Annotated in this window: 32 protein-coding genes and 1 pseudogene; 8 read left to right on the top strand and 25 right to left on the bottom strand. The window is 67.7% G+C overall.

Going from position 1 to position 40,685, the window contains the following annotated elements; translation table 11 throughout:
• The 5 genes from GT354_RS55625 to GT354_RS03050 form a co-directional block, all read right to left on the bottom strand.
• Positions 1–2,447 (bottom strand): RHS repeat protein (locus GT354_RS55625; RefSeq protein ID WP_161354589.1); only part of this gene is annotated, 2,447 nt, incomplete at its 3' end.
• Between the two features lie 927 nt (positions 2,448–3,374).
• Entirely contained in the window at positions 3,375–4,250 is an 876-nt protein-coding gene (locus GT354_RS03065) for a glycosyltransferase (RefSeq protein WP_161354588.1), read from the bottom strand.
• Positions 4,251–5,455: 1,205 nt separating this feature from the next.
• Positions 5,456–5,674, bottom strand: coding sequence for a hypothetical protein (locus GT354_RS03060; protein WP_161354587.1), 219 nt, complete (start codon positions 5,672–5,674; stop codon positions 5,456–5,458).
• Positions 5,674–5,937, bottom strand: a complete 264-nt coding sequence (locus GT354_RS03055) for a hypothetical protein (protein ID WP_161354586.1) — start codon at positions 5,935–5,937, stop codon at positions 5,674–5,676. The genes GT354_RS03060 and GT354_RS03055 overlap by 1 nt, the downstream gene beginning before the upstream one ends.
• A gap of 381 nt (positions 5,938–6,318) precedes the next feature.
• Complete coding sequence (locus GT354_RS03050) at positions 6,319–6,663, bottom strand: ATP-binding protein (RefSeq protein ID WP_161354593.1); 345 nt, start codon at positions 6,661–6,663, stop codon at positions 6,319–6,321.
• Here GT354_RS03050 and GT354_RS03045 point away from each other — a divergent pair.
• On the top strand, positions 6,607–7,044 hold the full coding sequence (locus GT354_RS03045; protein WP_161354585.1) for a hypothetical protein: 438 nt from the start codon (positions 6,607–6,609) through the stop codon (positions 7,042–7,044). The genes GT354_RS03050 and GT354_RS03045 overlap by 57 nt on opposite strands.
• A gap of 190 nt (positions 7,045–7,234) precedes the next feature.
• On the opposite strand, the gene GT354_RS03040 is transcribed toward GT354_RS03045, so the two are convergent.
• From GT354_RS03040 to GT354_RS03010, 7 genes and pseudogenes are all read right to left on the bottom strand, one after another.
• Complete coding sequence (locus tag GT354_RS03040; RefSeq protein WP_161354584.1) at positions 7,235–7,441, bottom strand: hypothetical protein; 207 nt, start codon at positions 7,439–7,441, stop codon at positions 7,235–7,237.
• Positions 7,442–7,509: 68 nt separating this feature from the next.
• Positions 7,510–8,034: an RHS repeat-associated core domain-containing protein gene (locus GT354_RS03035; protein WP_161354583.1), complete on the bottom strand. Its 525-nt coding sequence runs from the start codon at positions 8,032–8,034 to the stop codon at positions 7,510–7,512.
• Positions 8,021–8,824 carry a P-loop NTPase fold protein gene (locus GT354_RS53380; protein WP_346011825.1) on the bottom strand — a complete coding sequence of 268 codons (804 nt, stop codon included), beginning with the start codon at positions 8,822–8,824 and terminating at the stop codon, positions 8,021–8,023. The genes GT354_RS03035 and GT354_RS53380 overlap by 14 nt, the downstream gene beginning before the upstream one ends.
• A gap of 99 nt (positions 8,825–8,923) precedes the next feature.
• On the bottom strand, positions 8,924–9,520 hold the full coding sequence (fxlA, locus tag GT354_RS03020) for an FxLD family lanthipeptide (RefSeq protein ID WP_161354580.1): 597 nt from the start codon (positions 9,518–9,520) through the stop codon (positions 8,924–8,926).
• Positions 9,521–9,590: 70 nt separating this feature from the next.
• The gene (locus GT354_RS56325; protein ID WP_346011823.1) at positions 9,591–9,806 is read right to left on the bottom strand and encodes a hypothetical protein; all 216 of its coding nucleotides are present in this window, start codon (positions 9,804–9,806) and stop codon (positions 9,591–9,593) included.
• A complete protein-coding gene (gene fxlM, locus GT354_RS03015) occupies positions 9,797–10,813 on the bottom strand; it encodes a methyltransferase, FxLD system (RefSeq protein ID WP_346011822.1) in 1,017 nt (338 codons plus the stop codon). Before fxlM ends, GT354_RS56325 begins: the two co-directional genes overlap by 10 nt.
• A 290-nt stretch (positions 10,814–11,103) precedes the next feature.
• Positions 11,104–12,333 (bottom strand): annotated as a pseudogene (locus GT354_RS03010) (helix-turn-helix domain-containing protein).
• 273 nt (positions 12,334–12,606) lie between these two features.
• Between GT354_RS03010 and GT354_RS03005 the strand changes: the two are divergent.
• Positions 12,607–13,734, top strand: a complete 1,128-nt coding sequence (locus GT354_RS03005) for an endonuclease NucS domain-containing protein (RefSeq protein ID WP_161354579.1) — start codon at positions 12,607–12,609, stop codon at positions 13,732–13,734.
• A gap of 63 nt (positions 13,735–13,797) precedes the next feature.
• On the opposite strand, the gene GT354_RS03000 is transcribed toward GT354_RS03005, so the two are convergent.
• On the bottom strand, positions 13,798–14,292 hold the full coding sequence (locus GT354_RS03000) for a DUF4429 domain-containing protein (RefSeq protein ID WP_161354578.1): 495 nt from the start codon (positions 14,290–14,292) through the stop codon (positions 13,798–13,800).
• Positions 14,293–14,567: 275 nt separating this feature from the next.
• On the opposite strand from GT354_RS03000, the gene GT354_RS02995 reads away from it, so the two are divergent.
• Together GT354_RS02995 and GT354_RS02990 are read left to right on the top strand one after the other, a co-directional pair.
• Entirely contained in the window at positions 14,568–18,965 is a 4,398-nt protein-coding gene (locus GT354_RS02995; RefSeq protein ID WP_161354577.1) for an ATP-binding protein, read from the top strand.
• Positions 18,966–19,439: 474 nt separating this feature from the next.
• Positions 19,440–21,110, top strand: a complete 1,671-nt coding sequence (locus tag GT354_RS02990; RefSeq protein ID WP_161354576.1) for a DnaB-like helicase C-terminal domain-containing protein — start codon at positions 19,440–19,442, stop codon at positions 21,108–21,110.
• A 204-nt stretch (positions 21,111–21,314) separates the two neighbouring features.
• On the opposite strand, the gene GT354_RS02985 is transcribed toward GT354_RS02990, so the two are convergent.
• The 7 genes from GT354_RS02985 to GT354_RS02950 all read right to left on the bottom strand — a co-directional run bounded on the left by GT354_RS02985 (position 21,315) and on the right by GT354_RS02950 (position 28,683).
• The gene (locus GT354_RS02985; RefSeq protein WP_161354575.1) at positions 21,315–21,632 is read right to left on the bottom strand and encodes a hypothetical protein; all 318 of its coding nucleotides are present in this window, start codon (positions 21,630–21,632) and stop codon (positions 21,315–21,317) included.
• On the bottom strand, positions 21,616–23,235 hold the full coding sequence (locus tag GT354_RS02980) for a hypothetical protein (RefSeq protein ID WP_161354574.1): 1,620 nt from the start codon (positions 23,233–23,235) through the stop codon (positions 21,616–21,618). The genes GT354_RS02985 and GT354_RS02980 overlap by 17 nt, the downstream gene beginning before the upstream one ends.
• 16 nt (positions 23,236–23,251) lie before the next feature.
• Positions 23,252–24,364, bottom strand: a complete 1,113-nt coding sequence (locus tag GT354_RS02975; RefSeq protein WP_237534327.1) for a polymorphic toxin-type HINT domain-containing protein — start codon at positions 24,362–24,364, stop codon at positions 23,252–23,254.
• A 537-nt stretch (positions 24,365–24,901) separates the two neighbouring features.
• Positions 24,902–25,210 carry a hypothetical protein gene (locus GT354_RS02970; protein ID WP_237534322.1) on the bottom strand — a complete coding sequence of 103 codons (309 nt, stop codon included), beginning with the start codon at positions 25,208–25,210 and terminating at the stop codon, positions 24,902–24,904.
• A gap of 657 nt (positions 25,211–25,867) precedes the next feature.
• Positions 25,868–26,260, bottom strand: a complete 393-nt coding sequence (locus GT354_RS53375) for a hypothetical protein (RefSeq protein ID WP_346011821.1) — start codon at positions 26,258–26,260, stop codon at positions 25,868–25,870.
• 29 nt (positions 26,261–26,289) lie between these two features.
• A complete protein-coding gene (gene mpaM / locus GT354_RS02955; RefSeq protein ID WP_161354572.1) occupies positions 26,290–27,117 on the bottom strand; it encodes a daptide-type RiPP biosynthesis methyltransferase in 828 nt (275 codons plus the stop codon).
• Between the two features lie 114 nt (positions 27,118–27,231).
• Entirely contained in the window at positions 27,232–28,683 is a 1,452-nt protein-coding gene (locus tag GT354_RS02950; RefSeq protein WP_161354571.1) for an MFS transporter, read from the bottom strand.
• Positions 28,684–28,846: 163 nt separating this feature from the next.
• Between GT354_RS02950 and GT354_RS02945 the strand changes: the two genes are divergently transcribed.
• The 3 genes from GT354_RS02945 to GT354_RS02935 all read left to right on the top strand — a co-directional run bounded on the left by GT354_RS02945 (position 28,847) and on the right by GT354_RS02935 (position 32,183).
• A complete protein-coding gene (locus GT354_RS02945) occupies positions 28,847–29,428 on the top strand; it encodes a TetR/AcrR family transcriptional regulator (RefSeq protein ID WP_161354570.1) in 582 nt (193 codons plus the stop codon).
• 241 nt (positions 29,429–29,669) lie between these two features.
• A complete protein-coding gene (locus GT354_RS02940; RefSeq protein WP_272923745.1) occupies positions 29,670–30,587 on the top strand; it encodes a beta-ketoacyl synthase N-terminal-like domain-containing protein in 918 nt (305 codons plus the stop codon).
• Positions 30,588–30,941: 354 nt separating this feature from the next.
• On the top strand, positions 30,942–32,183 hold the full coding sequence (locus GT354_RS02935; RefSeq protein ID WP_161354569.1) for a metallophosphoesterase: 1,242 nt from the start codon (positions 30,942–30,944) through the stop codon (positions 32,181–32,183).
• A 623-nt stretch (positions 32,184–32,806) separates the two neighbouring features.
• Here the strand turns inward: GT354_RS02935 and GT354_RS02930 are convergent.
• The 5 genes from GT354_RS02930 to GT354_RS02910 form a co-directional block, all read right to left on the bottom strand.
• Positions 32,807–34,621 carry a CHAT domain-containing protein gene (locus GT354_RS02930; RefSeq protein ID WP_161354568.1) on the bottom strand — a complete coding sequence of 605 codons (1,815 nt, stop codon included), beginning with the start codon at positions 34,619–34,621 and terminating at the stop codon, positions 32,807–32,809.
• A 4-nt stretch (positions 34,622–34,625) separates the two neighbouring features.
• The gene (locus GT354_RS56320; protein ID WP_161354567.1) at positions 34,626–37,808 is read right to left on the bottom strand and encodes a CHAT domain-containing tetratricopeptide repeat protein; all 3,183 of its coding nucleotides are present in this window, start codon (positions 37,806–37,808) and stop codon (positions 34,626–34,628) included.
• A gap of 1,022 nt (positions 37,809–38,830) precedes the next feature.
• Entirely contained in the window at positions 38,831–39,505 is a 675-nt protein-coding gene (locus GT354_RS02920) for a nucleotidyl transferase AbiEii/AbiGii toxin family protein (RefSeq protein WP_161354566.1), read from the bottom strand.
• Positions 39,506–39,515: 10 nt separating this feature from the next.
• On the bottom strand, positions 39,516–39,839 hold the full coding sequence (locus GT354_RS02915) for a hypothetical protein (RefSeq protein ID WP_161354565.1): 324 nt from the start codon (positions 39,837–39,839) through the stop codon (positions 39,516–39,518).
• 105 nt (positions 39,840–39,944) lie between these two features.
• The gene (locus GT354_RS02910) at positions 39,945–40,322 is read right to left on the bottom strand and encodes a hypothetical protein (protein ID WP_161354564.1); all 378 of its coding nucleotides are present in this window, start codon (positions 40,320–40,322) and stop codon (positions 39,945–39,947) included.
• A gap of 205 nt (positions 40,323–40,527) precedes the next feature.
• On the opposite strand from GT354_RS02910, the gene GT354_RS02905 reads away from it, so the two are divergent.
• On the top strand, positions 40,528–40,685 hold a 158-nt coding region (locus tag GT354_RS02905; protein WP_346011824.1), incomplete at its 3' end, for a transposase.

The raw sequence follows: 40,685 nt of genomic DNA, 5'->3' as shown, positions 1-40,685 counted from the left end.
GTGCCCGCGGAGCCGCACGCGGTGGTCGTGGTGGAGGTGGCGGTGAGGTTGCCGGCCTTGTCGTAGCAGTAGAGCCAGGCGGCGAGTTGGGTGTTCGCGCTGTCGGTCTCGCGGGCGTTGGTCAGCCGGCCCAGGGTGTCGTAGGTGTAGGTGTTCTTGACACCGGCGCCGTCGGTGCGGGTGCGGAACTTGGATCCGTCGGTGTTCGAGGCCCCGTACGCGTAGGTGTAGTTCAGTTCCGACAAGGAGGTCGTGCCTTTGGTGGCCTTGACCTGCTTGGGGCGGCCGCTGGTGTCCAGGTCGACGGCTTGGACGACGCCGCCGGGGTAGGTGGTGGAGGTGCGGGCGCCGTTGGCGTTGTAGGCGAACGTGGTCTCGCCGCCGAGGGGGTCGGTGACCTTGGTGAGGTTGTTGAGGGTGTCGTAGTCGTAGAGGACGCGGCCCATGGGGTCGTCGTAACGGATGACGTTGCCTGCGGCGTCGTAGTGCAGGGTGGTCTGGTCGCCGCCGACCAGGGTGCGGCGCCATTCGCGGCCGAGGTCGTCGTATTCGACCTTGACGGTGCCGGCGGCGTCGGTGCGCTTGGTCTGGTTGCCGTCCTTGTCGTAGTCGTAGGCGACGTACTTGCCGGGGGTGGCGACGGTCTTGACGCGGTCGTGGTTGTCGTAGGTGTAGGTGGTGGTGATGTTGCGGCCGTCCTTGGCGGTGCTCGTGCGGCCGAGGTTGTCGTAGGTGTAGACGGTGTCGCCCAGCGGCGCGGGGGCCGCGACGTTCGTCAGGTCGCCGGTGGTGTTGTACGTGAAGTCGGTGGTGTTGAGATTGGCGTCCTTGGACGTGCAGCGCTGACCCTTGAACCCGCCGCAGGTCGGGCTCGCCGGGTTGTAGGTGTAGGTGAGCTGCGCTCCGGATCCGCCGGTGGTGGCGTCGCTGACGCCCAGGGTGTTGCCGGAGGTGTCGTAGGAGTACGACGTCTTGTCACCGTTGGGGTCGGTCAACGACGCGGGCAACTGCGCGCCGGCGTAGGTCTGGTAACCGGTGAGGGAGGCGGTGGCGCCGGTGGGCATCTGGGTGGAGGTGAGGTTGCCGGCGGCGTCCCAGCCGTAGGTGGTGACGTTTCCGGGGTTGCTTCCGGTGCCCATGGCGTCGACGGCGGTCTGGACGTTGCCGTTGATGTCGTAGGTGGTGTCGCGTTTGTGGCCCTGGGCGTCGGTGACGCGGTCGACGTGACCGTCGGCCTGGACGGCGAACACGGTGGCGTTCAACCGAGGGTCGGTGACGGTGGTGGTGCCCGCGACGCCGTGGGCCGCCGAGTACGCGTACAGCGTGACGGCTTCCTGGCCGGTGGGCAGGTCGGTGATCTGCGTGACGGAGGTGACGCGGCTGGAGGTGTCGTAGGTAAAGCGGGTGATGTGGCCCATCGCGGTGGTGATCTGCGTGACGCGTTCGTCGTTGTCGTACGCGTACCGGACGGTTTCGCCGTTGACGTCGTCGACCTTGCCGACGACCCACTGCCAGCCGTTGGGGTCGATGTTGCGGACCAGGCGATACGTGGCGGTGCGGCCGGCGTTGTCGACGACGGCGAGGTTCTTCCACTGCGGGCCGTCGCCGATGTCGGGCCCGCTGCCCGCAGGGTGCAGTTCGACCCAACGCCCGGAGCGCGTCTCGGTGGCGCGCACCGTGTCGGTGCCGGTGCGCACGACGGTGATCTTCCCGCCGTTGCGTTCGGTGATCGAGGTCAGGCCGTCGGCGGCGGTGAACGTCTCCTTCTTCCCGTCCTTGCGCCAGGTGAGGGTGTAGACGCCGGCGCCGTCCTTGGTCAGGTCGGCCTTGTAGCCCTTGGCGGGGTCGAAGCCGCCGCCGGTCTTCTTCGGGAACGACATGGTGTTGCCGGACTCGCCCTGGATGTCGACCGCGGTGGCGGTCTCGGTCAGGCCGCGCTGGTAGTTGAACAGTTGCAGGCCCAGGCTGCCCTTGCTGCCGGTCCAGAACGAGTTCGCGGTGCGGCTCGCCTGCAGGCGTTGGCCCACGCCTGCGATGTCGAGGTCGGTGGAGGCGATCATCAGGTTGCCGGTGGACACGTCCACCCTGGCGACGGTGGAGTCGTTGAGTCGGTATCCCTGGTAGTTGTGCCACGGCACGTCGCCGGCGTCCCAGTCGGGGCCGGCGAGCGTAGTGATCGCGCCGCGCGACTGCGCACCGCCCGTGCGGGGCAGGTTCGGCGGGGCCTTGGTCTTGCCGTGCGGGGCGGGTGGCAGGGGTTGGGTGGTGCCGTGTCCCCACTTGGTCTTCGGTGCGGCGGGCGCGTCCGGTGCGGCGGACGCCTGGAACGGCGTCAGGGCCGCAACCAGTGCCAACGCGGTGAACGCGGACACTGCGCCGGCGCGTATCGCGGTGTTGCCGGACCGGTCGGAGCGCTTGCGGGCGCGCCGAGCTCGGGTTTCCTTCATCGATCCCCCAGGGCCTGCGCACCCCACGGTGGGGTGCGAGCACCAGAAGGTTGGAGTGGGCCGGGGGAAAAGTCGACCAGCTATCTCAAAGTATTGTTTTCCGTGACGAATCAATCGGCCAATCTCGAAGTTCATTCGCCCGACACCGCAAACAGTTGCCATCGGACAAATCTTCGGGACACACACTCCGTGCGGGGATCGTCACCTGCGGGTTCGCCACTGCCCGCGCACGCGAGGTTCATGTCAACCTTTTCTGCTATCCGAAAAGTTGGCCTAATTCGATCGAATATCCATTACACCGATACAGGATCCCAAGAGGGAGGTTCCCAGTTTTTCCGACGAATGGTCGGGTTATTCCTCGACAAGATCTGAAAAGGGCACGCGTTTTGCTGCCCGCGCACGGCGGCCCGGCGCCGTCGTCCCTTGCTCGGGACCTGCGGGCACATCGCACTCGTCGTGCGACGGGGCCGCCCGAACCCGCCTGCCTCGATCGCAGCGCCGATCGAGCGCCGCCACGCGCGGAATCTCCCCGACGCGCCCCGGGGAGCCGAGCCGAGACCCGAGCCGCGCCACCGCGCGGACGAAGCCGACCCACTGCTTCGGCGAACATCGGCGAACGCGACGCCTGGTGACCATGCACGGCCGGGCGGGAGACACCGGCTTCGGGGTCGCCACCGCGACCGGCACGGCGACGCTCACACGACCGGCCTGCCGACCGCTCCTCCACTGGGCCGGTCCCGCCCCAGGGCAGGCACGGCGGCCCTGCGACCCCACGGCGAAGGAGGCGGAGTCCACGGACACGACTGACGGGCGACGTCCCGGGCGAAACTCGCGCGTGGCCGAGAGCGTCCCGGCGGCCACGCCACGACGTCGAGGGTCGGGAGAAGTCGGGCCGTGCCGTACTCGCGGCACACCGACGCCCGGCTGCTACCCGCGCGGCTCCACCGTACGGCCGGTGACACCGCGCGCACCGTCCCAGGCGCCGCGGGCCCGCATCCGCAAGCGCTGCGTCTTGCGGTCCTGCCACAGCAACGTCGCGACGGTGAACTTGCCCTGCCGCACCGCCCAGAAGAACACCTCGGCCGGCGAGCGGTGACCCACGCTCATCACCAACTGATTGCGCGTCTGGTAGTACAACCGCCACAGCGGATCCCGCGCCGCCCCCTCGTGCAGGGTCACCGTCAGATGCCTGGGGAGGATCCGGATTCCCCACCCGGCGCGGCGCGCCCGCAGGCAGAACTCCAACTCCTCGCACATCGCGAAGTACTCCGCCCTGGGCACCCCGACCTCGGCGACCAGCGCGGCCGAGACCAACGCGCCCGCGAAGATCAACACGTCCACCGGGTACGACCCGCCGTCCGGAGGGGGCGGCGCGGGCACGTGCCGGTGCCGCCAGCCCAGGCCCAGGACCGACTTCTCACCCCGGTCGTCCACCAACCACGTGCCCAGGATGCCGGTACGCCCCGGCAACCGGGCCGCCTCCTCCAGGAGTTCCTCCAAGGCGGTGGGCAACGGACGGTCGTCGTCGTTGAACAACCACATCCACCGGTGCCCGCGCTCCAGCGCGGCGGACAACCCGGCGGCGTAGCCGCCCGCCGGGCCGGTGTTCTCCTCCAACCGCAGCCACGTCACGTCCGGGAACTCCGCGGCGAGCATCGCGCCGGTGTCGTCCGAACTCGCGTTGTCGACCACGATGATCTCGTCCACCGGCCGGCTCTGCGCCGCGAACGCCCCTAAGGACTCCCGCAGCATGTCCCGACGGTTGTACGTCACGATCACCACGGCAACCGACTCGCCCGACATCGGGCCCACCCCTCGTCAACGGCCCGGGCGTCACCGAACCCATCCCCGACAAAGAAAGAGCGCCCCACCCACGTTCTCGCACGGGCGACGACGCGACACGGCCGAACGCGCCGCGACCGTCCAAAGCCCACAGGCCCCGACCAGCGCTCCCACCCTGACACAACCACTCGGACGGCGACCGCGACTCCACGAACCCCGACCGTCACAACCGCGACGAACCGGCTCAGGAACGACCCGACTCCCCGCCGCCGCCCTCCGAACACGCCCGCTCCGGGGACGCCCCGCCGTGCCCCCCGCACCCACGCGGCTCGGCAGCACGGCGATACGAGACCGACAACCACGCCAACGCCCGACTCATCGCGTCCCCCTCCGCACCGGCACCGGCCTCGGCCATCTCCCGCGCGAATCCGTCCGCCCGCGACTCGCCCGTCCCCATATCCACATCCCTTCCTCCGAACACCCGACAAAGCCTCCGGGACCTCACGCCTCTCGTTCCGCGTTCGCCCCGGACGAACCGCAATCCGGACATCCGGCCGCGAACGACCCGTCCGGCCGGTCGTCACCGTCGACGTTGCCACAACCCGGTCGCCGACCCCCGCGACACCAACCGACGAACACCGAATCCGCACAGACGACCCGTCCGGGTGTCCGCGGCCCCAACGACTCGTGTGGACACGGGGAGCGCCACACCACCACGCCCGACACCCCTCACAGTCGGCGCGTCCCGAAGACACCCCGAGGCGCCGCGCGTGGCCACCGCCGCTCCCTCCCGGCGTCGACCCGGTCGGCGGATCCCCACGCGCCGACGCCGCGACCGGTCGGTCGCCGTACGGCAACGCCCCACGTCCGCCACGGACGTTCCCGGGCTCCCGCCGCCACCCACACGCCGAGGCGACCCTGCGGCACGGACCGCACCGCCCGTTCCGGGCTCTTGCGCGAGGAGATGCCGGCGACCCTCCGACGCGGGCCACCACCGAGGCCGACGATCGAACCACGGGACGAACGACCGCCCCACCTCACCCCGACACGCCCGTGCGCACGACCCCCACGTCCGAGGTCGGCCGTCGCCGGCCACGCGCACACCGACCCGCCCGCCGGCCCTCAACAGCGTCGTGAGCCTCGGCGAGCCACCCGGTCTCCGGGAACGACGCTCCCCCTCCCGACACCCGATCCCGCGCTCCGGCCGTCGCCTCGACGTCGTCCGGCTACCAGTCCAGGCCGGACGGGCCGTGCTCGGTCATCGCCTCGCTCAACACCGCGAGCAGGACCCGCGGGTCGACCCCGTCGGCCGCCACCCAACCGGTCCAGTCCAACGCATAGGCGAACACGTCACCCGCCCCGCCCGCTCCCTCGGCCCGATCCCCCGCGCCCGCACGCAGCAGAGCGTCGAACCGATCGGGTTCCCGCGCGGACCACGCGGACATCACACCCACAGCGAAGTCCCGCCCACCCCACCGCTCTCACCCGAGCCGACGCCACCACCGACGGTCGACGCCGGCTCCGGGACCCGGCCGCGGCCCGTGACGACCACGGCGCGACCGACGTAGTCGGCGACCACCCTCGCCAACGTCGACAGATCCTCGACCGGCAGCCCCATGATCGCGTCGAGACGACGTACGGCGCTCCCGCCTTCCCCCAGAGCCGCCTCCACCACCACAGTCTGGAGGTAGACCACAGCACGCTGCACAGGCCTGGCAACGGACACGGACACAGTCGCGATCCTCTCGATCGGATACGGCTCACCTCTCCCGCACGCCGCCGCGCCCACCTGCGACCTCGGCCGCTCCCGGGGAAGGAGCCGATCCTCGCAACGCCCCGCATCCGCCCCCACACGTTCACCCCCACATGGCCGGGAACCCACCGCGAACGCCTCAATCCCGCCCCCTGCCGGCACGCTCCGACACCGCCGCCACGACACCGACGTGTCCCCCGCGACGAGAACAACCGCGGCCGTGGCCGGCACACCCGGATCGCAGCGGTGTCCCGCGCGTGGCCGCCCCGACACGCGAACGGGCGCGCCGAGGGCCACGAACGCGCGGGCTCGGGCGTTGAGGTCGAGGGGGTTACGTCAGTGGGATATGTGGGCGTGGACGCGTTTCCCGCCAGGGAGTTCCTCGACGGACCAGGTCGTGGTGACGGCGTCGAGGATGTGCAGACCGAACCCGCCCACCACCGGCCCCACAGGGCCGGTCGGGGCCGGTCGGCGTCGCGTGGGCACGGTGGGGTCCGTATCGGCGACGGACACCACGACACCGCCCCCCGTACGGGCCACGCTCAGCCGCACCGGGCCGGTGGTGTGCCGCAGGGCGTTGCCCACGACCTCCGACACCACCAGAACGACGCCCCGGGCGAACTCGTGCGACCAACCCCACCCGGCGAGTTCGCGCGCGACGCCCTCTCGCGCCGCGGCCAGGGCGCCGCGAGTGCGCGGGACCTCTCACCACACACGCGGGACGGCGGGCGGGCCCGGGGGCGGATCGAGGTGTTCGGTCATCGTCCGGATTCCAGGGCGTCGCGCACGCTCGGATACACCGGCACCAGCAACGCGGCCGCCGCGGTCCTCGCCGACGTCCTGGACCTGGACGCCCGCACGATCCGCACTGCCGAATGGGAGTACGACCCGATCGCCCGCCTGCACGAGGCGTTCTGCAGCGACTTCCTGTCCACGGCCTGCGACCGGTGGCGCCTACGCCACGGCGCGATCCTGCGCTGGGCCCGCGCCTGGTACCTGCAGCACGGCGTCACCGACCTGCCGCAGGCCCTCCTGAAACTTCCCGAGGTGCCGGTGAGCTGACCCGACGGTCCAGGCCCCCGGGACCCGCGCGGGTCCGGGGGTCTTCGCGTCACCGGCGCGGATACGAGCGCCGGGCCGATTCGGAGCCCTATGGGGATGGGTCGGTGTACTCGCTCGGCGCTCGGCATTCGTTGGTGGAGTGTCGGGGGGCGGCGGCCGTCGGCGTTTGGCATCCGGCTCCTGCGTCGTACTACGAGCGGGACCTGGCCCGCAGCCAGTGGAACGTGAACACCACGAAAATCATGTACATCGCGCCCCCCACCGTGTACATCCCGACGTTCTTACCACCCGGACCGAAAAGGACCAGGCTACCGACTATCAGACACAAGATCGCCAGTCCGAGCGTGGTGCCGGGGCTCACCTGCTTGGAAGCATCTCGACCGCTCTTACGTGGCATTTCCTGCTCCTTGGGGTATCGGGCTGCTCGAGGAGACGGCCTCGAGGACGCGAGTACGGCTCGGCTCTTTACGACATGGCGTAGGAGACGACGGCCGCGCTTGCACCGACCGCAGCGCAGACAGCGCCGACCGGGGTCGGTCCAGCGACGACAGCACAGACGCCCGCTCCGGCTGCGACTCCCTGGGCACCTTTGTTGATCTTTTTCTTCCTGGAGTCGCTTGCGCACAGAGCGCCCCTCGCGGCCTTCACGAACGAGTTCGAACAGGCGCTGGTCCCGGTCGGGTCGGCTCCGTTGATCGGGTCGCCGACCGCGTAGGCATACGCGTTGGTTTCGTGGCCCGCAGGGTCGGGCTGGGTGAAGCGGCCGACGGTGGGGTCGTAGTAGCGGGCGCCCGTCTTGTACAGGCCCCTGGGGTCGAGGTGGGCGCCGGTGTAGCGGAGCGGGTTGGGGACTGTTTCGGTGGTGGTGCGGGCGTTGCCGTACGGGTCGTAGGCGTAGGTGTTGACCTTGTTGCCGTTCTTGTCCGTCATGGCGATGACGGAGCCCTGGGCGTCGGTGAGGTAGTAGTAGTGGGCTTCACCGGTGCTCATGGCTGTGAGGCTGCCCGAGGGCTCGCGGACGAATCCCGTTTCGGTGCCGCCGGTGACGGTCGCGGAGAGGCCTTCGGAGCCGTACGGCCAGGAGCACGTGGAGGTACGTTTCCGCTTCCGACCCGGACAGGGTCGGGATCGAGACCTTGTGTTGAATCATCTTTTCCAGGTATTGCGCGCCCAGGCCGCTGCCTGTCAGGGCGTTCGTGAACCCGTGGTAGCGGGCGTCGATCGCCGATTCGACGATTGCCTGGTGAGCGGCGATGACGTACGCGGTCTTGGGCGCGTTCAGGAAGAGGCGGATCGCCTCGAACGTCTCGACGACGGTCTCCGGAAGGCACCGATCGGGGTCGTCGATCGGCACGACAACGGCGTCGACCTCCCCGAGGGTTTCGAGCAGGCGGGAGAATTCACACCGAAATGCCTGCACCGGCATGTTGGGAACGGCGGCGGTCTCGGCTGCCTGATCCGCCTCGGGTGGCGCAGTGTCCGGACCGCCGAACGCGGCCTGGGCCATCGTGCCGGCCATCGGCGCCGCACCAGGGTCGATCAGCGTCACCGCTGCGGTGACCGCTGCCGGGGCAGCCGCCTGGACGACCGCGCGCACGGGCCGTCGCAGTCTCGCCGCGAATCGGCGTAGCTTGCCGAACTCCTCGGCTGCCGCAGTATCGGGTGCTGCTTGCTGTTCGAGGCTGTCGAGGATCGCGGTCATCAGCGCGACCTTGATGTCGTCGTATCCCTCGAACTGCCACGGGCTGAACCGAGCGACTACGTAGGTGTTTCGCCGGATCGTTCTCCAGTTCGACCCTGGTGAGTTCGAGGAGACTGCTCTTGCCCGAGCCCCAGCCGCCCAGCAGCCCCACGGTGAGCGGGAGGAGCCGGGGCTCGGTCAACAGGATGACAAGTTCGTCGAGGAACGGGTGTGGCTGGTGTCCGAGCACACGAGGCAGATCCGCCATACACGGCGTCGGAATTCGACCTCGGCCGAGTCGCGAGGCGCGGGTCCACCGCAGTATCCGCACGCCCACGGAGCTGCGATGTCGACGGTGTGCAGGCTGTTGCGCGGAAGGCGCCGCACCGGCTCGATGGCCTCCAGAAGCCCTTCCAGGACGGCGAACTCGTCGGGTACCGGCTCTCTGCGGCACCTGGGTGCGGGAACAGCCGGCTCGCGTCTCGTCGCCGGGCCGCCGGCCGAGGGGGCGAGGCCGAGGATTGCGCGTCGGCTGTCGAGTTGGCCGGGGTACCGGACGGGATGTCGGACGCGGACTCCGTCGACCGAGAACGCGAACGGTTCCGCGGCCTTGGTGGTGCAGGCGCTGCTGCAGCACGAGGAGCCACAGCCGTCCGAGGTGGCGCACAGGAGCTGGTCGATCGAGACGGTGGACTCCACCAGGCGCATGTCCAGGGTGAACTCGTCGGCGAAGGCGGCGCCTTCGGGGTCGAGCGTCGCGGTGTTCGTCGTGGCATTCGGGCTGTGGGCGGTCATGTGCTCTCACTCTCCTGATCCGAATGGATGGTGCGAGACGGTGCTACAGGACCCGAACGTCCGGGGCGGTTCAGTTCCCGGACGGCCAGGAGATCACGACGCGGCTGTGCCGCTTGTCGACGACGTGCCCGGGCGCAAGCACGTCGTCGGGGGTGTCGGCGGGGTAGACCCGGTACACCGGGCCCGGGCCGTGGCGGTGGGCTCGGCTCCACACCCGTTCGACCTCCGCCATGGCTTGGGCGGCCTGGGCCCCGTGGCCGCCGAAGGCGCGCGCGCCTAGCTCCACGCGGTCCGCGCTCTCGGCCGGGCGCACGACCATGTACGCGAGTGCGTCCTTGTCCGCGGCGGCGAAGGGGAACATCTTCTCGCCCGTCGCCACGGGGTCGAGGTCCTCTTGGGCTTGGTCGACCCACAGGCGCACGAAGCCGGGGAGTTCGGTGGCGAACCGCAGGAACAGGTGGTCGAACGCCTCGCTCCGGCCGATCGTCTCGCCCGACCACGCGGCCGAGCGCTCCCCGGCGCGAACGTCGTCCGAGAGGCCGGGGTCGTCCCAACCGCCGTCGTCGACCAGCAGTGCCAGGCCTCCCCCAGCGGCACCCGGCGCTCCCGATGCTCGCCGACGCCCTGCATGGCGACGAAACCGCACGGCGCCGAGCCCCGGCTGACCAGATGATCGCCGTCCACCTCGAAGACGACGCTGCGGGTGACCCCGCGCGTGCGCAACGGCACCACCATCCGTCCCCCGGGGGCGAGTTGGGTCGCCCAAGCGGGCGGGACGTCCCAGGTACCGACGGTGACCACGATCCGGTCGTAGGGCGCCCGTCCCGGCACACCCTCCTCGGCATCGGCGGTGACCACCTCGACCCGCTCGTATCCCGTCGCGTCCAGGAACTCCCGCGCGCGGGCGGTGACATCCGCGTCGATGTCCACCGTGGTGACGCGACCCTCGACACCGACGAGTTCGGCCAACAGGGCGGCGTTGTAGCCGCCCGACCCGATCTCCAGAACCCGCATCCCCGGCTCCACACCGGCCTGTTCGAGCATCACGGCCTGGATGTGCGGGTCGGATACCGAACTGGTCGGGCGCCCGCGGCCGTCGTGCTTGGTGATCACCGCGTGGCGGGCGTACGCGTGCTCCAGGGCGACGCCGGGCGCGAACGTGTGGCGCGGCACCGATCGGAAGGCGGCCTCGACGGCGGGTGAGGTGATGGTGTCGTCGTCGCGCAGGCTGCGAACGAGTTCGTCGCGCAGTTCGGCGGCGCGGTCGTCGACGTCGGCCACGGATTCAGCCACAAGAGCGTCCAGGGGAAGTCGCAGGGGCGGGATGGACGAGCGCTCCCGGGTCGGCCGGGAGCAGAGTCGGTCGAGGCAACGACGAAGCCGCTCGTACCCGCCCGGTTGTTTCCGGACAGGCCGAGGAGTCATTCGAAGTACGGAGCGCGCTGCCGGAGGACGAGGTCACCGTGCCCGGGCGACGCGAGGCGTCGAGCGCTTCGGGAGCGCTGCGATCCATCCTCGCCAGATTCATGCGACGGACAGTAGCCCTAGCATCACAGATGAATATGAATCCGGGGAATTCTTGCCTACTCGTCCAGGTGGAAGCGGTCGCTCATGCGTCGCAGCTTCTCCCGCGTGACCGCGCGCTCGGCCTACACGATCTTGCGCAGCGTGGCTCGCGCTATCGGGTGGTTGCGCACCAACTGCGGGGCGATCCGCTCGGCCGTCTCCAGCTCCGCAAGGGCCGGTTCCCGATTCCCGTCCCACAGCCAGGCCCGCGCGAGATCCATCTGGTGATGCGAGCGACGGGAGTTCGGCAGCGCCGCGATGTGCGCGGGATCGGCCCGCTCGTGCATGCGCAGGGCAGTGGCGTGGTCCCCCATCTCCAACCGCACGCTGATGGCGTGGATCTGCACGTTGCCGGTCGAGAAGGTCAGGGAGTGGCGATCGAACACGGACTCGTGCAAGGCGTCGATCCGATCACCCGCGTCCCGGGCGAGCGCGATGCGGCTCTCGGTCTCCTCGGCGTCGCCGGCCCGGGCGGCGGAGACTGCGGCCCGCAACTGCAGGGTGCCCCAGGCCCGCAACGCGAGCGGGTCACCGGCGGAGTACTGCGCCTCGATGGAGCGCAGCGCCTTGTCCGACAACGCCAACGAGTCCGACCAGTCCGCGGTGGCCCACATGTCCCACACCCGCATCCAGTCGGCAACAGCTGCCATCACAAGATCGCCGGAGAGTGCGGCGGCCCAGGCTGCCCGCTCACACGTCATGGCCACCAACTCCGGATGGCCCAGGGCGTGTCCGGCGGTGTGGGCGAACTTGCAGCACACCGCGTAGATCGCGAACGCCTCCTCGCGCTCGTGGCCGGTCGAAACCTCGGCCAGGGCACGGGCCTCGCGCAGCAGATCCGGCAGCATGTGCAGGATCGCGATGTTGGCCGCCGCGTCCCGCAAGCGGTGCAGCCGCGCCGTCTCGCGCCACAACAGAACCGAGTCCCGGGGCGTTCCGTCGAACACCGGCGTCAAGTCGTAGCGACGCAACTCCCGGAGGATGGATGCCGCCGCCACCGGCCACTGCTTCTCCGAGGGCGTCCCGGTCACGTAGGGACGCTCCAACAGGTCGTTGGGATGACAGTGCAGGGCGGACGCGAGTTCGTTGATCGTCGAGGCCCTGTCGAGCTCGATGCGGCCGGTCTCGACCTTGGACAACCAGCCCTGCGTCTTGCCGATCGCCTGGGCGAGATCGGCCTGGGGCATACCCAGACGCAGCCGGGCCCGCCGAACCCGCCGGCCAATCGACTCCCGCTCCTCCAACACAGATGCCACCCCGCCGCCTCGTCACCAATACCCCGCACGCCGCACCGACCCGACACACGGTCCACGCCCGTGGCACCGGTGCCCGTCGATCCACCGGGCCCGGAAGCCATTGTCCCGCGCGCGCCGTACGCATCCGCCACACGACGCAACCCATACCCTGCCCGCGGCACCGCGCCCAGCACGGCGTCGTGCCATCGATTCTGTCTGCGGCGGAACAAATCCACAGCGTGTCGTAGTTGCACCCGGGACGAGGTTTCGACGGGCTGGAGGGGCATGCCGACCGAGGTCGCGATCTGGCGAATGGACGAGGACGGACGGCCACAGCGCATGCGGCCGGCGGCGATGCCCCTGGAACGGGACCTCGAAGAAGTGATCGAAGCCGATCCGGACATCCTCGGCGAACCCGTGCTGCTGATCGGCCGTCAGGTCCCCACCGCGCATGGCGGGTTCGTCGATCTTCTCGCGATCGACGGCGAGGGCTGCCTGCTCGTCCTGGAGCTCAAGCGCGACCGCGGCGCACGCGAGGTCATCGCCCAGGCCCTGGACTACGCGTCGTGGGCGACATTGCTCTCCCACGCACAGATCCTCGGACTCTTCGCCGACTACCGCACCGATGACACGACCTTCGAAGCCGCCTTCGAGGAGCGGTTCGGCATCCCCGCGCCGGAGGAGTTGAACGCGGCGCACCGGGTGACGATCGTCGCTGCGCGCCTGGACGAGGCCACCGAGCGGATCGTGGGGTACCTCGCAGATCTCGGCGTCCCGGTCAATGCCGTCTGCTTCCACTACTACGAAAACGACGGGCATCGATACCTCGCCCGCACGTGGCTACGTGACGAGGCCAAGACCACGCCCGCATCGCGAGCCGGCAAGTCCTCGACGCGCGAACCGTGGAACGGCCTCGACTGGTATTCCGTACTGGGCGAGGAGGGCGGCATCCGATCATGGGACGACGCCCGCAGGTTCGGGTTCATCTCCGCCGGCGGCGGAAAGCGGTTCTCACGAGGGCTTCGCCGGCCGCAACCGGGCCACCGGATCAACCTCCACATACCGAAGGTCGGATACGTAGGAATCGGCGAAGTATGCGGGGAACCCCTCCCCTTCACCGAAGCCCTCGTTCGCGACGGCTCGCTGCGTCTGGCCGAACAACAACTCGTGGGAAAGTACCGACATCCGGGAGACGACACCGACCCCGACGTGGCCGAGTACATCCTGCCCGTGCGCTGGCTCAAAGCCGTCGACCGATCCGCAGGAGTATGGGACAAGGGCATGTTCGCCGTTCCACTCCCCATCTGCCACCTGAACAACGCCGCCACACTCGCGATCCTCAAGACGAAGTTCTTCCCGGAGGGGACCGCAACTTCACCGACGGGCACAGCACCGACGCCGGCACAGAGCTAATCGGGGGCGTGGCATGTGAGGATGGGCGGTGTGGGCGGTCATGATGCGATGATCCCGTTGGGCTCACTGATGACCTATCAGGCGAATCTTGGCGGCGGTGAACTCGTCGTCCGTCAGCACACCTGCTCGATGAAGTTCACCCAACTGCCGGATCTGCTCGGCCAGACCTGCATCGGCACCCCCCGACGGTGGCATCGGCACGACTTGGTGCTGCTCGGCGATCGCGGCTTCGAGGGCCTTGCGGAGGGACTCGAAAGCGGCGGCCTGAGCACGTGTGACCACGACGGCGTTCTCGTTCTTCACGGCGTCCCGCGTCTGACGCCCCAACTGTGAACGGCCTTCGTTCCCACCCGGCAGGGTGAACTCGATGAATCCGTTGACGAGCGCGCCGGGTTGTTTCCATTGCACGGCGGTGATTTGCCCAATGTGCATACGCTTCTCGCCCTTGCCGACAGTGCTTCGCGCTATGAATCCCTTACGGGTGAGGATGACGAACTCTCCGTCGAACGTGACCGTTCCGTTGTAGCCCTTGACTGTCAGAGGCGGGTCGAGGCGCATGTGGTGTCCTTCGAAAGTGCACTGAGCATCGGGACGTTCAGTGTTGCGGGCAAACCAGCGATCCGCCTCGAAAACGAAACATCACACCGAATCGAGATCTTGGATGTAGGCCTCGCTCAGCGAGTGACGGGTCTTCAGTCTCGTCGGGCTTGCCGGTGATAACCGGCACACCGTGATACAACCCGCGTCAGAGCCTCGCAGAGCGGCCCGCTGTCGGAAGGAACGAGATGGGCACAATCGCCCAACCACAGGCGGCATTCGACCATGATGGGTAAGTGGGAAATTTTACGAAGACCGTCGAGCGGTTCTGCAGGATCCAGGACGAAGACAACGTTCTCACCGAACACGGGTTCTTGATCGATCGCTGGTTCGGATTTGATCAGCTTCCCACCGGTCTCCTCCCACTGGAGCCCGTATTCGAACAATCCGGTGTGCTGCTCGGCGAGCCGGGCGCAGGAAAGACCCGGGCTCTGAAGGTGAGAGCCGAGAGCAAGGGTGCGCCCGACGAACGCCCCCTCTATGTGGACTTGGGACAGATCAGGGAGGAGTCCGCCTTCAGGCGCAAGACCCGCCCCTTTCACCTCGACCCGGAGACGGGGACGCTCCGCGCGCCAGAGTTCTCGTCCTTGTTCCTTGATAGTCTCGACGAGTGCCCGGCGGGTCTCAAGGTGATGTGTGGATGGTTCGAGGAGTATCTGTCCGGTGTCCGGGGCACCGCCGGACGAGTCTTCATCGGCTGTCGAAGTGCCGCATACCCGGGGCTGATCGCCGACACGGTGGTTGGGGTCTTCGGGCCCCTCAAGCGGTACACCCTGTCGCCTCTCCGAGAGGTGGATGTATGCGCCTTGGCGGCCAGTCGCGAAATCGACGGTCCCGCGTTCCTCGCGGAGGTCCGCCGGGTGGGAGCGGGGCCTCTGGCTGCGTCACCGTTGACTCTGGATCTGTTGCTGCGCATCTACGCAACGAGAGCCCACCGGCTCCCGACTCGTCGCGCGGATGTGTACGCCGATGCACTCCCCCACCTGGCGATCGCCCAGGGCGAGGTTCGCGTCCGCGTGGCGCATCGGGAGAGTCGCGGGCGCCGGATGATGGTCGCTGCGCGTGTATGTACGCACATGCTTCTCACCCACTCCGCCGGCGTGGTCCTTGACGACACCGCGGACGAGCAGGACGGGGATCTGCGGGCCGACGACCTGACGGGGGGAGTTCCCGAGATCGAGGGAGATGGCGAGTTCGAGGTGGGGAGCCGTCTTCTGCACAGCGTGCTCGACAGTGCCCTGTTCAGCGGACGCGGAGACGGACGCCTGAGGCCGGTGCACAACAGCTACGCAGCCTATCTGACTGCTTGGTACCTCACCGAACGGAAGATGTCAGTCAAGCAGTTGCTTCCGTTGCTCGTACAACGGGGAGAACTCGGTACGCCGGGTATCCATCCGGCGTTGCGCGAGACTGCGGCATGGTTGATCGCGTTGGACCCAGAGCAGGCGGGCTGGTTGCTGGAGGCGGATCCCGAGGCGCTGTTGCCGTACTCCGACTTGATCGAATCGTCCGCCCATCGGAGTGTTCTCGCACGGACGGCCTTGGCCCGCGAACGCGACGGGGTTCTTCAGGTCTGGCCCCGGTTCAGGGCCTTGTGGCCGTTGGCCCATGTCGGGTTGGCGGACGACCTCGGGCCCGCCCTGGAGAAGCTGCTCGAGCCGAGCTTCGACCCCGCACCCGACAACCCCGACTTCCGCGTCGGCAAACTCGCGCTGTCTCTCGCCTTCCAAGTCGCGGGCGACGAGTTGTTGCCGACGGTGGTGGCCTTGGCGGCGGCATCACATCTGCCCGCGGCCACGCGCGCCAAGGCCATGCGGCTGGCACACGCGTGGGCGCCGGACGCGATGGCCGTGGAGTTCCGCAGCCGACTGGCGGAAGTGGTTTCGGGCACAGTGGACGATCCCTTGGACGAACTTCGGGGTCTGTTGCTGGACATCCTCTGGCCGGATCATTTGACGATCGACGAACTCCTGCAGGCCTTGGCACCGGCCAAGAACAGTCGCGCACCGTATGCCTACTACGACTTTCGAGCAGGGTTGGCGCGACGGCTACGGGAGGAGGACCTGGGACGCGTGGCCGCGTGGGGCGCGGCAGATGGCCATACCTCCACAGGCGAGCAGTCGCATGGGCTCCGTGTCCAGGATCGCGAGGTCCTCCAGCGACTGGTGGACCGTTCGCTGACCGGCCCCGGCGTCGCAACACGCATCCCGGACATCGCACGATGGATCCTCACGCTGCTCAGGGACGATGACATCGAACTCGCCGTCCCCGCTCCCTTGTGCGTGCCGCCGGGCTCACCGGCCGCAGGCAAAGCGCGCGAGTTGCGGCGGGCCCTGGTGACCGAGTTGGTGGGTCTGTGCGAGCAGGTCGGTGACGGAGGACATGTCGCGTACGGATGGTCCTGGCCTCGTCATGCGGAGCCTCTCGGAGCCGCCGTCGAGGACCTCCCACGTGACTTCGAGAATCGACGGAGCCTGGTCGATCAAGACGACTTGATGTGGCTCATCGAGATGGAAGCGCAGTGGGATCCCGCCACGGCCGCCACGCTCCATCCACTCATCGGCGCGGCGTGGAATCACGAAGACATCGAAACCTGGGAGCTGGTGTGGCCCCTTCAGGGCACCCGAGTCTGGAACGCGGTATTCGGACCCTACTTCGAACCCACTCCCATCGATGACGGAACCTTCGCCGCACGCAGGGCACGACGAGAACGACAACGCCAGAAAACCTGGCCACAGTACGAAGACTTCGTCCGATCTCTGAATGAGAACCTGACCGCGGCGGCAAACGGTGACCCCGCCTGCTTCCCGCGCCTGATCGAGAAGCTTAGGACCGACCCGAACACGGGAGCTTCCTACATCGGTCTCGGCGACGACCTTCGCAATCATCCTGGTATCGCGCACTTGAGACAGCCGTGGCCCGATCTCTTGGAGCAAGCCGCCATCGCCTATCTCACGCAAACCTCCCCCGGGACGGACGGCCGGATCGGAACGACGGTCAGGTCCGAGTGCGCGGTTTCCGGGTACCTGGCCCTTGCCTACCTCGAAAGGCGTCCAGATGGTCTCGACAGCCTGTCCGCCGACGTCTGGCACACATGGGCACCGGTGATCACCGCAGTCGACGTCACGGATGACGGCGGCAGTGCGGACTGCAAGAGACACTTGCTGGTCCGCACAAGGGAATTCGCTCGGGAGCAACTTGAGGACACTCTTCTGACTCTCGCAACATCAGACGATCCACAGGATGCCAGGCAGACCAGATTTCTCTCCTGCGTGTGGTCCGAACGCATCGAAGCGGCAATACTCGCGCTCCTACCGACTCTGATCGAACGAGTCACGGTCACGCCTCCAACCACCCCGGACGACGCCACTGTCGCGCGCACGTGGTTGGAGACGACGCGGGCGGTGCTCGAACAGATCGTCGCACTTGGAAACCACGAGACCCGCAGCTGGGTTCTACGGCTCCTCGACGCGCCAAGCACACCTCTCCGACACTCCGCCCTCCGCACCGCCGTGATCCTCTCGTCGCTCTATGCCGATCCTGCGAACACATGGCTCGTCGTCTCCCAGATGTTGCAGAAGAACCCGAGCGACCTCGACGCCTTCGTGCGGGCCGCCGCCGGCCGTCGGGACCTCGCGCTGGAGACCCGGCTTCACGACACCGCTCTCGTCGAATTGGCGACACTCCTGGTGCGACGCCACCCGCCGAGCACGGATCCGCCCCTGCTCATCGACGGCTTCACCGCGGGTGACGACCAGGTCCAAACGTGGCGAGACAGAGTACTGACCTACCTGAGCGAGCGCCGGACCGCACATACGGTCAGAACACTCGATGCGATGTCCAGGTCGATGCCGGGCGAACGCGTCCTACGAAGCCACGCCGTGGCGGCCGAGAACACCCACCGCGCTCAAGTCTGGAGCAGCCCGAGCACGCAAGAACTGGCCGCTCTCTTCAGCAACCCCGGCAGGCGGGTCGTCCGCAGCGGCGCCGACCTCGTGACGCTGGTGGTCGACACCCTCGCAGACATCCAACAAGACCTCACCACAGGCTTCGCCCAATCGTTCACATTGTGGAACGAATACCCCGCCACCAAAACGGAACCCGGCCCCGGCAGACCCAAACTCCGGTTCCGCCCCAAACACGAGAACGATCTTTCCGACTACCTCCTGCACGGACTCGAACTGCGTCTCGCCGGATCCAGGGTCGTCGTCGACCGAGAAGTCCAGATCAACCGGAAACGCGACGGCACCGGCAACCGCGCCGACTTGATCGTCAGGGCCCTCCCTCTGCACACCGGTCCGGGCAGGACGACCATGCCCCCCGTCAGCGTCGTCATCGAGGTCAAAGGCAACTGGCACGAAGCCCTGTTCACCGCCATGCACGACCAACTGGTCAACGACTACCTGCCCCACCACGGCACACCCCACGGGATTTACCTGGTGGGCGACTTCCCTTTGAAGGGCTGGGACGACTCCGACCGCAATCTGAACCGGGCACGCGCCAACAGGCCGGCCACGATGAAAGCCCGCCTGGATCAGCAGGCTGCCGAACTGAACGCCACACATGGGGTCGACGTGACCCCGATCGTGCTGGACATCTCGTTCATCGAGCGCTCATCTCGCAATGAACGTTGACGGAGCAACGACGGCAAATCACATGGGAGTCGACGGACCCGGCAAGTGCTGATCCGGGGGCTGGGGTGCACAGGTCGTCACCCGTTACGCAGCCACCAGATGATCCCGACAACGATCGCGTTCCCGATCGCCGCAGCGGCCCCGTGCGCGACACCGGTGAAGAGATGCCGCCCATGGCGCGAGGCCCGACGACGAACGGCAGTCGATCCGAATCTGTTGAGCAGTGTCATGGCGACCTCCCTGGAATGTGTTGTCTCAAGCCTCCCGGGCGATTGTCCGAGGGTTCCGCTCTTGAACGCCTTGCGACAGTTCGAGATTTCGGCGAATGCCTGACCTGCGTCGTCGACTTCGGGAAACTGACAGTGGGACACTTCGAGACAGTGGGGAGATGCGGTGGCCGGGCGGCGCGGAACCTTGGGGGTCGCCCTACCCGACGAGACGACGGTCCCGCCCGGGCCCCGTCGCGACTTCCTCGTGGCCCTGCATCGCCTGTACGTCGAAGCAGGCCCGCCGGGGCTTCGAGCGATCGCCAAGGGCATCCGAGACGACTCGTCCCTGGGTTCGACGTTGAACCCCTCGGCACTGGGCCGCATCCTCAACGGGGCCGTCTTCCCGAAGGGCTACGCGCTACGAACACTGAGCACGTGGCTGGCCGGGGAGGCGCAGAATCACGGAACAGCCGCTGGCGAGGCGGAGATCCTCCGCAGGACCGTCGAGGAAAGTTGGCAACAGGCGAGGCCATCACCAAAGAAGGGGACATCGGGTCTCGGTGGCGCGGTCCCCGAGCACCCCGGAACGGCGTCGGCGTCACCCGAAAAGACTCGAAGCGACGTTCCCTGGAGCGACGCGAGAGATGAACGGCTGGTCCTGGGAGGGATGCTCCTCAACAAGGACGTCATCGCCGATGTCGTGGAACACCTGAGAGCGAGGGACTTCTCCCACTCGGCGCACGCCTCGATCTACGAAACCATTCTCGACGTGTACGCGAACGGCGATCCGGCAGACGCCGCCTCCATCAGCGCAAGGCTCGACAAGAGTGTGCAGGTGCAAGCGGACCAGTCGGTTCAGGATTACCTGGACGGCCTCGTCGCGGAGGCTCGCATCGCGAACGAGATCGCAGAGTTGTGCGCGATGCGGCTCGTCGACCGCGCCTTCCTTCGCGACCTCGTGCTTCTGGGACGTCGGGTCGACCGGGAACATGTTTCCGAAGTCGAGGCGGACGTCGATGCGCGGGCCACCGCCATGAGCACGGAGATGAGTCTGCGTCGGTTGCTCAAGCAACGCGAGGAACCCGACCAGGGCGAGTTCGGCTGGGAAGGCGCACTCGACGAGATCGAGGCCGTCAACTCTCGCGGCATACCAACCGGCGGGATCTCGACCGGGTTTCCCCGGCTCGACTACGTGATCGGTAGCCTCCGGCCCGGTCAACTGGTTGTCGTGGCCGGAGACCACAGCATGGGAAAATCCACCCTGGCACTCGACTTCGTTCGCTCGTGTTCGATCGCCCAGGGATTGGCGAGCGTCTTCTTCTCCTGCGAGATGACAGACAGCGAGATCCGGATGCGGCTCCTGTCCGCAGAGGGGCGAGTCCCCCTTTTCCGTCTTCGCTCCGGCGGTCTCCGAGAGGAGGAATGGACACGACTTGCCCGCCACTTCAAACTGGCGGCCGCTCTCCTCTACATCGAAGACTCGCCTCGACTCTCAATGCAGGACATCCGCGAACGGAGCGAGTCGCTCTCGGCCCGCAACGACCTGCGCCTGGCTGTCGTCGACTGCGTGCAACTCGTCGTCGCACCGGACATCGACCACGACGGGCCACGCTCCCTCGCCCGCTCCTTGAAGCAGCTGGCCCGTGACCTCAAGATCCCCGTGGTTGTCGTGTCCCGCCTGATCGCGGGTACCGCAGCCCGATCCGAGCGCCCACCAAGTCTGTCGGACCTGGAACCTTCGCTCCTGGACGAGGCCGACGTCATCATCCTCCTCCATCGCGAAGATGCCCACGACAAAGCTTCGCCGCGCGCCGGCGAAGCCGACCTGCAAGTGGCAAAGCAACGCAGCGGCCCAACCGGAGTTGTCACGGTCGCCTTCCAGGCTCACTACTCACGCTTCATGCCGCTGGAACCGACCGACCCACCGACGGCATAGGGCTCGGGCACCCGGCACTCGCGCAGACTGCCTCGTCAGGCCAACACCAGTCGAGTGCCCAGCCACCATCCTGATCGTCTGCCGTGCCACACACGGCTTTCTTGCGGGTAAAACCCACTGCCCTGTTGCCAGTCGCCGCGTCCACCCACGCTTCTCTTCACCGGAGCGTGGACCCTCTAGCCTTCGGTCATGTCGGCCTGTTGCTCACCGCCGACGAAGAACCTCACGGTTCTCCGTCGGCCTTCTCCACATCACCGAGGACGCGGTGCTGCCTGGGTCGCCCGAGCGGAAACAGAGGAAGCGACGAAAACGGGGATTGCCGCGCCACTGCGCAGCCTCCGCCCGTACGTGCCAGTCCTCCATCCACACGCCCGTCGCGATGACCTCGCGCAGCCCGGTCACAAGATCCTCACGCAGCTGGCGCCCGGAGGCGACGAGCACCCCGAGTTGCCGCGGATCACCATGCAGCGAACCCATCACCAGCTCGACATCGCGCTGCCGGTGGTCATACCGAGCGAACATCCACCCGCCTCGAATACGGTTCCATGTGCTGGCGAACGGCTGCGGCACAAACTCGCAATATGCCGCAACGAACCGATGGATGGACTCGATCGCGCCGCATTGCACCCCGGCACAGGGATGGGCGGGCTTCGGCGGTGCCTGACTCCCCCACAGCAGACACAGTCCTCCGTCTGCTGCACACGGTCAGATTCGGGGCTACGGAACTCCCACGCCCTGGGGACCATTTGGGGACCACACGCAATGCGCGAAACGGCACGACATAGCGAAAAACGAACGCCACATCGAGCAATAAAGTACCCCTGACCTGCGGAAATGGCCCATCTCCTTGACTGGGGGTCACCAGACCCGGTTCGATGTCCGGGTCGAACAGCGCGGCGTTTCGCAGTCGAGAATCGGGGTCCTCAGCGAACCGTTCCAACCCCGGACGCGCGAAATTCGGCCGCCGGGTGAGCATGCCCCAGAACTCGTCCCGATCGGCGGCGTACACGGCGATGATCAACTTGTGCGGGGCGTCGTCGCACTCCTGCGCCAAGGTGTACCGCACCTGGTAATCCTCGTCCCGAGCCAAGAGCTCCACCACATCCGCCGGCAACCGCCGAACCCCCGCGGTCGCACGCCGCAACAGGACATGACCCGACGAGGCCGTGCGCCGCGCGCTCGCCGGGTCCCGCTCGGCCTGCTCCGCCACCCACGACAACGCCAGAAACCGACCCGGCCCTGTCGGGTGATCGATCGCCGCCCGCTGCGCCTCGGTAAGGTCCTGGCGCACGGAGACCGCCAACCGCACCCCCGCATCGGCGTCCTCCCCCAGTACCAGGGCGAGTTCGGTCGGCAGATGCGGGTTGCCCGCCACCCGCGTGCGCGTCTCCACGTCGTCGCTGCGTACCAGGGCCTCGGCGAGATCCCGGCCGAGTTCGCCACGCTCGGTGGCTCCCCTCGACCGTCGGACGTCGGTCTCGGCCTCGTAGTCCGTGAGCGAACGCGGCAACCACGCGCCGCGCCGGACGAGTTGCAGAGCCGAACGCACCCTCGGGACCGGATCCGCCGCCAGGCTCGCCCGCAGTCCCGCGTCCATGTACTCCCACAGACCCGGACGCAGGATCGCGAACCTGCGCACGAGCGGATCGGGATCCGCCGCCAAGCGCAGCCGCACCGCCGTCGGCAGGTCCGGCGCCGCCGCCTGTGCGCGGATCCCGGCGTCGGGATCATCGGCCAAGCGCTCCGGCCACCCGTCCGGCAAGGTCTCGCCGCGTTCACGAAACGCGCGGATCGCGCCGATCCGGACATCGGTGTCGGTGTCCCCCATCAGTCGCGTCAGCACCTCGACGCCCAGATGGGGGTTCTTCGTCGCGTACTCGCGGACGCGAGGATTCGGGTGTGCGGCCACGGCGTCCCCGGCCGCCCCGGGCAGTGGGACCCGCGTCAACCACTCCCCGATCCGCGGAACCGGATCCAGGCTCAGGATCCGCTCCACGACCGTGCCGTCCGCCGACCGATTGAACACCAGCCCGGCAACGAGACCTTCCACGTGAGCCGGCGAGAGACCGCCGCCATCCGGGAGCCCTTTCAGGTCCCCCACGGTCACGTCCATGTTCCCCGACATCGGTCGAACCCCTTCATCACGTTGCCCGCACTCGTTCATCGGTATGGGAACCCGACGGTCCGGGCGTCGGAGGACCGGAAATACCGGCCGTCAAGCGCCGAATGCTCGAGGCCGTATGGACCGAACATTTTAGCCGTCCGCACATATTTGGTCCCGGCCGGATCACCAGGGCGACGTGAATGTGAACATCGCCGCGAGCGCACCCATGACCGCGTTCAGCACGAGCTGAAGCTCGTACTCCTTCTCGACCTCTTTTACGGTGACCGGCGCAAAGGGCTTGACCACCGGCGTGTGTTTTCCGGTCGACTTGTCCACTAGATAGAACATGATCGAGCCCCGAGCGCTGCTTCGCGTCCACGGCCCTGACGATCGTGAGCATTTCCCATGCCGTGCCGTAGCCCTGACCGTCTTCGTCTCGCTGCTTGATTCGGTCCTCGTCACCGTGCTTCTCGGCCCACGGCCCACGCAGGGCCGCCCGCAAGAACCTGCCCCTGAGCTCCCCAGGGGCGTCGTCGAGATCGGGCAGACCCTCCAGGGTCACGGACAGCTCGGTGTTGGCCTCGTCCTTGACCGCGGTTTCGACCGCCGTCATCCACAACGGCCGCCTGCGGCCCGAATCGCTCATGTCCTCGGGTCGTCCTGACCGTACTTCGCGTTTCCCGGGCTGGGCGAGGCCGAGGACGACGTGGTTGCACTTCTTGCCGTCGTCGTTGTGGACCAGCACGGACGTGGCACCGGCGCCGACGTAATAGGTGTGCACCTTTTCGACGGTCAGGTTGTACGTGCGCATGCGTGCCGCGTACGGGTCGACCGTGCGAATTCTCGCCTGACCCGTCGGTGTTTCGAGCTCTTCGCCCGCCTTGAGATCCTTCGCGGCGGTCCACGCGCGGGTGGTCGCATCGTAGAACCGGTGATCCGCCGTCGCGGTAATGGTGTGCGGGCCGTCGGGGGTCTCGACACCGATGTCGACGAACGCCTTGTCCTCGTGCGTCACATGGACGGCGCTGACGGCATGTTTTTGCGTACCGGTGTCGCCGGAGCCGTCGTCCTTCGGCGCTTCCGGGTCCGTGTTGGCGACCTCGTCGCCAACCTTGATCCGGTCGATCGGCTTCGTCGAACCGTCCGCCAGGAGGACCGGCGTGTCCGGTCACGTCGACCGAATTCACCTGGTGGCCTTGGGTGTTGTAGGTCTTGATGACATCGTTGGCGGCATTGCCGGCGGGATCGTGCTGCCGCTCGCCGACGCGGTTACCGACCGCGTCGAAGGTGTACGACGTCCAGTACGGGTCGATGCCTCCGACATGCGGCGCAGTGCCCGTCGCGGGCCCCGCGGAGCAACCGTCCGTCGCGGACCAGGCGTTCGTCATGCGGCGTCTGTAGTCGTACCCGAAGCACTGGGTGTCGTTGCTCGTCGCGTCGTCGCGCTTGTTCTGGATCCGAACGATGTTGCCGCTCTGGTCGTACGTGTAGTTCAGATCGTCGAGGGTCTGCGGCCCGGCCTTCTCTCGGTCGGTGACCGTGCGCACCAGACGTCGTGTGTCTTCCGCATACGACATCGACGCGATCGTTCGGCGGCCGACGTTGCCGAACCGAGTCTGGATCGCCTCGCCGAACGGCGAGTACAGCGTCCCGTTGACGTAGCGCGTGGTTCCGGATACCACCGTGTTCACGAGCCCGAACTTCGTGTATCCGTAGTCCACGAGCGACTGTAGGTGACCTTGTCGAGCAGGCCGACACCAGCGGTGAAGCTGCTGTTCGTGGTGTATTCGCCGGCCAGTTTCTCCTCGCCCGGCGCCGAGGGGATGGTGACCTTGACGCCGGTCGGGTGTCCCACGGTGTCGTAGCCGGTGGTCTCCGACACGTAGCGCAGACCGTTGTCGACCCGCGTGGATGATCGGGGCAAGCCGAGGCCGCCGGGCAGAGCGTCGTAGGCCCATTCGGCTCGCAGCGGTCCGCTTGGGCTGTCCTGACGCATCGAGGTCTTGCGGCCGAGTTCGTCGTACGTATAGGCGAGGGTGCGACCTCGCGGATCCGTGGTCGTCTTGACCTGGTCGGCTCCCAGCTCATCACCCAGGCCGCCGACGAGCTGCGCGAGGCGGTCGCGTTGCCGGCTCCGACGGCCCGCTGAGCCGGCCCAGGACTCCCGAAGCCGGCCGCAACGGACACGAAGGTGTCCCGTCCCTGGTGGGCCGACCGGGCTGTGACGCGCATTCCGAGACGGTCACTTCCGAACAACCGGTGCCCCGAGTGAGGTTGGGCGTTCGACGTCGTTTGCATGGAGGACGTCGGAGGGTTCCGAGAGTTGGTGTGGCCGGAGGTCCAGGACCTGGTGGTGGACGGGGTCCGGGTTGTCGGTGACGCGGTGCGGGTCGACGCGCACTGTGGGCGCCCAACGGCGCGTTGTCCCGGGTGTGGGTGTGAGGGCGGCAACGTGCACGACGTCTATACGCGACGGCTAGCGGATCGGCCGCTCGGCGGCCGGTGTGTGTCCGTCCTCCTGCGTGTGCGCCGCTTCGTGTGTGACGAAAACACTTGCGGGAAAGGGACGTTCGTCGAACAGATCGCGTCCTTGACGAGGGGTCCGTTTCTCGGTACGAGCGGAGTAGGTTGCCGTTTCCCGGACTTGGGGCGGTTACTGCTTCTTGGCGAAACTGCCGGAGCCGGTCTCGGTGAGGAGGCCGGGCTTGACGAGGCGTTTCAGCTTGACCCGAGCGCGTTCGATGTTCTTCGGCAGTGGTTCGTGGTCGACGAGGGCTTCGCAGACGTCACGGGCCCGGAGCGCACTGGTGGCCTCGTTGAACACGGCCGGGACGCGGGGGTAGTTCGGGTGTGCGGGCAGGTCGGGCGAGGACGACCGCGTGGGGAGCCGGTCGCTGAGAGCGGTGACGGTCTTCCAGGAAGGACCATCCCCGCGAGCGCGGGGCCACCGCGCCGCCCGGTCCAGGCGGCCGGCCACGGCCAGGCCGACCGTCACGTCCTGCATGCCCGTCAGCCGATGTGCGTACAGCGCCACCACAGCGACCACGAACCGGTTCTGGGGAGGTCAGACCGCCTTCATCCCTTGACGCCGCGGTGACGAAGGATGCCGAACGCGAGGCCACAGCACAAGGCGTCGGCCGGTGCGGCGGGTTGGGGCCCGCGTGCCGACCGGGGTTCGGTCGGGGTGATCAGGTTGGTCGACGTGGTGTGGACCGCGCTGTTCGTGACCCGCCCGTCCTCGATCTGGTGAGCAAAGATGCTCATGGTCCGCAGCCGTTCGGCCGGACCCACGCAGTCGTAGAGCGTGCACAACGATGGCGCGGTCGTGCCCTGGGCGATGCAGTTGGTGGCCCGCTCGAAGGCTGGGCTCGTCTCGTCGATCAGGTTGAAGTGCAGCAGGGTCAACAGGAACTTCCCGCCGTCTGCGAGGTGCTCGTGCACGCTCTTGAACAGCGATGCCCTGCCCTCCGCGTCGAGCATCCACACCGTGCTCGTGCCGAGTACCACCAGGTCGAACTTGCGGTCGAGGGAGAACGAGGTCATGTTCCCCTCGGCGGTCTCCAGTTTGCCCGCGTACTGCTGCCATTCCGACTCCTCCAGCCGGGCGGCCAGCCGGCCGAGCATGTCCGGCGAGGAGTCGAGGCCCACCACTTCCCAGCCGGCCTCCAGCAATGGCAGCGTGGTCCGGCCGTTGCCGCAGGCCAGTTCCAGGACCTGCTTGGGCGCCGGTCCGCCGACCCGGAGGAACTCCGCGACCTCCGAACGGTCGTTGCGGCTCATGTTGTCGTACAGCGCCGCACCTTCGGTCCCGAACAGGTCGAGAACGGGCAGCGTCTCCCCGAACAGCTCCACCAACCGCGCGACAGTCCCGCGCAGCGGACGAGTGGTCTCAGTGATCGTCATGTGTGTCGGTTTCCTCCGTGTGAGAAGCCTCAGACGAGAGGGAGCGTCGTCCGAGGCTCTCAAGCGGATCTAAAGCCGAGGCCGGTCACTTCTGCCCGGTTGACGGTTTTCGACCTATTCGGCCGGTGCCTTGTCGGCTACCGTGCCCGCCTTGGCGGCCGGTGCGCCCGGCTGGACCGCGCTGCGCACGAAGATCAGCGTGCTGAGCAGCGCGAGCACCGCGATCACCGTCGCGCCGACAAACGCCGACGAGGTGCCGTGCGCCGGCGAGTCGTCGGGGCTGGTGCCCGTGCCCGTGCCCTTGTCGTACACGGTGACCAGCACGGCCAGACCGAGCGACCAACTGCTCCACTGGAGTGTTTGGAACAGCCCGGCTCCGGCCCCGGAGTCCTCCCGGCGAACGCCGGACAACGACGTGACACTCAGCGCGACGGTGGTGAGCCCGGCTCCGACGCCCAACAGCACCAGCGGGCCCAGCACGTTGGCCAGGTAGGTGCTGCCGCTGGACAGTTGGGTGAGCCACAGCAGCGCGGCGGTGACGAACACGATGCCGACCGCCATGACGGGGCGGGTGCCCCAGTGCTTGATCAGCCTGCCTACCAACCGGACCACGCCCATCAGCACGACGGTCATCGGCAGGAACGCGAAACCCGTGGCCGGCGGACCGTAACCGAAACCCTCCTGCAGGTATTGGGTGAGGAAGTAGATGACCGCGAAAATGGTGGACGGCACCAATAGCGTGTTCACATACGCTGCGACCCTGCGCCGGTCGGCGAACAGCCGCAGCGGCATGATCGGCTGCGCCACCCGCGACTCGATCACGACGAAACCGGCGAGCAGCAGCGCCGCGACGACGAAGACGACGATCGTGACCGGATCGCCCCAGCCGGAGGTCGCCGTGCGGATCACCCCGTAGGACAGCCCGGCAACGCCGGCCGTCGCGGTGATCGCGCCCGCCAGGTCGAACCGGCCGCGGTGGGTCTCGGTCTCGGTCACGAACATCGGGGTGAGGACGAGGATCGCGATGCCGATGGGCACGTTCACGAAGAACACCCAGCGCCACGAGCCGGCCGAGATCAGCAGGCCACCGATGAGCAGGCCGAGGGCGAGGCTGGCGCTGGTCACGATGGCGAATACGCTGAGTGCCTTGGTCCGCCGGGGGCCGTCCTCGTAGTTGGCCATGATCAGCGCCAACACGTTCGGTGATGCCATCGCGCCGCCGATGCCCTGCAGCACCCGGGCCGCGACCAACCACCACGACTCGGTGGCCAGGCCGCCGAGCAGTGATGACACGGTGAACAGCAGCACGCCGCAGGTGAACATCCGACGTCGGCCCAGCAGGTCGCCCGCACGGCCGCCGAGCAGCAGCAACCCGCCGAAGGCAAGGGTGTAGCCGTTGAACACCCAGGCCAGGCCGGTCGGCGAGAAGTGCAGTTGTGCCTGGATGTCGGGCAGGGCGATGTTGACGATGGTGGTGTCGATGCCGACCAGCAGCTGGCACACGAGCAACACGGCAAGGACGATCGCCATGCGCCGGCCGGCAGCAGGCGCGGTCCGCTCGGTCATCGGATCCCCTCTTCGGGAGAGACGGTCAAGGGAGCCCACGCACAGCCGGGGCCAGCCGATGCCACCGGGCCTCGGCCCTCGGTCGCGTCGGGCAGGGATTACGATATGGGCGACCCGCCCACTTTGTAAACGGGCGACCCGCCCACTTTCCTGGAGGTCGACGATGGCCGCTGAACGCGCGAAGGGATTGCGCTCGGACGCCCAGCGCAACGCCGAGCGGCTGGTGGAGGTGGCGACGCTGGTCTTCGCCGAGCAGGGGCCGGAGGCCCCGCTCAGCGAGATTGCGCGAGCCGCCGGCGTGGGCACCGCCACGTTGTACCGCAGGTTCCCCACCAGGGAAGCCCTGCTCGCCGCGGTGTACGCCGGGCACGTAGACGAACTCGCCGCCCGCGCGGGCGAATTGGCCGCGGGCAGTGAGCCGTTGCCGGCCCTGGTCACCTGGCTGCACGAGTTCGCCGGTCTGCTCACCGAGCACCGCGGCATGAAGGGTCTGATCACCGGCCGCTACGAGGGCGACGCCGAGCTCTTCACAGCCTGCCGACGCCGGCTGTCGCTGGCCGTCGAGTTGCTGCTGCTGCGAGCGCAGCAGGCCTGTGCCATCCGCCCGGACGTCGGCCCCGAGCGCACGTTGACCCTGGTCAACGCCGTGGTACTGGCAGCGGGTCAGGCCGACGACAACCGGGAAGAGACCAACCACCTGATCGACCTGGTGATCTCCGGGTTGCGCTACGACGACCGCAACTGACCTGCGGCATCTGCCTACTGCCTTGGCGCAGAGCCGTGATGTCACGGCTTCGGGACCGGTGACAGCGGTGTCGATCCGGCTGAGTGCCGGACGCGGGAAGCGGAGCCCCGGTAGAGCGATGTTGTCCTCCAAGGCGGGTCGTTCACCTGGGCTCCGCTGTCCGTCACCGCGTCATCACGCGTGACATCCGGTCGGCGAGGAACCCGAACCGTCGCTCGCCGGGTGGCCGGGGAATCGGCGCTTGGCGACCCGCGCTGCGGCGTCGGCCCACATCGGCGTGATGTACGACGACTACGGCGGCCGACCGTCGCCGATGCCCGTCGAGCACGAGGGATATCTGGGGATCGGCAGCGCCGCGAGCGTGGCGTCCGGCCGGATCGCCTACTCCTTCGGCTTCACCGGTCCCACCCTCACCGTCGACACCGCCTGCTCGTCGTCACTCGTAGCCCTGCACCTCGCGCCCCGGGCCCTGCGCGCCGGCGAGTGCGACCTCGCCGTGGTCGGCGGAGCCACCGTGATGGCCACGCCACGCACGCACATCGAGTTCAGCAGGCAACGGGGTCTCGCACCGGACGGCCGATGCAAAGCGTTCGGCGCCGACGCCGACGGCACCGGCTGGAGCGAAGGCGTCGGAGTCCTGGTGCTGGAACGGTTGTCCGACGCGAAGAAAGCACGCCGACGTGTCCTGGCCGTCGTGCGTGGGTCGGCGATCGGCCAGGACGGCGCCAGTAGTCAACTGACCGCGCCGAACGGACCGGCCCCAGAACGCGTCATCACCGCCGCCCTCACCGACGCGGGACTGCGACCCGCCGACATCGACGCCATCGAAGCCCACGGCACCGGCACCACCCTCGGCGACCCCATCGAAGCCAACGCACTCATCAACACCTACACACCCCACCGCACCACACCACTGCACCTCGGCTCCGCCAAATCCAACCTCGGCCACACCCAGGCAGCGGCCGGCACCGCATCACTCATCAAAATCATTAGGGCCTGTCCCAGCCGGCGGAGCGACGCGGCCGACCGGCTCGCCGCCCTGGTACGGGCCAACGGGTACCGCATCGGCACCGGCTTCCTGGGCACCTCGCTGATCTGTGATGCGTTCGCCGGGCACCGCCACCTGAACACCGCGTGTCGGCTGCTGCTGCAGCAGTAATGCCCGTCCAGGTTGTACCCCGTGACGCAGGGGGCGACGACCTCCGGGAACGCTGAGACAGCCTACGCCCGGACGGGACTGTCAATCCGGACGGCATGAAGTCGCTCAACCACCACGCTTACGACGGCCGGCCGGAGAGCACCTCGTACAACGCCGAGTTCGTGCCTGGCACACAGGTGAAGGCACAAGTGGACAAGCTCACGGCGGCGACACGCGACCGACAGTCCGACCCCACCCCGGGCACCGACGAGCGCGGCCGGGGCCGGGTCGCCGACGGACCGTCACACCACGCCGGGCGCCGGGCCATCACCACATGCCTCACCCCACCACCCGCGCGTCTGCGAAACTGGATTCATGCCGACCGACTCCGAAGCCAAGAACGCCCAGGAGTCCGCCCGGACGGATACCCACACGACGCCCCTCCCCCGCGAGCGAAACCCCGCGCGTGTTCTTCGGCGGCTGCGTGGGATCGGGGTCCTTCTACTCGTCCTCGCCCTGCTGTTCGTACTGCCCTGGTGGACGCTGTTCGCTTCCGGCACCGACTGGCCGCTTCCGGTATTCGTGACCGGCACCGTCCTCTTCGGCGGCGCCCTGGCGACGTTTCCGTTTCTGATGTTCACCGGCCACGCGCGGCGCGCGGACCGGGCGGCCCGCGTCGCCGACACCATGCTCGGGGTGGTCTGGGTCCTGTTCACCTGGTCGGTGCTCGGCGGCCTCGCGCATCTCCTGCTCATCGGGTTCGGCACCGGCGGCGCGCACCGGGCCAGGATCGTCGCCGTCGCCGTCGCCGCGGTATCGGTCGGGCTGTTGGCCTGGGGCCACTTCGAGGCGATGCGCGTACCCCGCGTGCGGCGGTTGGACGTTTCCCTTCCCCGGCTCGGCGCGGCCCTGGACGGGGTCCGCGTCGTCGTCCTGGCCGACACGCACTACGGGCCGATAGACCGCGCCGACTGGTCGGCGCGCGTGACCGAGGCGGTCAACCGACTGGACGCCGATATCGTGGTCCACGCCGGCGACATCGCCGACGGCACGCCCGACCAGCGCCGGGAGCAGTCCGCGCCGCTCGGGGTGGTCCAAGCGCGGCTGGCCCGGGTGTACGTCACGGGCAACCACGAATACCTCGGCCAGGCTGAAGGCTGGCTCGACCGCATGACGGAACTCGGGTGGGAGGCGCTGCACAACCGCCACGTCGTCGTCGAGCGCGCCGGCGACCGTCTCGTTCTGGCCGGTGTGGACGACCTGACCGCCGAGCACTCCGGGCTGACCGGGCACCGCGCGAACCTGAGCGGCGCGCTGGCGAGCGCGGATCCGGAACTTCCGGTCGTGCTCGTCGCGCACCAGCCCAAGTACATCCCTCACGCCGCCGCCGCGGGCATCGACCTCCAGATCTCCGGGCACACTCACGGCGGCCAGATCTGGCCGTTCGGTCTGCTCGTGCGGATCGACCAGCCAGTGGTGCAGGGCCTGAGCCGGCACGGGGAACGCACCCTGCTCTACACGAGCCGGGGCACCGGCTTCTGGGGACCGCCGTTCCGCGTGTTCGCACCCAGCGAGATCACGCTGCTCACCCTTCGCTCGGCGGCCGCAGGCCCCTGAGGGGCGGCCGTCAACGCACCGCGAGCTGGCGGTAGCCACCGCTGACGAACCGGCCGTGCCTTCGCGATCAGGTGACGGAGAGTCCACTGGGTCCTGGCAGTGATGGTGTACGCACCGCCTGGCATCCGAGCAGAGTTGAGACGTAACCCGGTGGCCGGCACAAGTCGGGCTTCTCGGCCCTGCGTTGGATGATCGCTCCGACCGAGGGAACAGCGACTCAACGACCTACTCCCCTCGGCTCGGTGCGGGTCGCAGCGTCGTCATCACAAGTTGTAGAGCTCAATCCAACATGGTCAACGATCCACCGTAGATGGTTCTGGTCGACTGCAAAGTAGATTCGTCCCACCCGGTCAGGGGTGGTCGAATCGTCAAGTTTGATGTGCGGCTGAACGCCCACGGCGGCGGTGGAGCCGCCGCCGTGCCGAGCGTCCGACTGTCCTCACCCTGAAACAGGGTGCCCGCGTCTCGGACCGGGCAGCGCCCGGGCAGTCGGATCTCGCCCTCTCATCCCGCCCCGTGGCGGCCTGCGTGGCGGCCGGGGCTCGCGGACGACGCCCCGGTGTCTCGCCGCCGGCGCGGCGATGGTCATGCCCGCAGTGGCGCTTGGCGGAAAAGAATGTTCTTCATGGAACATCCGGCCGGAAGGGAATCGTCGTGTTCGGATGGGCGTAGACGCTGTAGGCAAGCCAAGTCGGGTCGTCCGGCCAGCGTTGGCGGGTGTCGAGTCTGGCCTCCGTCATGGCCCGGCCAACGGTCGCGCCGGTGGCCAGCCGGTTGTAGAAGGCCGCCGCAAGGAACGCGGCGGGCTGGTCGGTGACCTGCCACATGGGACCGACGAATGGTGACCAGCAGCGGCCGGCCCAGGCTTGTGCCCAGCCGCCGAGACCGCTCCAGGACGGCTCTTGGCGCGCCGCGCGGCAAGCGTTGAGGAACACCAGTGGGCGGCGGGCGCGCAGCGCGGACTGCCGGGGACCTGCGAGCTCGTCGGGAGTGAGCAGCACGCCGTCGGCGAGCAGCAGTGCGGACACGTCGCCGTGCCCGGCGAAGTGCCAGAGCCCGATGTGGCCGGTTTCCTTGTCCAGCAAGGCGTCGACTGCGGCGGAGTCGGCCCTGGCGGGGCTGTGGTCGGCCATCCCAAGTCGCCGCGTGAGTGCGAGCAGTTGCGTGCGTTCACCCCGCACGGCCGGTAGGGGATCGGCGCCGGGTGGATCTGACGCCTCCAGGAAGACCGCCGATCGTGCCGTGACGCATGCAGGCGGGCCCGCTGGTCCGGCAAGCCAGCGAGTCAGCTCGAATCGGACGCACCAATGATCATCTTCGACGGTCGGACCCGGTCCGTCGGCGTCGTACGGGAGTACCAGCTCCCAGGGGATCCACGGCTCGTCAGAAGTGATGTGCAGTGTTCGCAACGGTTTCGCGGACAGGTCCCGGTAGGCCGATCGCAGCGCGGGAGGCAGGAGTTCACGATAGAGCTGGTAGCCCAGCGCCCGCTGGCGTCGGACACCCCGGCTTCCGTGCCGGCTCTCGAGATCGTCGAACAGTTTCCGCTGAAGCTCCCGAGGTGAACCGGAGATCGTCACCTCCCCGGCGGGAAAATGGTGGTACCCGGCCGATCCGTTGGGAGAGTGCAAGAAGAAGCTGAGCGTGGAGCCTCCGTCGTGTTTGCTCTCGATGATTCTCAGTTCGAGGTCGGCGGGCGTCAGCGTGGTGGGAGCGACCTCGAACCCGGCCACAGGTGACTGCTCGGTTACCGCGGCGGGTTCGGCCACGATCGGCAGCGGGATGTGGATGGTCGCAGCGATCACGTCGTTCTGCAGGAGATCGAGCGTCAAACCCGTAGTCGACGTGGCGAGCGCGGTCAGATGGAAGGCGGCGGTCTCGCTGTCGGTGTCCGGTGGGATCGTCAGCGCCCGGATGGGGTTGCCCTCAATGGTGAACGCGCCGGACGGGTCGTACAGGCGGAGTTCGACTTCCCGGTCACCGTCGACGGAAACGCGGTCCGGACCGATGCTCGCGGCAAGCCCGGTTCGGGTCAACCGCACGGTGATCACGCCTCGTTCTCCGAGCCGCATCGACCGCGGTGCGAAGACTTCCGTGTACCGGGTCGTGGCCACCTCGGCCACCCGGGATCGCAGCGCGCCCAGTGCCGTGGCGAGCGGGATCGGCTTGGCCACGTCGTTCGTCCCGTGCCTGCGGGTACCCTCCGCGCTGTGGCGCAGCCGCGGTGCGACCGTGGGGTGTCCGGCAAACAGCATGGCCAGTCGCATGGCCAGCACGGCGTTGCGGTCGGAATCGCCGGTCGCGTCCAAAGTCCAGGCGAGCTCTGCGATCTGTGGAAACACGTCGGCCCATGAGTTTCCGAAATGCGCGGGCAGCTCGTCCCAGTCGTCGGCGACGACCGCGACGATCCTTTCCACGCCGCTGTGTGCGTCGAGCATGTGGCTACTCCCCTACGAACACGAACGGTGCCCAGTAGTAGGAATTCTCGAAGGGGCGAACGTTGGGCTCCTGCAGGCCGAACCGGGCGGCGTTCATGGCGGCCATGGCGCCCGGATACCGGCTCGTGCTGCCGTCATCGATGGCTTTGGCCGCCACACGCAGGTTCTCGTCGTTGAGGAAGAGCTCGTGTAGCTCGGGGGCGGTCACAGTGGCCAGCCATCGCTGTGCTCGGCACAGTGCCCGGCCCGGTGTCATCGGGCCCTCGCCGGTCCGGGATTCTCCGCGCAGATGCAGGGTGTAGAAGCGGTCCATCAACAGTACGGTGGACAGGTCGTCGACCGGCCAGAGCGTCGCGATCACTCCGGGCGTGCCGGCGGCCAGGATCGCCGACGTCAGACCGATCACCTCATCGGAGGTCCGCAGGTCGAGGATCGCGCTTTGGCAGGCGGACATCACGACCAGCCTGCTGCCGGCGAAGGGGCGCTGCCGTGTGATGTCCGCGAAGGAGAGCTTCGCCGCGTGCGCGAACTGGAGATGCGGCGCAAAGTCGCCGAGCTCGTAGGAACCGTGGCAGGCAAGGTGTACATGGGTCGCGGTGTCGGCGAGGCCGAGTACGGCCTCTTTCGTCGCCTGCTCGCCGTAGAGCCGGCTTCCGTTGGCGAACAGCCGCGCGATTTGCTCGAGCTCGGCAGCGGCGAAGGCGAGCGGGTTCGGGTGCGGGAGCGGGTTGCCCACGCCCGCAAGGACCGGCTCCGGCCAGTCGTTGCGGCGCAGTCGTTCCCGGGCCCGCACGAGTACCCTGGCCGACGGGGTGAAGGTGACGTCGGTCTCGTCGAGTAGGCACCGACCGCCGTAGCTCGCGGTGTGCACGGGCAGTACTCCCAGTCGACCGCACGGAATCAGCACCACGCGCTCTGCCCCGGTTGCGACCACGGCGCGGCCGATCCCGGCCATAACCCGCTCACCGAGGATCGCCGTGTTGCCGCCTTCCTCCTTCGCCGAGCGGGTGACGGCTCCGGGCGAGTCCCATGGCACCGTGGTCAGGGCGACGCTGCCGTCTTCAAAACGGGTCTCGTACCACCCGAACATACGCATCAGGTAGCCGTTGAAGATCATCCGGGCCGGGTCGTCCGACGTCGTCTGATTCATGATCACGTCGATGTCGCGACCGGTGAAGTCGTCGGCCCAGAGCGGACGGATCTCGACGATCTCCGGCTCGGTGCGCACGAGCAGCAGAGTAAGCGTGCCCCACCAGGTGGTGCTCAGGTAGGCGACCGCGGTTCCGGCCTCGACCGCCGATTCGATCGTTGCCAGGTCGGGCGCAGCCAGGAAGTCTTCGCCGAGCGTTCGACGGGCATCGTCGATGAGCCGGTCGAGGTCGTCTCGTACGGTCCTCGCCCGCGTGGCCAGCTCGACCAGGCGCGATCCGGAAGCCTCGAACTCCTCGGCCTGGATCCGGCGCAGCCGATCCACGGCGTCGAAGTAGTTCTGCACCAGAGTCGGGTCTTCCCGCCGCAACCGATCCATATCCGCCTGGTCCCGGTCCAGCGCCTCGCCAAGCGTCCTGGCTCGCCCGTGCTCCAGGACGGTCACGGCCGCCTCGAGGCGTCCCACCTTGGCCAGCGCGTAGGCGGCCGACCGGAAGATCGCGCCATTCGTCTCGACGTTGTGCCGGCGTGTCGCAGTGGTAAGTGAGGACAGGTACATCACTTCGGCTGCGGTCAGTGCCTTCTGGAACACGATCGCGGCGGCCTCCCACCTGCCGAGGTCGGCCAGTAACTCCCCCAGGCGGGTCGCCACGAGTATGCACTGCCGAGGATCACTCTCGGCAGAGATGTGTTCAAGTACGTCTTGGAGCAACTCGACTTGCTCCGCTCGCATGTCGGTGCCGGCCAGTGTCGCCTGCCGTTGCAGAGCTGCGGACAGGATGAGCCGGTTCGTCAACCAGTTGCGGCGGTCGGCGAACCGGTCGTGCATCTCGGCCGTAGCGTGCAGCAACACGATGGCGCGGTCGGTATCGGCCACGGCGTCGTCGCCGTTGCGGCTGAAGTATGCCCCAGCCACGGTGTCGGTGGTCAGGGCCCATTCCCTGGGGTAGCGCTCTCGCGTCCGCACGGTCAGCGAGTCTTCCAGGTGTTCGATGGCCCGGGTCGCGTCGTGCTTGCGCAGGTACACCAAACCCAGGCTGCGCTTGGTCATCGCCCAGACGTCAGGGTTCCGCTCGCGGCCGAGCACTCCCAACGCCGCCTCGAAATGACCGATCGCCTTGTCGATGTTGTCGGTTCGTTCGCCGACGACACGGTCGTCGTACGCGGCGCCGAGCGCTTGTTGCGTAAGGGCCCAGTTCTCCGGGTTGCGCTCGTGTCCCATGCCTTCCAGTGCGGCGGTCAGATGCTGGATGGCCGCCTCGATGTTCGCTGCCCGGTCGCCTTGGACTCGTTGGCTGTACACCAATCCCAACCCGTGGTTGATGGTGACCGCCAGTTCGGGGTCGCGCACCTTGTCCAGCGCCTCCCGGAACGTTGCCAGCGACAGCTCGATGTCGGCGTGGTCGCGGGCACCTCGGTGCTGATAGGCCATCGCCAGCCCGATCATCGACTGAGCCCACGCACGTGGATTCGACGTCGGTGTCCGCGCGGTAAGCGCTTCCCTATAACGCCGGATCGCCTTATCCAGATTGTCCTCGCGTGATCCCCGCAGCCGCTCCGCGTAGCATTTCCCGAGCTCCTCCTGGGTATCGGCCCAATAATCCGGGTGCTGCTGCTTGGAATATCCGCGCAACGCGATCTCCAGGTGGCTGATCGCCGCCTCGATATCTTCCACTCGGTCGGGTCCACCCCGTTCGAGGTACCGCAGTGCGAATGTGTACTCGGTGTCTGTCATCACCCCTCGCGTGCTCACGAGCGACTCGGAGGGCCCTCGCTGTTCGAAATACCGGATCGCCCGCATCCCGGCCGTCCTGGCCTCTTCGACATTCTTGCGTAAATTCCGCTCGTCAAGATAACTCAGCGCCTGAGCGTACAGAGCTTGAATGTTGGCCCAGATTTCCCCATGGTCGGATTCGTTGAGCACCTCGAGGGCACGTCGGCATGCCGCCGCGTGCGCCGTGCGATCGTCTCTGCTGTGCACCACCTCGTCGATCAGTCGCTGGACGTCAACCGAACGTGTTCCACGGCGCCAAATCACCCATCAAGCCTATAACCGACCCTCGGGACGGCTCCCGGCCTACGTTGAGATCTCTCACGTAACGATCTGGTCACGTCCGACCGGTCTACGGCGCCGGCTCGAGTCGTACGTCTCCTTGGTTGACCGCAGGAGCCGATTACGCCCATGAAAGACCTCCTTGCGGGCGCAGCGATCGTCAGTGACCTGCGCATGTACCCGCATGCTCTCGTCGCGCCGGGCATCCAACCTAGACAATGCCTCTTGTCGCAACTTGCTCAAGTTTGTGCGATTGTCTCGTCCTGTTTGGTCATTCGACCTCTCAACTCGGCGATTTCAGTCCTGAGTCTTTCGATTTGCAAATGACGCTCGACCCCGCAGGGCAGCGACGTGTGTGTTGCCGCGAGGAACATACCGATTGACTTCCGGATGTCCGCGTCCCCCGTAGCGAAACTCGGCCGATACCGAACACCAACTGACAACTCGAGAGTTGCGGTCTCGTCTTCGTCTGCGACCGGCCATACGATGATGTCGTCGACCGGAAGGGTGTGTCCCTGCCGGCACTTCACTCTGCGTACCCGACGACTCTCCAGTTCGGCGGGCAAGTCTCCCGTGATGAGATAAGCCAGGTACCGTACTGCCGCCCGACCCTCAAAGGTGACTCTGCCGCCATCGGTCGAGTAGGGGATGCTCGCTGCAGCCCCGGAAGGGTCCACCCGGCCCCCCGGTCTCCAACACCAGTCATGTTGACCTCACACCTGCGTCGCCAGGCCCTGCCGCAAGCAGATGCGGCCCACACGTGGATGTTCCGGCAAACACTGGGGCCGCTTCTCGGCAAGTGGGAGGAGAGCCCCACCATCAACGCGTGGAACTCCCGTAGCGCAGCCGGGGAGAGCGGTTCCGCCAACTCGATCACCAACGTCGGACCAAACATGCCGGAAGCCTGGTTTGATCGGCTCCGCCACCCGCTCAAATCGTTCCCACACCGAGTCCAGCCGGTCCGAGCACCGAAGCCGCCAACCCGGTGAACCTATGCGGTCAGAGCTCTAGGTGGAAGATTCACCGCTCGGTTCCGTCGGCCGGGTCCCAATGATCTGGGTGGCCCAATTTTTCAGTCGCTCGCGCATGCGTGCGATCTGCTCGTCGTCGATTCCGTAGACCGCGTACTCGCGATCCGGCCAGCGGTCGACTGCTTGAAGGGCCAGCACGAAATAGGGTCGGTCGAAGCCACCGTCGTGTTCTTCGGCCAGTTCGAGGAGGCGTTCCGGGGTGTAACGACCGGAGGCGAGGGCGGCGTCCACGTCCAGGTAGTCACGTGGGGCGGCTCGCCCGAACAGCGTGGTGACCTTGTTGGCAACCGCGTCGTCGGGGTGGAGGACGGGGCCGATGTCGAGTTGTGCCGGCGGGCGGGATCGCCAGTCGCAGCCCATCTCGACCTTCGCCTCGCGCCCGGTCTCGTCGATCACCGTGAAGCGGGCGAACACCTCACCGAGGAGCTCGACGTCGACCGTGAAGCCGTCGTCCCGGTACGCCGTGGCCACGCGGTGCACCGCCTCGGCGAACGCCACAGGATCGGTGATGTCGGTGAACAGGTCGACGTCGTCCGAGATGCGTTCGAGAAAGCCGTGGGCCTGGACCGCGTAGCCACCCGCCAGAACGAAACCGTAGGAAGAAGCGGCGGCGAGCCCTACGCGGGCGAGCCTGGCGTGCAGGGGATCCATGCCCGGAATGCTATGCGGCGACGGGCACCAGGTCCGGGAACTTCGACTCCCACATCACCCGCAGGCGCAGCGGCAACCACAGCCGCGGCCATATGCGTGCCAAGAGGTCGCCGTTGACATAGCGACCGAGTTCCCCGGTATGCATCGCCTCGCGGAGCACCGTCTCGTACAACAGACGCACATCGACGTCGTCCGCCAGGTCGTACGACTGCTTGGGCGTCCAATCCAAGGACACGGGCAACGTGACGACACCCTCGGCGGGGCCGGCCAACTCCGCGAAAGCGTCCGGCACCGTGTACGGCCGGACATCGGCATACCGCACGCGTGCGTCCATCCCCCCAGTATGCCAACGGACACCCGAGAGGTCCGAAGCAATCCCCCGAGGCGTCCGGAACAGAACTGCATGGGCACCGAAACGGCACGATGAGCGACCACCAGCTCACCGGGCTGGCATGCCCCCGTGCGGGCTGTTGACCACCAACGGCACAGACCCCTCAACGAGGTAGTCGTGCCCGGGGGACTCGAGGTGGAGGTGACCGCCGTCTTCGGCGGTGGCCATGCCGCGCAGGTTGTCCGCGAGCACCGCCCTGCCGGCGGAGTCACCGCTGATCACAAGGACCTGCCGCTCGGAGTCCAAGCCGATAAAGACCCCGGGGCCGGGAGCGTTCTTGACCTCGACCCCCGCCAGGACATCGCCGCCCGGCGAAGAGGTGAACAGCCCCTTGCCGAGGGCCACCGCGTCCGCCAAGCGGTTCAGCTCTTCCGCCGACGCGGAGAGGTCTACTTCGTCGTATGCGGGGTCGGAGACCAGTCTCACGGGTGTTACTCCTTCAAGGCCGGACTCCCATGATGCCTGCAAGATCGTCCGTCATGCGTCCGGGTCAACAAAGTCGGCCAGACACGACGGGGACATCGGAGCTACTCGTCTAGGGCTTGTACGGAGCTTGTGATCTTCTCTGTTCACAAGCTGATAGAACACTGTCGTGGCACGACGTGAACTCGACGATGACGAGTGAGAGTTGATCGAACCGTTCCTGCCGATAGGCGGGTTCGGCCCGTATCCGAAACGGTTGCGGGACCGGTTCGAGGGCGTGGTCTGGCGGTTTCGCACCGGCAGCCAGTGGCGGGAGGCGCCGCCGGAGTTCGGGGCCTGGTCGACGGTCTACGACCGGTTCCGCCA

The organism is Streptomyces sp. SID3343 (genome assembly GCF_009865215.1).
Taxonomy (GTDB): Bacteria; Actinomycetota; Actinomycetes; order Streptomycetales; family Streptomycetaceae; genus Embleya.
Note: the sequence above shows the minus strand (reverse complement) of the source record. Positions and strands in the feature narration are given on the sequence as shown.

Bases quoted from the DNA above. Each gene is read 5' to 3' on its own strand.
- GT354_RS03065 (WP_161354588.1), bottom strand. From the start codon at position 4,250: ATGTCGGGCGAGTCGGTTGCCGTGGTGATCGTGACGTACAACCGTCGG.
- GT354_RS03060 (WP_161354587.1), bottom strand. From the start codon at position 5,674: ATGTCCGCGTGGTCCGCGCGGGAACCCGATCGGTTCGACGCTCTGCTG.
- GT354_RS03040 (WP_161354584.1), bottom strand. From the start codon at position 7,441: ATGCCACGTAAGAGCGGTCGAGATGCTTCCAAGCAGGTGAGCCCCGGC.
- GT354_RS03035 (WP_161354583.1), bottom strand. From the start codon at position 8,034: ATGAGCACCGGTGAAGCCCACTACTACTACCTCACCGACGCCCAGGGC.
- fxlA (WP_161354580.1), bottom strand. From the start codon at position 9,520: ATGACCGCCCACAGCCCGAATGCCACGACGAACACCGCGACGCTCGAC.
- GT354_RS03005 (WP_161354579.1), top strand. From the start codon at position 12,607: ATGCCGACCGAGGTCGCGATCTGGCGAATGGACGAGGACGGACGGCCA.
- GT354_RS03000 (WP_161354578.1), bottom strand. From the start codon at position 14,292: ATGCGCCTCGACCCGCCTCTGACAGTCAAGGGCTACAACGGAACGGTC.
- GT354_RS02985 (WP_161354575.1), bottom strand. From the start codon at position 21,632: ATGTTCGCTCGGTATGACCACCGGCAGCGCGATGTCGAGCTGGTGATG.
- GT354_RS02980 (WP_161354574.1), bottom strand. From the start codon at position 23,235: ATGTCGGGGAACATGGACGTGACCGTGGGGGACCTGAAAGGGCTCCCG.
- GT354_RS02970 (WP_237534322.1), bottom strand. From the start codon at position 25,210: ATGCGTCAGGACAGCCCAAGCGGACCGCTGCGAGCCGAATGGGCCTAC.
- mpaM (WP_161354572.1), bottom strand. From the start codon at position 27,117: ATGACGATCACTGAGACCACTCGTCCGCTGCGCGGGACTGTCGCGCGG.
- GT354_RS02950 (WP_161354571.1), bottom strand. From the start codon at position 28,683: ATGACCGAGCGGACCGCGCCTGCTGCCGGCCGGCGCATGGCGATCGTC.
- GT354_RS02945 (WP_161354570.1), top strand. From the start codon at position 28,847: ATGGCCGCTGAACGCGCGAAGGGATTGCGCTCGGACGCCCAGCGCAAC.
- GT354_RS02935 (WP_161354569.1), top strand. From the start codon at position 30,942: ATGCCGACCGACTCCGAAGCCAAGAACGCCCAGGAGTCCGCCCGGACG.
- GT354_RS02930 (WP_161354568.1), bottom strand. From the start codon at position 34,621: ATGCTCGACGCACACAGCGGCGTGGAAAGGATCGTCGCGGTCGTCGCC.
- GT354_RS02920 (WP_161354566.1), bottom strand. From the start codon at position 39,505: ATGGATCCCCTGCACGCCAGGCTCGCCCGCGTAGGGCTCGCCGCCGCT.
- GT354_RS02915 (WP_161354565.1), bottom strand. From the start codon at position 39,839: ATGGACGCACGCGTGCGGTATGCCGATGTCCGGCCGTACACGGTGCCG.